At 61.8% G+C, this 57,006-nt stretch carries 47 protein-coding genes, 2 pseudogenes and 1 CRISPR repeat array (1 of these 50 only partly in view); of the genes and pseudogenes, 22 read left to right on the top strand and 27 right to left on the bottom strand.

What is annotated here, in order from left to right; all coding sequences use genetic code 11:
- From HMPREF3227_RS09615 to HMPREF3227_RS09590, 6 genes are all read right to left on the bottom strand, one after another.
- Nucleotides 1-169 carry the beginning of an N-acetylmuramoyl-L-alanine amidase gene (locus HMPREF3227_RS09615; RefSeq protein ID WP_066492717.1) on the bottom strand. It extends 1,013 nt beyond the left edge of the window, so 169 of the gene's 1,182 nt are visible here — the first part of the coding sequence; its start codon is at nucleotides 167-169; its stop codon lies beyond the left edge, outside the window.
- 52 nt (nucleotides 170-221) lie between these two features.
- Nucleotides 222-551, bottom strand: a complete 330-nt coding sequence (gene trxA / locus HMPREF3227_RS09610; RefSeq protein ID WP_066512573.1) for a thioredoxin — start codon at nucleotides 549-551, stop codon at nucleotides 222-224.
- Nucleotides 552-581: 30 nt separating this feature from the next.
- The gene (trxB, locus tag HMPREF3227_RS09605; RefSeq protein WP_066512612.1) at nucleotides 582-1,502 is read right to left on the bottom strand and encodes a thioredoxin-disulfide reductase; all 921 of its coding nucleotides are present in this window, start codon (nucleotides 1,500-1,502) and stop codon (nucleotides 582-584) included.
- Nucleotides 1,503-1,743: 241 nt separating this feature from the next.
- A complete protein-coding gene (locus HMPREF3227_RS09600) occupies nucleotides 1,744-2,298 on the bottom strand; it encodes an RNA polymerase sigma factor (RefSeq protein WP_066512571.1) in 555 nt (184 codons plus the stop codon).
- Nucleotides 2,299-2,379: 81 nt separating this feature from the next.
- Nucleotides 2,380-4,908, bottom strand: a complete 2,529-nt coding sequence (pepN, locus tag HMPREF3227_RS09595; RefSeq protein ID WP_066512563.1) for an aminopeptidase N — start codon at nucleotides 4,906-4,908, stop codon at nucleotides 2,380-2,382.
- A 301-nt stretch (nucleotides 4,909-5,209) separates the two neighbouring features.
- Entirely contained in the window at nucleotides 5,210-5,743 is a 534-nt protein-coding gene (locus HMPREF3227_RS09590; RefSeq protein WP_066512560.1) for a YceI family protein, read from the bottom strand.
- A 130-nt stretch (nucleotides 5,744-5,873) separates the two neighbouring features.
- Between HMPREF3227_RS09590 and HMPREF3227_RS09585 the strand changes: the two genes are divergently transcribed.
- Complete coding sequence (locus HMPREF3227_RS09585; RefSeq protein ID WP_066492706.1) at nucleotides 5,874-6,443, top strand: glutamate synthase-related protein; 570 nt, start codon at nucleotides 5,874-5,876, stop codon at nucleotides 6,441-6,443.
- A gap of 155 nt (nucleotides 6,444-6,598) precedes the next feature.
- On the opposite strand, the gene HMPREF3227_RS09580 is transcribed toward HMPREF3227_RS09585, so the two are convergent.
- From HMPREF3227_RS09580 to HMPREF3227_RS09570, 3 genes are read right to left on the bottom strand one after another with little or no spacing between them, the layout of a single operon-like run.
- Entirely contained in the window at nucleotides 6,599-9,844 is a 3,246-nt protein-coding gene (locus HMPREF3227_RS09580) for a murein biosynthesis integral membrane protein MurJ (RefSeq protein ID WP_066512554.1), read from the bottom strand.
- 8 nt (nucleotides 9,845-9,852) lie between these two features.
- Complete coding sequence (locus tag HMPREF3227_RS09575) at nucleotides 9,853-11,988, bottom strand: DUF6049 family protein (RefSeq protein WP_066512551.1); 2,136 nt, start codon at nucleotides 11,986-11,988, stop codon at nucleotides 9,853-9,855.
- Nucleotides 11,985-12,602 (bottom strand): NUDIX hydrolase, encoded by a 618-nt coding sequence (locus HMPREF3227_RS09570; RefSeq protein ID WP_066492702.1) that lies wholly within the window; start codon nucleotides 12,600-12,602, stop codon nucleotides 11,985-11,987. Before HMPREF3227_RS09570 ends, HMPREF3227_RS09575 begins: the two co-directional genes overlap by 4 nt.
- A 28-nt stretch (nucleotides 12,603-12,630) precedes the next feature.
- Between HMPREF3227_RS09570 and HMPREF3227_RS09565 the strand changes: the two genes are divergently transcribed.
- Genes HMPREF3227_RS09565 through HMPREF3227_RS09550 form a run of 4 tightly spaced genes read left to right on the top strand, consistent with a single transcriptional unit; the run spans nucleotide 12,631 to nucleotide 15,826 of the window.
- Complete coding sequence (locus tag HMPREF3227_RS09565; protein WP_066512545.1) at nucleotides 12,631-14,097, top strand: CCA tRNA nucleotidyltransferase; 1,467 nt, start codon at nucleotides 12,631-12,633, stop codon at nucleotides 14,095-14,097.
- Nucleotides 14,098-14,099: 2 nt separating this feature from the next.
- A complete protein-coding gene (locus HMPREF3227_RS09560) occupies nucleotides 14,100-14,696 on the top strand; it encodes a YqgE/AlgH family protein (protein ID WP_066492698.1) in 597 nt (198 codons plus the stop codon).
- 54 nt (nucleotides 14,697-14,750) lie between these two features.
- Entirely contained in the window at nucleotides 14,751-15,494 is a 744-nt protein-coding gene (locus HMPREF3227_RS09555) for an AzlC family ABC transporter permease (protein ID WP_066512541.1), read from the top strand.
- The gene (locus tag HMPREF3227_RS09550) at nucleotides 15,494-15,826 is read left to right on the top strand and encodes a branched-chain amino acid transporter permease (RefSeq protein WP_066512536.1); all 333 of its coding nucleotides are present in this window, start codon (nucleotides 15,494-15,496) and stop codon (nucleotides 15,824-15,826) included. The genes HMPREF3227_RS09555 and HMPREF3227_RS09550 overlap by 1 nt, the downstream gene beginning before the upstream one ends.
- 23 nt (nucleotides 15,827-15,849) lie before the next feature.
- On the opposite strand, the gene HMPREF3227_RS09545 is transcribed toward HMPREF3227_RS09550, so the two are convergent.
- From HMPREF3227_RS09545 to HMPREF3227_RS09525, 5 genes are all read right to left on the bottom strand, one after another.
- Nucleotides 15,850-16,161, bottom strand: coding sequence for a hypothetical protein (locus tag HMPREF3227_RS09545; protein WP_066512533.1), 312 nt, complete (start codon nucleotides 16,159-16,161; stop codon nucleotides 15,850-15,852).
- A gap of 6 nt (nucleotides 16,162-16,167) precedes the next feature.
- Nucleotides 16,168-17,142, bottom strand: coding sequence for a bile acid:sodium symporter family protein (locus HMPREF3227_RS09540; protein ID WP_066512530.1), 975 nt, complete (start codon nucleotides 17,140-17,142; stop codon nucleotides 16,168-16,170).
- Nucleotides 17,143-17,203: 61 nt separating this feature from the next.
- Complete coding sequence (locus tag HMPREF3227_RS09535; RefSeq protein WP_066512528.1) at nucleotides 17,204-17,581, bottom strand: Rieske (2Fe-2S) protein; 378 nt, start codon at nucleotides 17,579-17,581, stop codon at nucleotides 17,204-17,206.
- Between the two features lie 20 nt (nucleotides 17,582-17,601).
- A complete protein-coding gene (locus tag HMPREF3227_RS09530; protein WP_141628743.1) occupies nucleotides 17,602-18,168 on the bottom strand; it encodes a hypothetical protein in 567 nt (188 codons plus the stop codon).
- 236 nt (nucleotides 18,169-18,404) lie between these two features.
- Entirely contained in the window at nucleotides 18,405-18,818 is a 414-nt protein-coding gene (locus HMPREF3227_RS09525; RefSeq protein ID WP_066492676.1) for an SdpI family protein, read from the bottom strand.
- 240 nt (nucleotides 18,819-19,058) lie between these two features.
- Here HMPREF3227_RS09525 and HMPREF3227_RS09520 point away from each other — a divergent pair, with 240 nt between their 5' ends.
- Nucleotides 19,059-20,279 (top strand): dicarboxylate/amino acid:cation symporter, encoded by a 1,221-nt coding sequence (locus HMPREF3227_RS09520; RefSeq protein ID WP_066512520.1) that lies wholly within the window; start codon nucleotides 19,059-19,061, stop codon nucleotides 20,277-20,279.
- A 330-nt stretch (nucleotides 20,280-20,609) separates the two neighbouring features.
- Here HMPREF3227_RS09520 and trpA read toward each other — a convergent pair whose 3' ends face one another.
- The 6 genes from trpA to HMPREF3227_RS09485 are packed head-to-tail and all read right to left on the bottom strand — an operon-like array spanning nucleotide 20,610 to nucleotide 27,259.
- On the bottom strand, nucleotides 20,610-21,452 hold the full coding sequence (gene trpA / locus HMPREF3227_RS09510) for a tryptophan synthase subunit alpha (RefSeq protein ID WP_066512514.1): 843 nt from the start codon (nucleotides 21,450-21,452) through the stop codon (nucleotides 20,610-20,612).
- Nucleotides 21,453-21,454: 2 nt separating this feature from the next.
- Nucleotides 21,455-22,663 (bottom strand): tryptophan synthase subunit beta, encoded by a 1,209-nt coding sequence (gene trpB, locus HMPREF3227_RS09505; RefSeq protein WP_066512507.1) that lies wholly within the window; start codon nucleotides 22,661-22,663, stop codon nucleotides 21,455-21,457.
- Between the two features lie 14 nt (nucleotides 22,664-22,677).
- Entirely contained in the window at nucleotides 22,678-24,084 is a 1,407-nt protein-coding gene (gene trpCF / locus HMPREF3227_RS09500) for a bifunctional indole-3-glycerol-phosphate synthase TrpC/phosphoribosylanthranilate isomerase TrpF (protein WP_066512503.1), read from the bottom strand.
- Nucleotides 24,074-25,099, bottom strand: a complete 1,026-nt coding sequence (gene trpD / locus HMPREF3227_RS09495) for an anthranilate phosphoribosyltransferase (RefSeq protein ID WP_066492663.1) — start codon at nucleotides 25,097-25,099, stop codon at nucleotides 24,074-24,076. The genes trpCF and trpD overlap by 11 nt, the downstream gene beginning before the upstream one ends.
- 10 nt (nucleotides 25,100-25,109) lie before the next feature.
- Nucleotides 25,110-25,748, bottom strand: coding sequence for an anthranilate synthase component II (locus HMPREF3227_RS09490; protein ID WP_066492659.1), 639 nt, complete (start codon nucleotides 25,746-25,748; stop codon nucleotides 25,110-25,112).
- Entirely contained in the window at nucleotides 25,748-27,259 is a 1,512-nt protein-coding gene (locus HMPREF3227_RS09485) for an anthranilate synthase component 1 (protein WP_066512501.1), read from the bottom strand. Before HMPREF3227_RS09485 ends, HMPREF3227_RS09490 begins: the two co-directional genes overlap by 1 nt.
- 446 nt (nucleotides 27,260-27,705) lie before the next feature.
- Between HMPREF3227_RS09485 and HMPREF3227_RS09480 the strand changes: the two genes are divergently transcribed.
- Complete coding sequence (locus HMPREF3227_RS09480; protein WP_066512499.1) at nucleotides 27,706-28,296, top strand: hypothetical protein; 591 nt, start codon at nucleotides 27,706-27,708, stop codon at nucleotides 28,294-28,296.
- Nucleotides 28,297-28,422: 126 nt separating this feature from the next.
- A pseudogene (locus HMPREF3227_RS13015) lies at nucleotides 28,423-28,647 on the top strand (ABC transporter ATP-binding protein); the annotation flags it as partial.
- A 173-nt stretch (nucleotides 28,648-28,820) separates the two neighbouring features.
- On the opposite strand, the gene HMPREF3227_RS09475 reads toward HMPREF3227_RS13015, so the two are convergent.
- Nucleotides 28,821-29,177: a YbaN family protein gene (locus HMPREF3227_RS09475; protein ID WP_066492649.1), complete on the bottom strand. Its 357-nt coding sequence runs from the start codon at nucleotides 29,175-29,177 to the stop codon at nucleotides 28,821-28,823.
- A gap of 145 nt (nucleotides 29,178-29,322) precedes the next feature.
- Between HMPREF3227_RS09475 and HMPREF3227_RS09470 the strand changes: the two genes are divergently transcribed.
- The 3 genes from HMPREF3227_RS09470 (at nucleotide 29,323) to HMPREF3227_RS09460 (ending at nucleotide 34,445) form a co-directional block, all read left to right on the top strand.
- Entirely contained in the window at nucleotides 29,323-30,798 is a 1,476-nt protein-coding gene (locus HMPREF3227_RS09470; RefSeq protein WP_066512496.1) for an NAD-dependent succinate-semialdehyde dehydrogenase, read from the top strand.
- An 81-nt stretch (nucleotides 30,799-30,879) separates the two neighbouring features.
- Nucleotides 30,880-32,289 (top strand): aldehyde dehydrogenase family protein, encoded by a 1,410-nt coding sequence (locus HMPREF3227_RS09465; RefSeq protein ID WP_066492646.1) that lies wholly within the window; start codon nucleotides 30,880-30,882, stop codon nucleotides 32,287-32,289.
- 461 nt (nucleotides 32,290-32,750) lie between these two features.
- Nucleotides 32,751-34,445, top strand: a complete 1,695-nt coding sequence (locus tag HMPREF3227_RS09460; protein ID WP_066512494.1) for an ATP-binding protein — start codon at nucleotides 32,751-32,753, stop codon at nucleotides 34,443-34,445.
- Between the two features lie 21 nt (nucleotides 34,446-34,466).
- Here HMPREF3227_RS09460 and HMPREF3227_RS09455 read toward each other — a convergent pair whose 3' ends face one another.
- The gene (locus tag HMPREF3227_RS09455) at nucleotides 34,467-35,966 is read right to left on the bottom strand and encodes an IS1096 element passenger TnpR family protein (RefSeq protein ID WP_066512493.1); all 1,500 of its coding nucleotides are present in this window, start codon (nucleotides 35,964-35,966) and stop codon (nucleotides 34,467-34,469) included.
- A 250-nt stretch (nucleotides 35,967-36,216) separates the two neighbouring features.
- Between HMPREF3227_RS09455 and HMPREF3227_RS09450 the strand changes: the two genes are divergently transcribed.
- Complete coding sequence (locus HMPREF3227_RS09450) at nucleotides 36,217-36,579, top strand: HNH endonuclease signature motif containing protein (RefSeq protein ID WP_066512490.1); 363 nt, start codon at nucleotides 36,217-36,219, stop codon at nucleotides 36,577-36,579.
- A gap of 15 nt (nucleotides 36,580-36,594) precedes the next feature.
- Here the strand turns inward: HMPREF3227_RS09450 and HMPREF3227_RS09445 are convergent, their stop codons facing one another.
- From HMPREF3227_RS09445 to HMPREF3227_RS09430, 4 genes are all read right to left on the bottom strand, one after another.
- Nucleotides 36,595-37,290, bottom strand: coding sequence for an MOSC domain-containing protein (locus HMPREF3227_RS09445; protein WP_066492639.1), 696 nt, complete (start codon nucleotides 37,288-37,290; stop codon nucleotides 36,595-36,597).
- 2 nt (nucleotides 37,291-37,292) lie between these two features.
- Nucleotides 37,293-39,875 carry a hypothetical protein gene (locus HMPREF3227_RS09440; RefSeq protein WP_066512486.1) on the bottom strand — a complete coding sequence of 861 codons (2,583 nt, stop codon included), beginning with the start codon at nucleotides 39,873-39,875 and terminating at the stop codon, nucleotides 37,293-37,295.
- Nucleotides 39,876-39,948: 73 nt separating this feature from the next.
- Nucleotides 39,949-40,509 carry a CAP domain-containing protein gene (locus HMPREF3227_RS09435; protein ID WP_066492634.1) on the bottom strand — a complete coding sequence of 187 codons (561 nt, stop codon included), beginning with the start codon at nucleotides 40,507-40,509 and terminating at the stop codon, nucleotides 39,949-39,951.
- A 111-nt stretch (nucleotides 40,510-40,620) separates the two neighbouring features.
- Nucleotides 40,621-42,165 carry an alkaline phosphatase gene (locus HMPREF3227_RS09430; protein WP_066492633.1) on the bottom strand — a complete coding sequence of 515 codons (1,545 nt, stop codon included), beginning with the start codon at nucleotides 42,163-42,165 and terminating at the stop codon, nucleotides 40,621-40,623.
- Nucleotides 42,166-42,397: 232 nt separating this feature from the next.
- Between HMPREF3227_RS09430 and leuS the strand changes: the two genes are divergently transcribed.
- Together leuS and HMPREF3227_RS09420 are read left to right on the top strand one after the other, a co-directional pair.
- Entirely contained in the window at nucleotides 42,398-45,241 is a 2,844-nt protein-coding gene (gene leuS / locus HMPREF3227_RS09425) for a leucine--tRNA ligase (RefSeq protein ID WP_066512484.1), read from the top strand.
- Nucleotides 45,242-45,601: 360 nt separating this feature from the next.
- Nucleotides 45,602-47,176: a DUF2339 domain-containing protein gene (locus HMPREF3227_RS09420; protein ID WP_066512482.1), complete on the top strand. Its 1,575-nt coding sequence runs from the start codon at nucleotides 45,602-45,604 to the stop codon at nucleotides 47,174-47,176.
- 10 nt (nucleotides 47,177-47,186) lie between these two features.
- Here HMPREF3227_RS09420 and HMPREF3227_RS09415 read toward each other — a convergent pair.
- Nucleotides 47,187-47,387: pseudogene (locus HMPREF3227_RS09415) on the bottom strand (hypothetical protein); the annotation flags it as partial.
- A 312-nt stretch (nucleotides 47,388-47,699) separates the two neighbouring features.
- Here HMPREF3227_RS09415 and cas3 point away from each other — a divergent pair.
- From cas3 to cas2e, 8 genes are read left to right on the top strand one after another with little or no spacing between them, the layout of a single operon-like run.
- Complete coding sequence (cas3, locus tag HMPREF3227_RS09410) at nucleotides 47,700-50,522, top strand: CRISPR-associated helicase Cas3' (protein WP_231732348.1); 2,823 nt, start codon at nucleotides 47,700-47,702, stop codon at nucleotides 50,520-50,522.
- A gap of 54 nt (nucleotides 50,523-50,576) precedes the next feature.
- Nucleotides 50,577-52,268, top strand: a complete 1,692-nt coding sequence (gene casA / locus HMPREF3227_RS09405) for a type I-E CRISPR-associated protein Cse1/CasA (protein ID WP_066492626.1) — start codon at nucleotides 50,577-50,579, stop codon at nucleotides 52,266-52,268.
- The gene (gene casB / locus HMPREF3227_RS13010) at nucleotides 52,261-52,926 is read left to right on the top strand and encodes a type I-E CRISPR-associated protein Cse2/CasB (protein WP_077210027.1); all 666 of its coding nucleotides are present in this window, start codon (nucleotides 52,261-52,263) and stop codon (nucleotides 52,924-52,926) included. Before casA ends, casB begins: the two co-directional genes overlap by 8 nt.
- A gap of 2 nt (nucleotides 52,927-52,928) precedes the next feature.
- Entirely contained in the window at nucleotides 52,929-54,056 is a 1,128-nt protein-coding gene (gene cas7e, locus HMPREF3227_RS09400; protein WP_066492621.1) for a type I-E CRISPR-associated protein Cas7/Cse4/CasC, read from the top strand.
- A gap of 1 nt (nucleotide 54,057) precedes the next feature.
- Entirely contained in the window at nucleotides 54,058-54,765 is a 708-nt protein-coding gene (gene cas5e / locus HMPREF3227_RS13005) for a type I-E CRISPR-associated protein Cas5/CasD (RefSeq protein WP_066492617.1), read from the top strand.
- Nucleotides 54,762-55,436 carry a type I-E CRISPR-associated protein Cas6/Cse3/CasE gene (gene cas6e / locus HMPREF3227_RS09395; protein ID WP_066492616.1) on the top strand — a complete coding sequence of 225 codons (675 nt, stop codon included), beginning with the start codon at nucleotides 54,762-54,764 and terminating at the stop codon, nucleotides 55,434-55,436. The genes cas5e and cas6e overlap by 4 nt, the downstream gene beginning before the upstream one ends.
- Before the next feature lie 43 nt (nucleotides 55,437-55,479).
- Complete coding sequence (gene cas1e, locus HMPREF3227_RS13000; RefSeq protein ID WP_066492614.1) at nucleotides 55,480-56,373, top strand: type I-E CRISPR-associated endonuclease Cas1e; 894 nt, start codon at nucleotides 55,480-55,482, stop codon at nucleotides 56,371-56,373.
- Nucleotides 56,370-56,720, top strand: a complete 351-nt coding sequence (gene cas2e / locus HMPREF3227_RS12995) for a type I-E CRISPR-associated endoribonuclease Cas2e (protein WP_066492612.1) — start codon at nucleotides 56,370-56,372, stop codon at nucleotides 56,718-56,720. Before cas1e ends, cas2e begins: the two co-directional genes overlap by 4 nt.
- Before the next feature lie 69 nt (nucleotides 56,721-56,789).
- Nucleotides 56,790-57,000: a CRISPR direct-repeat array (repeat unit 28 nt; unit sequence GTGCTCCCCGCGTGAGCGGGGATGAGCC).
- Nucleotides 57,001-57,006: the final 6 nt, after the last annotated feature.

Genomic DNA, 57,006 nt, shown 5'->3' with positions numbered 1-57,006 from the left:
GGGCCTCGGAAAGCCCGTCGTCGAAGAACTTATCCTGCTCGGAGAACTTCTGCTTCTTCCAGTCGGCGACGTCGCCGCTGTAACCAGAGTTCAATCCCAGCCGGGCCAGGGTGGCGCGGGCCTCGGCGACGCGCGCACTCCGGTCGCCCACGTGATAGACGCGGTCCAACTTCCAAACCCCTTTCTTTTACTCAAACCTCAACAGTTCACAACAGTATCAGTTAGACGGCCTTCTGAATCTTTGCCACGATGGCGTTCTTCGGCTGAAGTCCAACGAATTCGTCGACCTTTTCGCCGTTGCGGAAAATGAGCACGGACGGGATGGACATGATCTGGAACATGCCGCCCAGGGTGCGCTCCTCATCGACGTTGACCTTGACGATCTCGGCCTCGTCACCCAGCTCACCAGCGATTTCGTCGAGCAACGGGGACAGCTTCTTGCACGGGCCACACCACTCGGCCCAGAAGTCAACGACAACGGGCTTGTTGGCGGATGCCTCGACGACGTCGGTGCGGAAGGACTGCGTGGTGACGTTCTTCACGTTGGACATGGGTGCTCTCCTTAGGAAAATGGAAGGTGATTAGGCCCGATCAGCCAGGTAATGTTCAGCGTCGATGGCGGCGCGGCAGCCGGAACCAGCGGCGGTGATGGCCTGCTGGTAGTGGTCGTCGACCAAGTCGCCGCAGGCGAAGACGCCCGGGATACTGGTCGCGGTGCCCGGCTGGTTGACGACAACGTAGCCCTCAGGGTTGAGTTCCACCTGGCCGTCGAGGAATGCGGAGCGCGGGTCGTGGCCGATGGCAACGAACATGGCGGTGACGTCGAGCTGTGAGGTCTCACCGGTGATGGTGTCCTTGAGCTCGAGGCCAGCAACCTTGCCGTCGCCTTCGAGGACGCGTTCCACTGTCTTATTCGTTGCCCACTTGATCTGCGGATTGGCCCTCGCGCGCTCGAGCATGATCTTCGAGGCGCGGAACTCCTCGCGGCGGTGAATAATAGTCACGGTCTCGGCGAACTTGGTGAGGAAGGTGGCTTCCTCCATGGCGGAGTCGCCGCCACCCACGACTGCGATGTTGTGGCCCTTGAAGAAGAAGCCGTCGCAGGTCGCGCAGGCGGAGACACCACGGCCGGAGAGCTCGGCCTCGCCCGGAATGCCCAGGTAACGCGGTGCGGCGCCAGTGGCGAGGATGACGGTGCGGGCCTGGAAGACATCGTCGCCCACGTGGACGCGCTTGATATCGCCCTCGAGCTCGACGGAGTCGACGAGGTCCATGCGCAGGTCAGCACCAAAACGGATGGCTTGGGCGCGCATCTCTTCCATGAGCTCAGGGCCCATGATGCCCTTCTGGAAGCCGGGGTAGTTCTCCACCTCGGTGGTGTTCATGAGCTCGCCGCCGTACTCGTAACCCTCGAAGACGATGGGCTTGAGCTCGGCGCGGGCTGCGTAGAGAGCTGCGGTGTAGCCGGCAGGGCCGGAGCCGACGACGATGACGTCGTGGATGGCGTCTGCAGACGGGGTCTCGGTCGCTTCCGGCTCGGCGGTCGTATCGCCGAGGTTGATGAGGCCGGGGTTGTTCGCACCGGGGATGGTCACTGCACGTCTCCTTTATAAGTTATGTCGTTGCATGACTCTTAACGCCATGATCCTACTCGGAGATTCCCGTACCCAGGAAACCCAGCACGTACGTGTTGACGTGCTGTTGTTGAACTGTGACCAACCTAGAAGGACCAACCGGGACGAATCAGTCCGCCATGACGGATCGCAGTGTCTCCTTGGCGCGCGCCCGGCGGGACTTGATGGTCCCGGTGCGCACTCCCTGCGCCGCGGCGGCATCGGCAAGCGAGAGCCCTTCGATTTCCGTGAGATAGAGTGCCACGCGCTGCGCCTCCCCTAGCCGAGCGAGCGCCTCGCGGACCATGAGCTGGGTGTCGAGCGCATGCTCGTAGGCGAGCGCCGGATTGCGGTCCGGATCGAAGCCCCCGGTATCGAGAGAGGGATTCTCGCGGTTAGCGCGATGGTTGAGGAAATCGAAGCCAACATTCATGACAAGACGGTGCAACCAGGTGCCCAGTTGCGCGTCCCCGCGGTAGCGCTCGAGCGCAGTGGAGGCCTTGAGGAACGCCTCCTGGACAATGTCCTGGGCGTCCGTGTCATTGTGCGTGTACTTCCGCGCGACGTACGTGAGCCGCTGGCGGTGCCGGTGAAAGATGTGCCCGAAGGCCTTGTCATCGCCCTCGAGGAAGGCCTCGATGAGCTGGTCGTCTGATAGTTCTGGCGTGGATTCTTGGTGCGACATGAAGTCAACCCCCCGATTGAAACTGGATGTGTAATCCATTCCAACCGAGGGGTTGTGACGGCGCCACCGGGAGACTGCACACTATATGTGGCACCCAAAAGATACTGTCTCTATGCAGGAATTATGCCTTACTGGGCGTGAGAATTTTTTCCCGCGGAGCGTCCTTGCAAGGCCATCTTGGCACTCGAGGAGCACGCGGCGCAGCGCGCCCGGGATGTCGCCGGCGAGCACCTTATCGGTGCGCTCGAGCGTCTCCGGTGTCTCCGGGTAGAGCCCGCGGACCAGGCGGTTGCCGATCTCGATGGGGTGCTCGGCCCACAGCGCATCGAGTACCTCGAAGAACTCACCCGCGAACGCGTCGCGGTCCCCGTGCGGGGCGTGGAAAGCGTCGATGAGCGTGTCGACCTGCGCATTCGAGTGCTTGCCGGGCTCGCGCACGAGGTCGAAAGCCGCACGCTTGCGCTCGGGGAACGCGTGACGCGCGCCGAGGTGCGCCGCAACGCCCGTGAGCGTGTTGTCGCGCTCAAGCTCGGCGTCGAGCTCCGCATCCGTCGTGGCGTCGCGCGCGGCGAGCGCCGCGAAGACCGCCCAGCGCACGTCCGGGTCGAGCCGGAGCTTGCCGATGCCCCCATTGAGCACCGTGCGCAGGCGTTCCGCGCCGGAGGCGTCCGGGGTGGCACCGAGCGCCGTGATGGCCGCGCGGGCGAGGATGAGCTGGGCATCGGAGCCCGGCTCGGCGGCCTGGAGCAGATCCCACAGGGCGTCCGCAAAGTGCGCGCGGTCTGCGTCCGTGTCGAGGTAGTGTGCGACCGCGTACTGCGCGTTGGCGAAAGCAGTGGTCATGAGCCCCGGGTCGGTCTCGGCCGCGGCGTGGTCGAGAACCGTACCCACGTATTCGCGGGCTGGCCACTCACCGTCGCGCGTAGCCTGCCACAGGGCAGTCCACACGACGGCGCGCGTGAGCTCGTCCTCGATCTTCGACAGCTGCTTTCGCAGGATACCGAGTGACTGTTCATCGAAGCGGACCTTGGCATACGTGTGGTCGCCGTCGTTGAGCACCACGAGCGGGCCCGCCGCCGTGCCGACCTCCGTGCGCGGTTCGCCTGTCAGGTCTACGTCGCGGGACTCCACCAGCTCGAGTCCTGCCGAGTAGAAGGAGACGGTGAGACGGTGCGGGCGGAGGGTATCGGCAGCCTCCGCGTCGATGTAGAGCGTGCCGTCCTCGATGACCGGGGTGAGCGTGTCCGGACCGGAGGTGCGCAGCCATGCGTCCGCCCAGGCGTCGAGGTCGCGGTCCGTGTGCTTCTTCAATGCCTCGAGCAAGTCCTCGAAGGTCGCGGCGCTAAACGCGTGCTTCTGGAAGTAGTCGCGCGCGCCGGCGTAGAAGTTCTCGCGGCCGATGTAGTGGACGAGCTGCTTGAGGACTGCCGCACCCTTGGCATAGGTGATGCCGTCAAAGTTCTGGCGCGCGGCGTCGACGTCCGGGATCTCGGCCTTGATGGGGTGCGTTGTGGGCAGCTGGTCTTGCGTGTACGCCCAGTTCTTACGCGTGCCGGCGAATGCCGTCCACGCCTCCTGGTACTCCGTGGCGTGGATCGAGGCGTCGGCGCCCATGAACTCCGCGAAGGATTCCTTGAGCCACAGATCGTCCCACCAGCGCGGCGTGACCAGATCGCCGAACCACATGTGGCTCATCTCGTGGAGGATGGTGTTTGCGCGGCCCGTGCGCTGCGGACGCGTGGCGTGGGAGCGGAAGAGGTAGCGTTCCGTGAAGGTCACCAGGCCCGGGTTCTCCATCGCGCCGAGGTTGTATTCCGGAACGAAGATGGAGTCGTACTTTCCCCACGGGTACGGGTAGCCGTAGTTCTTGTGGAAGAAGTCCATGCCCTGCGCGGTGAGCTCGAGGATTTCGTCGTCGAGGTACTCCGCCATGGACGCGCGTGCCCAGGCACCGAGCTCCGAGGTCACCGCGCCGTCCTGGGACGTCCACGTCTTGTGCTTCGATACGTACGGACCTGCGGCAAACGATGTGAGGTACGTCGACAGCTTGGGCGTGGGCGCGAAGTCGACGGTGACCGCGCCATCATGCTCAGCGCGGGTCATCTCCGGCTGATTGGAGAGCACGGCCCAGCCGGCCGGCGCCACCATCGTCGTGTGGAAGACGGCCTTGAGGTCCGGTTGATCAACGCATGGGAAGATACGCCGGGCATCGGAAGGCTCGAGGTGGGAGTAGAGGTAGACGTTGCCGTCCGCGGTGTCCTCCATGCGGTGTAGGCCTTGGCCCGTGCGCGAGTACGCGGAGGTACCAGCGATCTCCACGGTGACCTCCTCCCCTACCGGCACGCCGGTGAGGTAGATGCGCGCACCATCGAAGCCGCCGTCCACGGCCTTCCCGTTGACGAGGACCTCCTCGACGGAGTTGCCCAGGTAATCCACGAAGAACTCCGTATCGCTGGTCACGAGCCGGATGGTGGAACGGACGTTAAACTCGCTGGCCTGCGCGGCCTGGCTGAGGTCGAGGTGCAGGTTGTAACTGTGAATGTCGAGCGCGGCGGTGCGGGCCGCGGCCTCTGCCTGGGAGAGGTTGCCGGAGGTGCGTGCAGTAGTCATGGTGCCATCTTATTAGCGCCACCGACCTGCGTCCCGAGATAAGGTCTCTTGTCTGAGTTGTTTCAAACAACTCCCCAACAACTATCGCGACCATTTTCGTTACCGTACGTCATAATCGCAGTAAAAGTGCTGTTCAAAGAAAGAATATAGTAGTTGAAAGTTGTTTATTAGTTGTTGTGTGTGGGTGGAGTTGTGTGCGGGTAATACGAAAAACGCCGTATCCCGCCTCGCGAGGAGACGGATACGGCGTCAGGAAGGAAGGGGGCGATGGGGCGCGCCCCAGCGCCGGATTTCTGAAGAACTACTGCTTGATGGCAGAGACCTCGAGGACGATCTTGATTTCTTCGGACACTAGGACGCCGCCGGTCTTCAGCGGAGCGTTGAAGTCGATGCCGTAGTCGAGACGGTTGATCTTCGTGGTGGCCTCGAAGCCGAAGCGGGTGTTGCCGAACGGATCCTCGGCGACGCCCGCATCCTCAACCTTGAGGGTGACCGGCTTGGTGGTGCCCTTGATGGTGAGCTCGCCCTCGACGGTGCCCTCGCCGGACTCGTCAACGTTGAACGTGGTGGCCTTGAAGGTCAGCTCCGGGTACTGCTCAACGGCGAAGAAGTCGTCGCCCTTGACGTGGCCGTCGCGGTCCTCATTGCCGGTGCTGATGGAAGCGGTCTTGATGGTGACGTCTGCAGAGGACTCGTTGATGTTCTCGGCAACGTTAATGGTGCCCTCGAACTCTTCGAACTTGCCGCGGACCTTGGTGACCATGGCGTGGCGAGCGATAAAGCCGATGTTGGTGTGGGCCGGATCCAGGGTGTAGGTGCCTGCGTTAACAGTCATGATTGTTTCTCCTTGATATAAGTAGTCAGTTCGTTTGTTGATGTATCACTCATAGTACCCCAATGACTTCAAGCTTCAAGTCATTTTCTTTTACTATGTGCGAAAACGCATCACCGCCTGCAAGGATCCGGTGAATATATTTCCTAAATTTCCGTCGCGGCGGCTGCGTTTCGGCACCCGCAACGCGCTCGTAGGTACGGGCCTGCGCGACAAGGTGGCCATCGGTGCCTCCGGCAAGATTGCTGGCGGCGCGGACGTCGTGCGCCGCATCGCGCTCGGCGCGGACTTCACGAACTCCGCGCGCGGCATGATGATGGCCACCGGCTGCGTCCAGGCACAGAAGTGCAATACCAACATGTGCCCGAGCGGTGTGGCGACCCAGAATCCGTGGCTTGCCCGCGGCGTTGACGTGGACGACAAGGGCCAGCGCGTGGCGAACTACCACAACGGTGTGGTGCGCTCCGCCAAGCGCATCCTCGCCTCCATGGGCCTGTCCTCCTTCCAGGACTTGGGTCCCGAGCATGTCTTCCACCGCGTGGACCCCGCGCATGCGACGTCCTACGGCGAGCTCTATGACTGGCTCGAGCCGGGCGCCCTGCTTACCGGTGAGGTCTCCGAGCGCTGGCAGCGCATCTGGGAGTGTGCCGACGCCACCGCCTTTACCGCCCTGCACCGCAAGCACCCGCGCGCAACCAACTAAGCCACCACATCCCAGAAAACGCAGAAAGCGCACTCCGCATGGAGTGCGCTTTTGTGTGTGCCCGGATGTACGTTCCGGACATATAGGGCTTTCGTGGCTCTGGGCGGAGAGCCACTATATGTCCGGAAGGGATATGTGTGGGTCCGCCGGAGGAATTACGGTCGGCCAGTGACGAGGACGTCAGTGAGCGTCACCTTGTCTGCCTTGGGCAGGGAGTCGAACCAGATGAGGACGCCGTCGAATTTTTCCGGCAGCTCGTCCAGATCGACGTGGTCCTTGGCGGACTTGAGCTTGCCGCTGGCGAGCTCGGTGAGTTCCTTCGAGTCAGCATCGAGCGACGCGGGGTCCGGGGTGCCCGTGACGCCGAAGACGCGGTACTCGGCGCCCGTGGACTTGGACTGGGAGAAGACCACGTCGCGCAGCTGGGAGGGCTGGGACAACTCGAGGAGCACCCCGGTATCGGCCTTGGACGTCGTCCACGTCGTCTTCGAGGAGTCATCGGTGAGCGCGGTCGTCTCCTTGCCAGAGGCCACGTCTACGGCGCCAGCTGGCGTGAGCACGAGCGCGGGGCCGGACACAGCGGTCGTCGTGGGTGCAGAGAGCGTGACAGGAGTCTCGGGCTCGTCGCCGCCGATGAGCGAGATGATCCATACGGTGAGCGCAGCCATGCCCACCACGAAGGCGGTCGCCAGCGTGCCGAGGAGGAAGACGCCGGAGCGCGAGTAGCCGCGGGAGCCGAAGCCCGGTTCCTCGTCTTCGACGATGATCTCAGGCTCGGAGATGGGCAGCGGCTCTTCCTCCGGAGCATCCTCCGCGTCGCCTCCTAATTCGCGGAGCTGGTCCGCGATGAACACGAGCGGTGCCTCAGACTCGCCCAAATCAATGAGCGCCTGCGGGGCCGGGCTGGCGGCATGCGCGAGAGTGGAAATCGCGGACGTGAGCGCCGCGTGGTCGGATTCCTCCGACGCGTTATTAAGCACGCCTGGGAAGGCAAGGCGGACCACGCCATCCGTGGCGACGCGGAAGCGCGCGCGATTGTCCACGCCGTAGGCAAGACCGGCGGCGTGGGCCGCGGCGGCATCGGCAAGCACGGGTGCGAGCGCGTGAGCCACGGCGCGGGAGTCGAGGTTGCCGGCCTCGGCGACGGCCTTGAGCTCGGTGCCCTCGATCCAGTCCGCAACCACGAGTCCGCCGTTGCGGTAGGACAGGATTTCAATATTGTCCGCGACGGTGGGCAGGTTCATCTCCGCGAGCTTGCGCGTGGAGCGCGCGACCTCGGCGGAGCGCTTGGCCACCTCGGCCGGGGTGGCCGCTGCCAGCGGCGCGCGGTTCGTGGTGTCGACGAAGGTGAGCGCCACCATACGGCCGGTCTCTTGTTCGCGAGCCTGCCAGAAGCGCGCGCCCGGCACGGAGCCGTGCTCCTTGAGCAGGCGGAAGCGGCCGTCAGAGACCGGGGCACCCGGCACGAGGGCGGGGCCACGGACGATACCGGCGGACATCGGCGGCGGGACCGGCGAGGAGTTGAAGGCGTCGAAGGCGACAAGCGGCTGGATTTCCGCCTGTTCGGGTTGCTCGACCTGAATACCGGCGTCCGGCTTGATGTTGATGAAGCGGCTCATGCCCGGGACGCGCTGGAGCGCGCGGCCCAGGTTGAGGACCTCCGGCAGGCCGGAGCGGGACAAGACGAGGCCGGTGACGATGAGGAAGACGATGCCGGACAGGCTCACGCGCACGAGGATGAAGAGGCTGGGGACCTCGGGGATGACAAAGTCCAGGAGCCAGTTGAAGGCGAGAGCGACGAGCAGGCCCACGACGCCCGCGCCGGCGGACCACACGGTAGTACTCGTGACTTCGCGCCCGCCCAGCGAGCCCAAGTGTCTCTTGAGGAGGAACGCGCCGATGACGGCGCCGGCGACGAAGCCAAAGCCGTTGGCGGTACCGAGGAGGACGACTACGTTGTCCGGGGAGCTCGCCACGCGTACGGCGAGCAGGGAGAGAACGACCTTGGTAATGGTGATGCCCGCGATGATGAAGGTCGGCGTCCAGGCTTCTTCGCGGGCATAGAATACGCGCAGGTGGAGTAGAACGAGGGCGTACGGGATGAGCGTGAACGCGGAGAAGGACAGCGTGAGACCGAGGATTTCGGCCTCGTCCATGGTGAAGCGGCCGTAGCCGAAGAGACCCTGAGCGATGGGCACGCCGAAGCCGGTGAAGAAGACGACGATAGGGATAAGCGCAATGAAGGTGAGCTTCGTGCCCAGCGTGAGGTCGCGGACCACGGCGTCCGAGTCGCCGTCCGCGGCGTTGCGGGACAGGCGCGGCATAATCGCCGTGAGGAGGGTGACGCCGATGACGCCGTAGGGCACCTGGAGCAGCAGCCAGTGGTTCTGGTAGATGACGTTCGCGGCTTCAGAGGAGATGGACGCGATCTGTGAGGTCACGACGTAGCCAGCCTGGGAGATGGCGACGTACGCGATAATCGCGATGGCCATGGAGCCGAACTGCTTGAGGCGGGCGTCGATGCCCCACAGGGGTGTGAGGTTAATGCCCGCGCGGTGCAGGTACGGAACAAGGATGAGGCATTGGATTACGACGCCAGCCGTGGTGCCGAGGCCAAGGAGCAGGATGTGCGGGTCCGTGACTGGCGAGGGCGCGGCGGGGTTGAGCTCGCCAGGCAGGAACCAGTACGCCAGGAGCACCGCGATGGAAATGACGTTGTTGATGACCGGGGCCCACGCGCCGGGCGCAAAGATATTCTTCGTATTGAGGATGGCCTGGAAGAGAGCGAACAGGCCGTAGAAGAAGATCTGTGGGAGCAGCAGATACGCCATGGACGTTGCTTGGTCGACGTTGACCATGCCGTCCGATTTGATCATCATGCGCGTGAGTAGCGGCGCGCCCACGACGGAGAGGATGGTCACCACGCCGAGGAGCGAGGCGGCGAGCGTGAATAATCGTCGCACGAATTCCTCACCGCGGTCGGGGTCTTCCTTCTCCGCGCGTACAAGGACCGGGACGACGAGCGAGGTGAGCACCGCACCGAGGACGATCTCGGTGACGAGGTTCGGAATCTGGTTCGCCGTCTGGAACGCGGATGCGATGGCCGCGCCCAGCGTCGAGGAAATGAGCACGGTGCGCAGGAAGCCCGTGATGCGCGAGATGAGCGTCGCGATGGCCATGGAGCCGCCGGCGCGGACGACGTCGGCGTCAGAGGTGCCTTCTGAATTTTCGGCAGACGCTCCAGCGGATGCCGGCACGTAGTTTTCGCCCTGGAGGTGCGACTTGTCCGGCTCGGCGGGCGTGGGCTCGGGCTCAGGTTGGGCGCGTGGCACCGGCACGGGCGCCGGCGGAGTGGGTTGGACAATGCGCGAACGCAAGCCAGCGGGTTCTTGAGATGTCATAAAGAGCTCTACTTCTTCTTATGCGAGGCCCGGCGCAGGCGCACGGCGAGCGCGCCCAGCGCGAGCAGGGCGACGAGACCGCCCAGGCCGTAAACACTTAACATACCGCCCCTGGTCTGTACCGCAATGGTGACAGGCTGCGAGATGGTCGCGCCGTCAGGCGTCGCGAGCCACAGGCGGAGGTCTGTCCTGCGGTCAGTCGGCAGGTCGGCCGTCATCGATACCGTAATAGAACCCTTGGCGGGCACCCGCAGCGTCTCTGGCGTGTTGAGGGACGCGGACTCAGGGCCTTCATATTTAATGTGGGCCTCGACGGGCAGTGGCAGCGAGTTCTCCGCGACGATGAGCAGCGGCGACGATTGCGAAGATCGCGTATAGACGTTGCCCGGCGGAATGAGCGAGACGGAGGCGCGCAGCTCCTGCAGCTGCTCCGAGTTCGCCTCGAAGCGGCGTGTCGAGCGCACGATTGCGTCCTGGTAGCCGGAGGCCGTCTGGCGATCGTTGAGACTCAACGCCATGAGCAGGTCGCGGCGTAGCGGCAGCGTAAATCCGTAGCGCGTGAGCGCGATATTCGGATCATTGACCATGATGAGCATGAGCTCATCCGCGTACCGCGCTTGTTGCTCGGCAAGCAGAATCTCGGGCCCGCTCAGCGCCGCGGGGTCCGCGTAGGGGCTGCCCGGCTGGTTGTTTGTCTCTGCCGCGCCCAGCTTGCCGATGCCCCCTTCGGCCGCGCCCTGCGCGAGCTCATCGAGGACCGCCGCAGCGGCGGCCGGATCGAGTTGGTTGGGCAGCTTGGCCACGAGGGGTGCATCTTTATCGGCTTCTGGGGCGGCGTGCTCGGTGCGCGCGAGGCGGATGCCGGCGGCGGCGCTGAGCGCGCGGGAGGCGGGGGCATCGGCAGCAAAGTCGTAGCGCAGTGCCGGGTTGGAGTACGCGGTGGTCTCCGGGCGCGAGCCGGTGGCGGCGAGCAGCGAGGCGAGCGAGGCGTTATACGTCGCGTAGTGCTCGCTGCCCGTGACCGTCGTATTGTCCGCGACGAGGACGGTGGGCGTGCCCAGGTCCGCGTAGGGGGCATTCGTCGTGAAATCCGAGGTGACGTAGCCGTTGCCGGGCACAAGGATAGTGGTAGGCGTTATGCCTAGGGTGTCCTCGATGGTCTCGTTGCCGCGGGCGACGGCCTCGTGGAGGAGCCACGCGTTGCGGGTTTTCGCCGCGGCGTTCTGGTCCGCGTTGGCCCACGGCATGGTGCTGATACAGTCGAGCTTCTTCAGTTTGTCCAGAAAGGCCTGCGCCGCGGCGGAGCCGGTGCCTTCGACGCCCGCGGTGTCGTTGGTCGAGCCCCAGGAGTCGCGCAGGCGCTGTGGCTTCTTCACGATGGACGGCCGGTTACTCGCCACGGTGTAGCCGTCCGCCATACGCGACGCAACGTCGACGAGCGCAGGGTCGAGCACGACGCAACCGGGCTGGTTGTGGTCGAGGTACGTGTCGACGAGTCGGGTAAGGCGCCCCTCGGGGCCGAGCTGGCCCGCGAGCTGCTCGGACTGGAGGATGAGCGACTCGCCGCCGGTCTCGCCCGGCACGATGTCCACGGTCGCGGTGAGCGGATAGAGGACCGTGAGGGAATCTTTGGCCTTGGAGTCGCCGACGGGAAGGAGGAGGCGGTCATCGGCAAGCGCATGCGCCGCCCCGTCCTGGAAGCCGGTGAGCGCGAACATGAGCGGGTAGACGCCGTCCTCGTCCAGGGCCAGGGTGCCCTGATCATTGAGGCCCGTGGGCACGCGGAGCTCGACCGTGGTGCGCTCCCCCGGTTCCAGGTCCGCGGGTGCGGCGGTGGCCGCGAAGTAAGGGAACTGGCCGGTGGCGAGCTCTGAGCGGCCTGCGTCGACGGTGGAGACGCGGTCCCCGCGCCGGGTGGTGACCTGGAGATCCGTCATCGTGGTGTCAGAGGTATTGACGATCTCGAGGGTGACGTGGAGATCCTCCCCGCGGCGCGGCGCGGAGATCTCCGTGACGCTGAGCTCGGCGATCTGCGGAGTGCGGACGCTCTCCCAGGCTGCGTCATCGAGCGTCGGCGCGGCCTGGGCGGGCGCCGTGAGGAGCGCGACGGAGGCGGCGACTGCGACTACAGCGGCGCGCCTCAACGCGGCGTGGCCTTCCCTGCTTCCTTGTCTGCGCGGGCTAAGTCAGGAAGCAGATCGTGGGCGATACGCGCGAGCTTGCGCTCGTCCGCGTACGCCAAATGCTCAATGAGTTGGGACACAGGGATCCAGGAGACTTCGGTGACCTCCGGATCCTCGTCATTGAGGATGCCGTCGCGGAACCGCAAGAGATAATGGTGCACCGTCTTATGGATGCGCACGCCGTCTGAGACGAACCAGTAGTCGATCTCGCCGAGGTCCGCGAAGACCTCGCCGTGGATACCGGTTTCTTCCCAGACCTCGCGCTCGGCGGTCGCGCGCTTGTCCTCGTCGGCCTCGACGTGGCCTTTGGGCATGGACCACAGGAGGCGGCCGCGGCGGTCGAGGCGCCCGATGAGCGCGACGTAGACCTGGGCGAGATCCACCGAACCGTCAGCCTGCACGGCCTCCGGCAATCCGGAGACAACGAGGCCGCCCGCGGACGTTTCGTCCCGGGTTTCCATCGAGCGCGACTGCTGGCGTTGCTGCTGTTGCGCGCGCTTGGCACGCCCGTCGGTACGCCGGCGGCGGCGACGCCTGCGCGGTGCGGGTTTGGTGCCTTCATTTCGGTTAGTCATCGCCACTTATCGTAGTAGACTTGGCCGCGTGAATTTTCAGGACACCCAGGACAGCACCGACCGTACGGATCCCGCCTCGCCGGAACGCCTGGGCGTCCTCGCGCGGGCAGACGCCGCGGTACGCGAGCTCTACCCGCTGCTCGAGGGGCTCATCGCTCGCTTCGAGGAGTCCGGCCACGCGCTCTACCTCGTGGGCGGCTCCGTGCGCGACGCCGCGCTCGGCCGCCTGGGCCATGACTTGGACTTCACCACGCCGGCGCGCCCGGACGTGGTGCAGGCCATCCTTGACGACTGGGCCGAGACCGTGTGGGACACGGGCATCGACTACGGCACGGTGTCTGCGGCGTACAAGGGCCAGCAGATCGAAATCACCACCTTCCGCTCCGACGTCTATGACGGGGACTCGCGCAACCCCGAGGTCGCGTACGGCGACACGCTCGAGGGCGACCTCACGCGCCGGGACTTCAAAGTTAACGCCATGGCGGTTGAGCTGCGCAGCGACGGGCCGGAGTTCCACGACCCGATGGGCGGCCTCGGTGACTTGGCCGCACGCGTCCTCGACACTCCGGCCGCGCCGGAGCAGTCCTTCCACGACGATCCGCTGCGCATGCTCCGTGCCGCGCGCTTCGCCTCCCAGCTCGAGTTCGACGTCGCCCCGCGCGTGCTTAAAGCCATGAAGGACATGGCCGGCGAGATCCAGCGCATCACCGTCGAGCGCGTCCAGGTGGAGTTGGACAAGCTCATGCTCGGCTCGCTGCCGGAACGCGGTATCGACTTGCTTTGCTCCTCCGGCATCGCGGACTACGTCTTCCCGGAAATCCCCGCCATTGCCATGGAGCCGGACGAGCACGCGCAGCACAAGGATGTCTACGCCCACTCGCTCAAGGTGTTGCGCCAGGCCATCGACCAGGAAGAAGATGGCCCGGACCTCGTGCTGCGCTGGGCCGCGCTCCTCCACGACATTGGCAAGCCCGCCACGCGCGATACGACGGACGGCAAGGTGAGCTTCCACCACCACGAGGTCGTGGGTGCCAAGCTCGCGCGCAAGCGCCTGCGCAAGCTCAAGTACCCCAAGCACGTGACCGAGGACATTGCGCAGCTCATCTACCTGCACATGCGCTTCCACGGCTTCGATGGCGACTCGTGGACGGACTCCGCCGTGCGCCGCTACGTCACGGACGCGGGCGAGCTTCTCCCCCGCCTGCACAAGCTCACGCGCGCGGACTGCACGACGCGCAACAAGAAGAAGGCCGCGCGCCTCGCGCGGACGTACGACCTGCTCGAGGAGCGCATCGCGGAGATCGCCGCGAAGGAAGACTTGGCGCGCGTGCGCCCCGACCTGGACGGCAACGAGATTATGGAGATCCTCGACTTGAAGCCGGGCCCCGAGGTCGGCGAGGCGTGGAGCTTTATGAAGGAGCTGCGCCTCGAGGAAGGTCCCCTCGAGCACGAGGTTGCGATTGCGAAGCTGCGCGAGTGGTGGGAATCTAGATAGTTATGTACGCCGACCGACTGTTTAAGGCCCTCGAACGCAACGAGCCTGCGCGCGGCCAACTCCTCATCGCCGCGCCCGGCATGCGCTCTTCCGAGTTCGCGCGCTCCGTCGTGCTCATCCTCGAGCACAACGCGGAGATGACCTTCGGCGTCGTGCTCACCCAACGCTCCGAGGTCGCCGTCTTCAACGTGCTGCCCGAGTGGCTGCCGCTCGTGACCAAGCCGCAGGCCCTCTACATCGGCGGCCCGCTTAACCAGCAGTCCGTGCTGGGCCTGGGCATGACGCAGCCCGGCGTCACCTTCGACGAGGATGACGTGCTCTCCAAGATCGCGCCGCGTCTGGCACTCGTGGATCTGCGTGCGGAGCCTTCCGAGCTCGAAGATCGCCTCGCCGGCATGCGTCTCTTCGCAGGCTACGCGGAGTGGGCGCCCGGTCAGCTTGAAGAGGAAATCGCGGACGGCGATTGGTACGTCGCACCGGCGCTAGCGCAGGACGTGCTCACGCCTGGCCCGGCCGATCTGTGGGGCGACGTGATGAAGCGTCAGCCCATGCCTCTCCCCCTGTTCTCGACGTTCCCGCGGAGCGCCGACGCGAATTAAATTCCCGTACTGCGGGACGTTCATGCCATGTAGCGGGATTGGTATGCTGGCTCCATGAATTCCGTGGACACGCATGCAGAGATAAAGAAGGGCCTTGCTGATACCTGGGCCGTGGGCTTGGGACTTATTCCTCTCGGCCTCGCCTTCGGTCTGCTCATGGTCCAGACCGGCTTCGCGTGGTGGTGGACGCCCATCTTCTCCTTCGTGATCTACGCCGGTTCGATGGAATTCCTTGCCGTCGCCATGATTACCTCGGGTGTCTCGGCGACTGCGGCGGCCGTGACGGGTTTTATGGTCAACTTCCGCCATATCTTCTACGGCCTGACCTTCCCCCGCGATACTATTCGTTCGGTGCTGGGACGTGCCTACTCGACGTATGCGCTCACAGACGAGTCCTACGCAATCGTCTCCGCCCTGCCGCGCGGTGAAAAGTTCTCCGGGCCACGGGTGCTTACCATTCAGATCTTCTGCCAAGCGCTCTGGGTGCTGCCAGGCATCGTGGGCGCGGTGGCCGGCCAGGCCGTTCCCGACTCGGTCCAGGGCATGGAGTTCGCGCTCGTCGCACTGTTCGTGGTGCTCGCCTTCGACTCCTTTAAGAACAACCCGGACTACTCGCTGCCCGTCATCTCCGGCATCATTGCACTCATCTGTGCACTGCTTGTTCCCGGCCAGATGCTCATGGTCGCGCTTGTCGCGTACTTCCTCGTGCTCATTGCGCGCTTCTTCTCGCCGCGGCTCGATGCGGCACTCACCTGGAAACGGGGGGCATCGGAAAGCTTCGCACAGGTGGTGGACTAATGCCAGAAGGAGTGACCCTGGGCGCCATCTTCGCCGTACTGCTGCCCGTGTGTGTGGTGACGGTGCTTATTCGATGGCTGCCGTTTGGCTTCGTCAAGGCCTTCAAGAATAACCAGTTCATTAGCCTGCTGGGCCTGCTCATGCCCGTGGGAGTGATGACGGTGCTCGTGGTGTACACGGTCTTCGGCCAGCGTGAGGCACCCGGCGGGCTGCTCGCGGCGCTCCTCGGCGTGGCGGCGACGGTGGGGTTGCACCTGTGGCGCCACAACTCGGGGCTCTCCATTATCGGAGGCACGCTCGCGTATATGGCGCTGGTGAATCTAGTGTTCTAGCCGCGCAGGGTGGAGCAAAAGTATTAGAGCTCCGGGAAGCGGGCGGTGGCTTCGGCCCACAGCGCCTCAAAGTCCTCCAGGCTGAGACGCTCGGCCTCCATGCCCTCGTAGGAATCATAGGTGTTGGGGTGCGGCACCTCGGCGAGGGGAATTTGTGCGTCGCCCTGCGCGGTCTTAGGAGTCGCGGCGCCCACCACGGCGTCATTGGGGGCAAGAGCAACCAGGCGGTGCATGCGGCAGGTTGTGGGCGACAGCTCCTCGAGCTCGGCGACGTGGATGGCAACGCCCACCTGCGGGATGGTCATGGTGGTGCGGACGTGGAGGAAGGTGCTCATGGTGGACTATCTTACCGGCGTCTCTTCTTGGCGGGCGTAGCGGGCGGCCAGCCATGAACAGATCATGAGCTGTACTTGGTGGAAAATCATGAGGGGCAGGACGAGGAGGGCGAGCTGCGCGCCGCCTGCGCCGAAAATGACCGAAGCCATGGGCAGGCCCGTCGCGAGTGACTTCTTCGTGCCGCAGAATTCGATGGCGCGCGTGTCGTTGCGGTCGAAGCCCAGGAGCTTGGATCCGCGCTGTGTGAGCCACAGCATGAAGACGACCATGACGATGGAGAAGAGGACGAGGAAGAGCACCTGCCACACTCCGATATTGGACCAGATGCCGCCCACAATGCTGGCGGAGAATGCGGAGTACACAACCATGGCGATAGACCCACGGTCGACGATCTTGGTGCCCTTGGTAGCGGCGAACGTGCCTACCCAGCGGCGGGTGATTTGACCCAGGAAGAAGGGCAGGAGAAGCAGGACGGCGAGGTCAACGAAGACGGAGGAGTCGATGTGAATGCCGGAGCCCACACCCATGCACAGCATAACGAGCAGTGGAGTGAGGAGGACGCCTGCCAGGTTGGACAGTGAGGCCGAAACGATGGCGCCCGCCACGTTGCCGCGGGCGATGGAGGTGAACGCGACGGAGGATTGCACCGTGGAGGGCACGAGTGTGAGGTACAGGATGCCTAGATACATATCCTCGCCGACGACTCCACTGAGGGGTCGGAGCGCAAGTCCGACGAGCGGATACACGACGAACGTGAATGCCAGAATTGTGAGGTGGAGCTTCCAGTGCTTGAGGCCATTGAGGGCCTCAGACGTGGAAAGACGCGCCCCGTAGAGGTAGAAGAGGAGCGCGATCGCGATATTCGTCGCGATGGAGAACGCGTCCGCGAAGGCGCCGCGCGCGGGCAGGATGGTGGCTAAAACGACCGCGCTGAGGATGAGGACGATCAGTGGGTCGGTGTTTTTCAAGCGTGCGAGCATGCCTTGCAGTCTACGCGGGCGCCGCGGCGCGATGTTTCACGTGAAACTACGTGTTGGGAGATTAGTCGGCAGCGGTATTCTTTACCGTCGTGCCGTCAGATTCCACGCCAAAGGCAGTAAGTCCGGTCGGCGCAGGGCCGGAGACGACCTCACCCGTGGCGAGGTCGAACGTGCTCATGTGCTTCGTGCAGATGGCGTTGCCGCCCTGGATCTTGGAGATCGGGTTCTGCTGGTGCGGGCACGTCGTGGAGTAAGCCTTGAACACGCCTTCCTCCGGCTGGGCGAAGATAACACCGTCGACGATGACGCCAGAGCCGACAGGAATTTCGGTGGCGGCTACCTCGGCGGTGGGCTCTTTACCGCAGGCGGCCAGGTAGGCGCCTGCGAAGGTGGTGGCAGTGCCGAGGAGGAAAGCTCGGCGGGAGCATCGAACAGTCATGCCTCTACCCTAGCGGGTGGTTAGGGTGTGAGGTCAATGTCCACGCCGTAGCCGTCGTCGTCATTCTCCGCCTCGAGGTGAATATTCCCCAGTATTGCCTCGGCGTCATCGCGTGCCGCGTCGGCGGCCGTGTTGGAGAGCGTCCATTCCTTAATCTCGGTCCATGAGGTCTCGCCGAAGTCATATTCGCCGAGGGCCACGCCGACATCGGAAAGAATGGCGTCGATGTGCTTCTCTCTATCGTTGGGAGCGCCGGTCACTGTTGCGGAGACGGAGTCCGAATCGAAGTCGACCTCGTACGTTGCAGCGTCTGCTGTGCGGGTGCAGTCATCATCTTCATCGCAGGTGTATCCGGCCTGCTCGAGATTGGAACGGAAGCCTGGTACGTTGACGCCCTTCGACATGGCCGACGGTGAGGTCGTCTCGGCGGAAAAGGTGTGCGGAGCGGCCGACGTTTCGGTGGTGGCGGTCATCTCGGTGGTCACCGGCTCCGAACTTGGTGCGTCCGAAGTGTCTGCGGTCGAGGAGCACGAAGCAAGAGCGAGAGTAGAGGCAGTGAGGAGGGGAAGCGCGCTCAAAGATTTCATGCGTTCCAGTGTGCCTGTTATAGAAGATGCTGTCATGTCTCACCCCTCCGTGAGGGGGACTCCGTGCGGCGAATAGTTGGCGAACACCAACGAAGACTAGGTTTTGCGGACAGGCTCAGCCTCTTGTTTATTTAGTCACTGTGACGGCACACGAATTAAAAAGTTGGGCAAATGATGTAATGGGTTTAGTCCACTATAGGATTAAAAAAGAACCGCGGCAGAACCGCGGTGTACGTTTACTTGTTGTCCGCTTTGCGGGCGGCCCGGCGCAAGGCCGTGAGATCGACTGCGGGGCCGGCGGCTTCCTTTGCCTTTTCGTTCTGGTCGAAGAGGAATGCGGCGCGGGCGCCCATGTTGGCGCCGACGGAGACGGCGAGCACGGCGACGATGAAGCCGAGCGCGGGGATGATCCACATCCACCCGTGGGCGATGAGCGCGACGAGGCCACCGAAGAGGAGTGCGACGCCACCGAGGATCCATACTGGGCCAGCGACGGAGTGGGCGAACTCCCATGCCTCGCGCGACTTGCGAGCTTCCTCGACACGGAGTCCGATGACGTTATTGCCCGGTAGCTTGCGGGCAGCAGCGAGGCCGCCGATGACGACGAGCGCCACAGCGAGAATAAGGAGAATGACTCCGAGTGCAACCATGGGCTCCATTCTAAACGGTGCCTCCCCCGCGGCCGTAATCGTCCCACCGGGCACACTCGCCGCATATGTATTCATTATTCCCATGGGTGTGGGGTAACCTCAATGAGTATGTCGACCAATAGAAATTCGGCCGACCTGCTTCACTCCCTCGGGAGGCCGCGCTGCGTTGTGGCTGGTCGCTTGGGGGATGCGGAGTAGCCTCCCACCACAGGCTCCCTTTATCTTTGTGAAAGTACTGCCATGAACCTCAAGAGCATTGCGAATAGTCTTCTCTTCAAGATTATTGTCGCCATCATCCTGGGCGTTATCGTCAGCTTCTTCGCGCCGGTGTGGCTCGGCCGCATCTTCGCTACCTTCAACGGGCTCTTCGGTAACTTCCTTAACTTCTTTATTCCTGTCCTTATCTTCGCGCTCGTCGCGCCCGCCATCGCGGGTCTCGGCCGCGGCGCGGGTAAGTGGCTGGGCATTACCGCGGGCATTGCGTATGGTTCCACCATTCTCTCTGGCGCAATTGCTTACGGCCTGTCGTTGGCCCTCTACCCCACCTTGCTGGCAGGTCAGTCCATCAATACGAACGTCTCCGACATCGACGAGGGCGCCTTAGAGCCCTTCTTCACGGTGGAGATGCCCGCGCCCTTTGAGGTCATGACCGCCCTCCTGCTCAGCTTCTGCGTGGGTGTTGCCATGACGACGGTGAAGTCGGACAATCTGTATCGCGTCATCAAGGAAACCGAGAACGTTGTTATCAAGGTCATCTGGGGCTTTGTTATCCCGTTGCTGCCCATTTACATCTTTGGCATGTTCCTGTCCCTGGGCATGAACGGCAACCTGGGTGACGTCCTCGTTGCGTTTACCAAGGTGCTTATCCTCGCCGTCGTGATGACCATCGTGTACCTCATCTTCCAGTACGTCGTCGCGGGCGCCATCGCGGGCAAGAACCCGTTTACTGCACTGAAGAACATGGCGCCGGCCTATTTTACGGCATTGGGCACGTCATCTTCGGCTGCCTCCATTCCGGTGACGCTGGATTCGGCCTTGAAGAATGGCATCAGCAAGCCAGTCGCCGGCTTCGTCATCCCGCTCTGCGCCACCATTCACCTCTCGGGTTCCATGATGAAGCTGACGCTCTACGCGTTTGCCATCGTCTTCCTTACGGGCATGGATGTCTCTGCTGGTTCCGCTTTCGGATTCATCTTCCTGCTGGGCATCATGATGGTCGCTGCCCCGGGCGTCCCTGGCGGTGCCGTCATGGTTGCCGTTGGCCTTCTCCAGTCCAACATGGGCTTCGATGATTCCCTCGTCGCGCTCATGATCGCCGCGTACATCGCGATCGACTCCGTGGGTACCGCTGCTAACGTCACGGGTGACGGCGCCATCGCGATGATCGTGGATCGCTTCGCGGGCAAGAAGATCAGCGACGATGAGGCGGAGCGCGCCGCCCTCGCCGCCACAGAAGAGTAACAACACTAAGAATGAGGCCCAGCCGAAAGGCTGGGCCTTTGGTCATTCTTGGACACTGTGAGGTGTTATCCAGGCGCGTTCCCACGTGAAAGACGCGACGCATGCGCCGTCCGTCTTCTCTTATGAAGAAACTTTTGAGAAGATGAGAAACGGAACTCTTACACATTTCGGGAGAAGCAATGAGGTTCCGCTTCCCGTCATCCTGGCGCCGACTCCCCAGGAGGGGACGCAAGAGAACACCGTGAAGCTGCATAATGCTGCCGATGCCCCCAAGGACAACTCCGAGGAGGGTAGCTCCTCGGCAGGAGACATTGTCCTCCTCCTGCGTCGTTAACGCGTCCCCGCCTTCATGGCGGAGACGAACTCCGTCACGTCCTTAGCGAGCGCGTCGAGATCCTCGACGCGCGTCGTGCCCGCTTCCTCGTCGATGGTGACGAGGTGCTTCTCAATGATCTTGGTGAGCGCCGAGCCAGTGATGGCACCGGCGGCGCCGGCCTTGATGGCCGCAGCGACATGCTCCGGGGTGGAGATGCCGAAGCCGAGGAGGACCGGCGCGCCGCCGAATCGGGCGACGTTAGCGACTACCTCGTCGAGGCCGAGAGTCTCGGACTCCTTCTCCGTGCCCGTCACGCCGTCGCGGGAGATCGCGTAGATATAGCCCTTCGAGCTGGCGGCGACGCCCTCGAGGGTGTGCTCCGTCGCGCGGGCTGGGGCGATGAAGATCGGATTGATATCCGCTTTCTTTGCGGCGGCAACGAAGGGTGCGCCCTCGCGCACGGGGACATCGGGAAGCAAGATGCTATCAGCGCCAGCGTCCTTGAACTCCGTGTAGAAGCGGTCGAGGCCGCGCGTAAACGGCACGTTGCCGTAAATGAGCATGCCGAGGGGAAGCTCGGGGAACTCCGCGCGGATCTGCGTGATCTGCTCGATGGCGGCATCGACGGTCGCGCCGTTGGTGAGTGCGCGGATATGGGAGGCCTGGATGGTCGGGCCGTCTGCGACCGGGTCGGAGAAGGGCACGCCGAGCTCGAGGGCATCGGCACCGCCTGCCACCGCTGCACGGACGACGGTGAGAGTGGCGTCCGGTGTCGGATCGCCGAGCATGATGAAGGGGACGAAAGCGCCTTCGCCGCGCTGCTTCAGGGTCTCAAAAAGTTGGCTGTAGCGATCCATGATTAGTCCTCCTTGTAGACGTATTCCGGGTGGGCCTCGAGCGTGCGGCGCACGTGGGCGATGTCCTTGTCGCCGCGGCCAGAGAGTGAGACGAGGATAGTGATGTCCTCATCCTTGCGCTTGAGCGCGTACGCGAGAGCGTGCGAGGACTCGAGGGCGGGGATGATTCCTTCCTTGCGGGACAGGATCTGGAAGGCCTCGAGTGCCTCCGCGTCCGTGATTCCTACGTATGTCGCGCGACCCGTCTGTGAGAGGTAGGCGTGCTGCGGGCCGACACCCGGGTAGTCGAGGCCGGCGGAGATTGAGTAGGACTCCTCCACCTGGCCGTCCGCGTTGCGCATGAGGTAGCTGCGTGCGCCGTGGAGGATGCCGATCGTGCCGTTGTTGATGGTGGCGCCGTGCTTGCCGGAGTCGAGACCCGCTCCCCCGGGCTCGGCGCCGACGAGCTCGACGCCCTCCTCGTCGATGAAGTCCGCGAACATGCCGATGGCGTTCGAGCCGCCGCCTACGCAGGCGACGACGAGGTCCGGCAGACCGCCGGTGCGCTCGAGCATCTGCGCCTTGGCTTCCTCGGAGATGACGCGGTGGAACTCGCGCACAATGGTCGGGAACGGGTGCGGACCCGCCGCGGTGCCGAGGAGGTAGTGTGACTCGTGGAACGTTGCCGTCCAGTCGCGCAGTGCTTCATTCACGGCGTCCTTGAGTGTGCCCGAGCCGGAGTCGACCGGAACGACCTTCGCGCCCATGAGCTCCATGCGGTAGACGTTGGGCTGCTGGCGCTCGACGTCCTTGGCGCCCATGTAGATAACGCAGTCGAGGTCGAGCAGCGCGCACGCGAGTGCGGTGGCCGTGCCATGCTGGCCGGCGCCGGTCTCCGCGATGATGCGCGTTTTGCCCATGCGCTTGGCGAGTAGCGCCTGGCCAATCACCTGGTTCGTCTTATGCGCGCCGCCGTGGACCAGATCCTCGCGCTTGAGGAAAATACGCGCTTTCCCGCCGAGTTTCGTCGCCTCCGTGAGTGGCGTCGGGCGCCCCAAGTAGTCCTTGAGGTAGCCCTTCAATTCAGCACGGAACGAAGGGTCGTTCTGCGCGTCGACAAAAGCCTTCTCCAGTTGGTCAAGCGCCGGAATGAGCGACTCGGGGACGAACTGTCCGCCGAACTCGCCGAAGTACGCTGGCAGCAAAGTCGGTGTTTCACGTGAAACTGTCATTGTGTAATCCTCGTTTAATCCTCTGTGGTTCCGTTGTTAAAAGTTCGAATCTTCGCGAAGGCGCGCGCAATGAGTCCGGTGTCCTTGACGCCCTTCTGGCGTTCGACGCCGGAGTTAATGTCCAACCCCGCGGTTTGGACGTGGAGGGCGCGAATCGCATTGTCTGGACCGATGCCGCCCGCGAGCAATGCCTTCTCCTTCACCGCATCCGGGACCGCCGACCAGTCGAAGGGCGTGCCAGTGCCGCCCTTGCCGGAGTCAAGGACGAGCATGTCTACGTCCTCGATGAGTGGGGCCGCGAACTGCGGCCCGCGCGGGTCCGTCATGTCGAGGGCGCGCCACACCTCGCGCTCCCCTGCCGCGGCACGAACGGCGGCAATGAGGGCACGCTCCTCCTCCACCGAATTGTGGAGCGGCGCGTGAATCTGGAAGGCCTCCACACCGTCGAGCGCGAGTTCCTCCCATCCTTCGGTGCGTCGCGAGACGGCGACGTACGCGAGATCCGGCTCGTGCGCAATGATGTCTTCCGCGGTTTCACGTGAAACATTACGCGGTGACGCGGACTCGAAGATGAGTCCGCCGTAGACCGCGCCCGCCGCACGGGCGGCCTGGGCGGCGCTCCATGTGGTGAGGCCGCAGACCTTGTTTGTGCCGTAGACGAGCTCCCGCGCAGCGCGGTCGATGTCCGGCGTACCAGTCAACTGCGAGCCGACGAGGAACGCATTGGCGCCGGCGCCGAGCTCGCGTACCGTCTGATTGTTGCGGATGCCCGACTCGGAGACGACAACTTTGCCTTCTGGGATGTACTGTGCGAGGCGCGCTGTGCGGCCCAGATCGATGGTGAGGTCGTGGAGGTTGCGGTTGTTGATGCCGATGACGTCAACGCCGAACGCGACCGCGCGGTCGACCTCCTCCTCCGTAATGGCTTCCGTGAGGACGTCGAGACCGAGCTTGTCAGCGAGCGCCTTGAGCTCCGCGTAGGTCTCGTCATCCACGATGGACATCATGAGCAGGATGGCGTCCGCACCAAAATAGCGGGCCGCGTAGACCTGGATGGGGTCGATAATGAAGTCCTTGCATAGCACGGGCAGGTGTGTGGAGAGTGCCACCGTCTGCAGGTGGTCATAGTCGCCGCCAAAGCGCTCCGGCTCGCAGAGTACCGAGATGGCGGACGCGTACCGCGAATAGACGCGCGCGATGGCACCCGGCTCGTAGTGCTCGCGAATAAGACCCAGCGATGGGGACGAAGACTTGCACTCCATGATGAAGCGATTCGTCCCATTGAGCGCGTCGTAGAACGAGCGCTCGGAACGCGGCAAGCTCTCGAGGTCCACGCCCGCGAGGCGCTCGCGGATGGCGGGCAGATGCGTGCGGCGGGCCGCGACGATGCCCTCGAGGACTGTCGGCACACTATTCGGCATAGTTCGCCTCCTCGTGCTTCTTCAACCATGCGGCAACCGTGCCGTCCGCGAGTAGACCCAGGGCCTTCTCCGTGCCCTCCTTGAGGGTCTCGACCTGGCCGTCGAGGTAGAACATTGCGCCTGCCGATGCCGCGATGGCGTCACGGTGGGCCGGGCTTCCGGTTCCCTCGAAGACCGCACGAATGAGCGCCGCATTCTCCTCGCCGTCGCCCCCCACGAGGTCCGCGAGTTCGTGACGCTCGATGCCGAGGTCCTCCGGCTCCTTGGCGTAGTGCGTGATCTCACCGTCACGCAGCTCCCAGAACTCCGTCGTGCCGTGGACGGCGATCTCGTCCGTGCCGGCGCCGTGCGCGACAAGGGCGCGGCTGCGGCCGAGTTCCTGGAAGACCTCGGCGAGGAGCTGGCCCTGTGCCGGGTTGGCGATGCCCATGAGCTGATGCTCCGGGCGGCCCGGGGAGAGCAGCGGGCCCATCGTGTTGAAGAGCGTGGACACGCCCAGTGCCTTGCGCACCGGCTGCACGTGCGCGACGGCTGGGTTGTATGCCGGGGCAAAGAGGAACGTGAAGTTGGAGGCTTCGAACTGGCGAACGGCGCGCTCAGGGTCAAGGTCGAGCGGAATGTTGAGCGCCTCGAGCACGTCCGCGGAGCCGGACTTAGAAGAGACCGAACGGTTGCCGTGCTTGATCATCTTCACGCCGCCGGCGGCAGCGATGAGGGAGCCGGCCGTCGTGATGTTAATCGTATTGGCGCCGTCGCCGCCCGTGCCAGCGGTGTCCATGAGACCCTCGCCGGTAATCGGGAATGGGCGGCCCGCCTTGAGGAAGGCCTTCGCCGCGCCCGCAACGTCCGCGAAGGTCTCGCCGCGCGTGCGGATGCAGGTGAGCAACGCCGCGATGTGGACCTCGTCGTAGTCGCCGACGGTCAATGGAGTGAAGACCTCAATGGCCTCCTCCATCGTCGGCTCTTTGATATCGAGGAAGCGCTGCAGGGTCTTAAGTGAGTCGTGGCTCGTCATGATGCGTGTCCTATCGGTTTGTCGTGTGAGTAGTGAGTTGGTGAATGGCCCGTTCCAACATGATGGGGCCCTCAGGAGTGAGCACGGATTCGGGGTGGAACTGGACACCCCCCGCCATGCCGTCGAGAGTCTCCCCCGCCATGACCACGTCGCCGATGTCAGTCCGAGTGGTCGCCAGCGCGCGCATGCCGGAGGGCACGCTCGTGCAGCCCAGCGAGTGATAGCGCGCAACCGGGACCTGCGTGCCCACGTAGTTCGGATTGTCAGGCTCCACGTCGGTGGTGAGCCCCTCGAAGAGTGGGTGTTTCGCACCCTCTGGCGTGAGCGTCATCGGGAGCGAGACGCCGTGCACCGGGCCGCAGGGCTCGACGGTGCCGCCGTGGTGATGCAGCAGTGCCTGGAAGCCGAGGCAGATGCCGAACAGTGGTATCGTGCCCAGGACGGTGTCGATGAGTTCCATCATGCAGCCCGCCTCTGTCGGGTGGCCGGGGCCGGGCGACAGGCAGATGATGTCCGGGCGCGCGCCCAGGATCTCGTCCACGGAGACAGTATTACGGAAGACCGTGGTGTCGAAGCCGGCGAGTGCGTCGACTAGGTTGTAGACGAAGGAGTCGTGGTTATCGATCAATACGACCTTGGGTGGAGTCATTAGCGCACAACCTCCAGCGTGGCATGATGAGCGGCGGCGATGGCGCTCAAGACCGCGTAGGCCTTGTGGAGCGTCTCATCAGCCTCGGATTGCGGGACGGAGTCGCGCACGACGCCCGCTCCCGCCTGGACCACGGCGGTCCCGTTCTTGACGTAGGCCGAGCGTATGACAATGCAATTGTCCATCGAGCCGTCGCCCTTCAAGTACCCCACTGCCCCGCCGTAGGAACCGCGGCGTACCTTCTCCGTCTCACGAATGAGCTCCATCGCGCGCAGCTTGGGCGCGCCGGTGAGAGTGCCCATGTTCATGCACGCGCGGTACGCGTCGAGCGCGTCGAAGTCCGGGTGCAGCTCCGCCGTCACGCGCGAGACCAAGTGCATGACGCGCGAGTAGCGGTCCACCTGGAGCAAGTCCGCGACGCGACGGGTCCGCGGCACCGCCACGCGGGCCAAGTCATTGCGGGCGAGGTCCACGAGCATGGTGTGCTCTGCGACCTCTTTGTGGTCGGTGCGCATCTCAAGCTCGTTGCGGATGTCGAGTTCGTCGTTGATGGTGCCGTCTGGGTTGAGGCCGCGTGGGCGCGTGCCGGCGATGGGATAGAGCTGCACCTCGCGCGTCGCCGCCGTGAATTTCAGGTTGGACTCTGGCGAGGCGCCGAAGAGTTCGTAGTCCGCGCCGCGGACGTAGAACATGTACGGCGACGGGTTCGACTCGCGCAGCGCGCGGTAGGCCGCGAAGGCATCCGGGCACTCGAGCGAAAATGCGCGCGCCGGCACCACCTGATAGATGTCGCCCGCTGTGACGTTATTTTGTAACTGTGACACAATTGCCCTGAACTCTGAGTCGGGGATCGAAGCGGTCGCGGTGACCCGATCGCGGCTCGGCGCGGGCTCCAGATCCTTCGCCGCAGTCTCCGCGAGCGCCGCCAAGCTTGCCGATGCCGCCTCTTCCGTCAGGTTGACCGCATGCAGCGCCGCGGTGCCCGCGAGGTGATCAACCGTGAGGAGAGTCTGCGCGACGACGAACTCATAGTCTGGGTAATCGTTTGGCCCCTCCCCTACCTTCGGCAGCTTCTCGAAGGTCTCGAGATAGTCATAGGCGAAGCCGCCGCCGATGAAGGGCAGCATGCCGTCGGAGTATCCCGCATCGAGCTGCAGGGCGCGCAACACCGCTGCGGTCGATACGTCTCGCAGACGCTCGCGCTCGTCCACCTTCTCTGAGAGCTCGAAGACGAACGCCTCGCCGTCGAAGTGATCCGCAAGTTGTTCCTTGAGTCGGCCCAGCATTGCGTCGCCCACTGGGGTTAGGGGCGTAGCAATGACGTGCTGACCCCGGCACGTGACCTTAAGTGCTGCTTGGAGAACGGCGATGCAGTTGACGTTCTTCTTCGACTCGATATCCGCCGCCTCGAGCAGCAGGCTGTCGTGCGCCGTCGCCAGCCGGTGGAAGAGCAGGGAAGCGTCCTGCTCATAGGGAATCTCGCGTGTGGCTGTCGCAAGTAGTGGTGGCATTTTCAGTGCCCTTTCGCGGCTAAATAATATCTGTAGCTTGTTTTATTTTGTCAGCTAAAGGTTCGCGCCGCGAGCGCCGGGTGGCTATGAAAACCACGAAAGGCCCGCGTACACGCGAGCCTTAACTTTCTGGGTTGCTTTCAACCGGCCCGCCGTTACGCGTGCCACCACCAGTTCTGGGTGTTGTTGGTCAGAAGTTGCATGAGACACACGTTAGCACGCGCTTCCACCGGGCGGGAGGTTTTTCCCATAATTCATTCACGCGGCGGCGCTTCCTCCTCTGTTGGCGAGGCCGCTCTCATAGCAAAAGTCTTTCGAAAGTTTCACTATGAACCGTCAGATTTTTACTATGAGGCGTCAGGTTTTGCCATGAGGTCGTGAATTAAGGACAGTTGTATTCTGCCGTGTCATGGCGTTGAAGGGATGCTCTCTGTAACCTCGGCCACATGGACACCCTCGCAGAAAAGTTAGCTCCGCTCCAGGACCAATTTTCTACCGAACTCGCCAACCGCCGCGCCGACGCAGAGGAAGCCTTTGCCCGCTTCGAGGCGGCCCATGCCGCCGACCCGCGCTTCGATGGACTCAAGCCGTGGCGCGCACCCTATGTCGACGCGTTCGCTCGCGCCGTCGCCCCAGAGATGAGCGTCGAGGATGTCGAGCTCGTGCTCGGCCAGGCCCTCGTGAAGTACTACGACAGTGATTGGCTTGTGGTGGGCGACGATGACGGCAGGCCGGTCTTTGGCGCCTACGCGCCCGGCCGTCGCTTCGCGCACCTGCCGGGGACATACGCGCGCGAGGTCGTGAATGGCACCCAATACCGCTACTTCGGACTGCACTGGACCGAGGACTTCACGTTTCCGGAAGAGAACGAGGAGGAATGGGCGGACCATTACCGCCACCTCGTGGAGGCGTTCTACTACCTCATCGCGCACCCCGAGGCGACGGTGAAGGAAGCGCTGGAGTCGGTGCAGGGGGCATCGGAAAGCTCGGCGGAGCTTGAGGCCGAGCTTACGGAATTGGCGGAGGAGCACCTCTAGTGGGGCACATATTTTCATGTGACTGAAAACCCACCGAGCAACAGCAAATTACGCTTCACACAAGTATTTCTTCCGATAGGAAGTCGACACCTGCCCGTCGACACGGGCACTATCACCGTCTCTGGCACGGATGTCGCCCGCCGCATCGTCGCTGAAGGCAACCTCACGACGCTCATGGTAACCCACAACATGGCCCAGGCCCTCAGCGTTGGCAACCGCCTCATCATGATGCACGAGGGGCGCATCATCTACTCCGCCGACGCCGTGACCAAGGCGCAGCTCACCGTGGAAGACCTCATGGCGGAGTCCGCAAAAATCAAGGGCGTCTCTGACCACACCCTGTTGCACTAGCTTTCCGATGCCCCTACCCCGGCGTTGTGCCTCGTCACGGACGGCCCCTGCCAGACCCTCCTTGCGTTAACCTCCGGCACCGTCCTGCAGGAGCATAACTCCCCGCCCGCCGCGAGCATCCAGGTTCTGGCTGGAGCTGTGACGAGGCGGCCGGGCATGAGAAGCCACGGCGATTAGTCGGGTTCTTTCATTCGGAGGATATAGATGCTCACGCACACCGCAATGGTGGGCAACAGAATCCACGCGAACATCTTCCCGATGAGGAATGCAGACAACAAGATGCTCGCCCACAGCAGTGGAATTGTCCGTGCCTTGTCTTTGCGGGACATCTGTCCCGAGCGGAAGTTGTGGATGTAGGGGCCGAAAATAGGGTGGCTCATGAGCCACGAATGGAAGCGGTCCGAGCTGCGCGCGAAACAGAAGCCCGCGACAAGCAGGAATGGTGTCGTCGGTATGAGGGGCAGGACGACGCCCACGGCGCCCATCGTAAGGGACACGCAGCCGGCGGCTAGCAGGAGTGGTCGAAGCATGAGGGTTACCTTACTAAGCTTGCCCTTCACATCCAATGTTTCACGTGAAACTCATCAGGTGCCCCCATGCGAAGGAAATGCGATCCGGGCACCCAAAACCCGCGTAGCGTGGCCTGCATAACTCTCCACAAGAAAGGATCTGACAATGGGAGTAAAAGTCTCCGAACTGCTCGCAAAGGTGCCTACGGGTCTCCTTATTAATGGTGAATGGCGCGACGCCGCCTCGGGTGAGACCTTCGAGGTGGAGAACCCCGCCACTGGCGAGACTCTTGCGACGCTTGCGTCCGCAGGTTCGGATGACGCGATGGCTGCCCTCGATGCCGCCTGTGCCGTCAAGGACGAGTGGGCGCGCACCTCCCCGCGCGAGCGTTCCAACATCCTGCGTCGCGCCTTCGATCTCGTGACGGAGCGCAAGGACGAGTTCGCTGCTCTCATGACTCTGGAGATGGGCAAGCCGCTCGCCGAGGCCTACGGCGAGGTGACCTACGGCGCCGAGTACCTGCGCTGGTTCAGTGAGGAGGCCGTCCGCGACTATGGCGCTACCTTGCCGGCGCCGGAGGGCACCATTCAGATGGTCACTCGCCGCAAGCCGGTGGGCCCGTGCCTGCTCATTACCCCGTGGAACTTCCCGCTTGCCATGGCGACCCGCAAGGTAGGCCCGGCCGTGGCTGCTGGCTGCACCATGGTGCTCAAGCCGGCGAAGCTCACGCCGCTCACGTCCCAGTACTTCGCCCAGACCATGATTGAGGCAGGCCTTCCGGCTGGCGTCCTCAACGTCGTCTCCGGCAAGTCTGCGTCCGCCATCTCCGAGCCGCTCATGGCAGACTCTCGCCTGCGCAAGGTCTCCTTCACTGGCTCGACTCCGGTGGGCAAGACTCTGCTCAAGGCTGCCGCGGACAACGTGCTGCGCACCTCCATGGAGCTGGGTGGTAACGCGCCGTTCATCGTCTTCGAGGACGCCGACCTGGACCAGGCGGTCGAAGGCGCGATGGGTGCCAAGATGCGCAACATCGGCGAGGCCTGCACCGCGGCCAACCGCTTCATCGTCCACGAGTCCGTCGCCGACGAGTTCGCGAAGAAGTTCGCCGCGAAGATCGGCGAACTCAAACTCGGCAACGGCCTCGACGAGGGTGTTACCTGTGGCCCGCTCATCGAAAAGAAGGCTCTCGACAATGTCACCTCGCTCGTGGACGACGCCGTTGAGAAGGGCGCCACCGCGCTTATCGGCGGCAAGCCCGGTGAGGGCGTGGGTTACTTCTACACCCCGACCGTCCTCATCAACGTCTCCCGCGACGCCCGCGTGGCGCAGGAGGAGATCTTCGGCCCCGTCGCGCCGATCCTCACGTTCTCCACGGAGGCCGAGGCTATCGAGATCGCCAACGACACGGAGTTCGGCCTGGCGTCTTACGTCTACACGGAGAACTCTGACCGCATGTGGCGCCTCGCTGACGGCCTGGAGTTCGGCCTCATGGGCTACAACGCGGGTGTCATCTCCAACGCCGCTGCCCCGTTCGGTGGCGTGAAGCAGTCTGGCATGGGCCGCGAAGGCGGCGCCGAGGGCATCGCCGAGTACACCTCGCTGCAGTACATCGGCGTCCGCAACCCCTACGCCAACGCCTAAGCGCCGCGTAACGATCTATCACCTCCTGGAGATGTAGTATCGTGAGTCACATTTTGACTCACGCTTTCTCCAGGAGGTTTTATGTCTCAGTTCAGCACCTACGCGGATCTGCTCGCTGCCGTCACCACTGACGGCGGGTCACCGGTCCACGACCCGGCGACCGGCGAGCTTATCGGCACCTACACCGTCGGCACCGTCGCGGACCTCGACCACGCCGTTGCGACCGCGCGCGTTGCCCAGAAAGACTTCGCTGCCCTCAAGGATGAGGAGCGGTGCGAGCTCCTGCTCAAAGCTGCCGATGCCGTCGAGGCCGCCGCCGAGCCCCTCGCCGAGCTCCTCTCCCGTGAGCAGGGCAAGCCGCTCAACGGTCCTAACGCCCGCTTTGAGGTAGGTGCCTGCGCCGCGTGGCTGCGTGCCACCGCCTCCTTCGAGTCCCCCGACTACACCGCCGTCGATGACGACATCACCGCGACGGTCCACTACCGTCCCCTCGGCGTTGTAGGTGCCATCGGTCCGTGGAACTGGCCCATGATGATCACCACGTGGCAGTTCGCCCCGGCTCTGCGCATGGGCAACGCCGTCGTCATCAAGCCCTCTGAGTACACCCCGCTCTCCGTCCTCGCCCTCGCGGCCGTGATTAACGACGTCCTGCCGGCGAACCTCCTCCAGGTCGTTACAGGCGACGGCTCCGTAGGCGCCGCCGTGACCTCCCACCCGGACATCGACAAGATCATGTTCACCGGTTCGACGGCGACCGGTAAGAAGATCGTCGAGTCTTCCGCCGCGAACCTCCAGCGCCTCACCCTCGAGCTCGGCGGCAACGACGCCGGCATCGTTCTCGACGACGCGGACCCAGCCGCCATCGCGGGCGACCTTTTCTGGGGTGCGTTCATCAACACCGGCCAGACCTGTGCCGCCATGAAGCGTCTCTACGTGCCCGAGTCCCTCTACGACGCCGTCTGCGATGCCCTCGTCGAAGTCGCTAAGGCCTCCCCCATGGGCGTTGGCCTTGAGGAAGAGAACGTCCTCGGCCCGCTGCAAAACCAACAGCAGTTCGACATCGTCGACCGACTCGTGAAGTCCGCCCAGGACTCCGGCGCCCGCGTTCTGTTGGGCGGCGACCCGGACTACGACGCGCCGGGCTACTTCTACCCCACTACGCTCGTCGCAGATATCGACCCGGACAACCCGCTCGTGATCGAGGAGCAGTTCGGCCCAGCCCTGCCGATCATCAAGTACACCGACCTTGACTGGGCCATCGAGCAGGCCAACAAGCTCGACGTTGGCCTCGGCTCTTCGGTCTGGTCCTCGGACCGCGACCGCGCTCGCGAAGTCGCCGCACGCCTCGAGGCCGGCACCACGTGGATCAACGGCCACGGCGGCGTCGACCCCCGCGTCCCCTTCGGCGGCATCAAGTCCTCCGGCTACGGCGTCGAGTTCGGCACCGAGGGTCTCAAGGGCCTCGCCTACCCGCACATCATCAACGGCTAGCCGCGCACCGATCACTCCCGATCACTCATCCATCACTCCCGATCACTCATCCATCACTGACGATCACTCATCGTCAGTGATGGATTCTCGTTTTTCTCGCGCCGCTTGGCCCCCTCATCCGGACACCCGCAAGGCTTGAAATATGTATGTGTCCTGCAGAAATCCGAGAAAATTCGCCGTATCATACACACTACGAATCCGATTCTCTCACTCGGATGAGTGACGCTATCCCTTAGCCGAAAATGGCCATCATTCACGCCAGAACCCCGATCACTCATCCCTAAGCAGAGATCACTCATCGATTTGCGGCTACTTCGGACGATCACTCACGCTAAATTTTCGATCACACATGAAAAAATGCTCGTATTTCACGATGAGTGACGATATTATGGAGATCACTCACGCAACAGCTACAGTCGCGGGTGCGTTTTGGGCGAGTCACGACGAGACGGGGAAAAGCGATGGATTTCGAGGCGGTAGTTGATGTCTTGGAACATCATGATTCTGATAACCAGAGGATTGAAGTAAAACGCACGGCATCGTCATTAGGGAAGTCGGTGTGGGATAGCATTTCGGCGTTTGCCAATACTGACGGTGGGGTTGTCGTTCTTGGCGTGAACGAGACACCGGAGGGCTTTGCACCTGCAGAGGATTTCTCTCCTCAGAAAATCCGGGATGAATTGCTTAGTGGGCTCAATGAAAAGTCCTCTGCGGGTACGAAAGTTACACCGGTTCCGGAATATCAAATCAGCACGGAAACCTGGCGGGATCATCCGGTCATTATGGTTGGCATTGAACCGATGCGATTCCATCCGCAGCATCAGCGCAACATGCCATGCTACGTAACGGCTAAGGGCTTAAAGAATGGCACGTTTAAGCGTGTGGGCGACGCGGATAAGCGAATGAGCGCTTATGAAATCTATCAGTGGCAAAGCCGCTTCATTCCGGATGACTCTGACGCCGCTATCGTCAATGGCGCGGCGTTAGAGGACCTCGATCTTGAGGCTGCCGCAGCCATGGTGGAGACGTTGCGTGTTCACAACTCGCGCGTGGTGGAGGGTGCCGAGGACCTTACCGATGTGCTGGCGCGGCTCAACGTTCTGTCTAGTGGCGTGCCCACGCTGGCGGGCGTATTGACGTTTGGACACTATCCGCAGCAGTTCTTCCCGCAGTTGTTTATCGATGTCACGTCCCACCCAGGAGTTGCAAAGGGAGCCAGTGACGATGGAACGCGTTTCCGCAGCCGTGAGATGTGCGATGGTCCTATTCCATTGGCCATCCAATCCGCGGTCGATGCCGTCATGAAGGAAATGCGGGTGCGCTACGTCGAGCGCGACGCGCAGGTCGACCGGGAGCCGGAAATTCCGGAGATGGTCGTGCGCGAGTCCATTACCAACGCCGTCATGCACCGCGACTATTCGCCGATTGTGCAGGGGCGTCAGATTGCCGTGGACATTTTTGCCGATCGGGTGGAAATCAGGAACCCGGGCGGGCTATGGGGCGACCGCACCGTGGACAATATCCGAGACAATAGCTCCATGTCGCGCAATCGGCGTTTGTCGGCGCTGCTCAGTCGGACGCCAGCAGCACGCGGCAGCGGTACGGTGTCAGAAAACCAAGGCAGCGGCGTTCCCCGCATGTTCCAGGCAATGACGAAGTCAGGGCTTCCCGGCCCAGAGTTCATAGATCGCGGCGGCGAGTTCGTGGTGGTGTTATCCCGCTTTGGGCTCATGGATGACGCCATCGCCCGGTGGGTGGATTCCGTGGCGCCACATGCGGAGCGAGCATTGCAGGTTGCGCTGGTCTTTGCGCGCGATCTCGGCGCCGTGACCCCGCACATGTTGCGTGAGCACTTGGGACTCGACTCCGATGATGCGCGCGCGTGTCTCGAACGCGGTGTACGTGACGGAGTCCTCGATGCTGCGACCGATGAACGTTTTGTGTTATCGACTTCGAGCCTGGGATTGGATAGCGAGCAGGAGAAGATTCTCGCCCTGCTCGCAGACAAGGGGACGTTGTCGAGCCATGAGGTGGCAGAAGGAATCGGGCTGAGTTTGAGCCGGGTTCGCCCGCGCCTTTCCGGACTGGTCGACGTGGGGTTAATCGAGGCGACGGCCCCATTGACAAGCCGTAACCGCAAGTATCACCTCGCTTGATGTGGCGCCGGCTCGGCAACCCTAGTTCGCCACCGCCAGCACATCGCTGAGCGGCGCCTGTGGCGCGTCCACGGTGGAACTCGACGAGCGATCCTGCGCCAGCATTTCCGGCAGGGCGCGGCGCAGCGCCTCCTGGAGGAAGCCGATGACATCCGGCGGCAGGTGGATGCAGCCGCGCGGCGCCTCGCGGTCGCGCAGACCGAGGCAGGCCGCGGAGCTTAGAATGTGGTCCACGTAGGAGTGGATGAGGCCGCCGCCCTGGCGCGGCCAGAGCGCTTCCTCAACATGGTCGAGGAATTCGTTCTGCACCTGTGTGATGTGGACACCGCGCATATCCGCGAGCGGATGGAAGACGAGGTCGCTGTAGAGGAAGTACAACGACAGCAGACTGTCGAGAATGAGCCGGTCGCGGTTGCCGACGGGATAGTAGTCGAGCAGGGTACGTCCCAGCTCGGCCGGGGCGAGCTCGGTGAGTTCCAGTGCTTCGGCGGTGACGCGGACTGCGCCCTTCTCGCGATCGAGGACGAGAAGCTGCATGTTGGCAAGGTTCTCAATCATGATGCCGGCCACGGCGATCGTGTGATGCTCGCAGAGAGGTACGGGGTGGACGGAGCGAATGATCCGGGCGGCGTCGTCGAAGGAGAGCGGCGGGTGGGGATCCTCGTTGAGACGCAGGGTGGGGGCCATGCGCACAATCTTCTTCACGGCGCGTCCCACGGTAGCCGCACCGGAGTCGGAGAGGCCGAACTGCTCGGTGGAGACGAAGGCGCCCACGAGTGCATCGAGCCCTGGGATGTCGAGCTGATCTGCGAGGAAAGCGGGCACGGATGTTCCGGCCTGTGCGGCGGCGATGGCGGCGTCTTCGAACTGCTGCGTCTTCCAGAACGGCAGTGCGGGTCCCAGCGTGGCACGGGCGAGCTCGAACTGGGGGCTTGCCTGGAGCTCGCCCGTGATGACGACGCTGCGCACAGCGTCCGTGAGCGTCGCGAGCTTAGCGCGCCGGGGGTCTGCGTCGGAGATACGAATCTGCTTGATCGACCGAGTGCCCAAGACTCGCTCACAGGTGTTGAGCTGCTCATCGGTGAGCTTCGTGCCCTTCTTCTGCACGGCTTTGATGATGCCCTGGACGGTGTACCAATCGTCAAACGACGTGCCCGGTGGAGGAGTTGCGCCACAGGCGTCGACGAGCATGGCCCGGCGGTGCATGCGGTGAGAGTACTGCAGGTGCTCGACCTCGATGGTCCACTCCTCTCCCGGTCCGCCTTCGTAGCGGATCACGGCATCCGTTTCGAGGGCCTCAATGACGCAGTCATAGGACTCGGGATGATGGAAGTCGTAGGGGTCATCGGACAACGAAGTGGGTTCGACCTCGAAATAGTGGAACCCCGTGGCGTCGAAGTTGAAGGCTGCGCAGATGAGGTGGTGGAGATCGTCGAAGGTCGTGGCTTCCGGGACGATGAGTGTGCGGGACAGAGTTTCGTAGGAGTTGATGGACGTGAGAGTAATCATGTGAGAAATCATGGCCGCGATACTACAAAGAAAGTCGGCACATCCGTTCTACCTGGGAAAATGCAAAATACGGCTATCACGTATTGCCCAATATATTGTGCAACGAGGTTCCCAGCGATGTGAGCGGGTACCCCTGAGTAGGAGTTTTCCAATTTGGTATCTGCTGATTCGAGAGTGTTGACGGACACCAACGGGGATGGATTTGCCGGGGTGCGTTAGCTCTCGAACGCCCAATCTCACGCCTTGATGGGGGTAGTCTCTCATGGCCACTGTTCCGCCAGGCAACCCGAACCACCCGCCCGACGCCAACGTCCCCATAGATGCCATCCGCGCGTTTATCGAAGCACGCGACGGTACCTGCCGCCGCGCCGACTGCACCGTGCCCGCCAAGCACGCACAGCGTGACCACCACGTCGAAACCGGCGAAGGCGCAGACACCTGCACCGACAACCTCATCGCCGTATGCCACTATCACCACAACGTGAAGACAGACCGGCGGTGGGACTACATTCTCGAGCCCGCAACCGGAACCGGCTACTGGCTCTTTGAAGATGGCATCTGGGAAGCCATTAAACGCAACTTCGTCCCCCTCCCCGACTCCGAGGAGATCGGCTTCGACGACTAGAAAACAGACCGAGTATTACTCGGAATGCGATGTTCCACGTGAAACACGGAGTTTCGCGTGCTTGTCCGCGACCTCAACGCGCTTTGCCATCGGCAGGTGATGGATATCCGGCAAGCAGTGGACCTCGACGACGTGGCGGGCGAGCTCCAAATCGCCCAACTTGGCGCGAAAGGCCATGCCCATGGTGACGTCATGATCGGGGCGCCCGATGAACTCGAGCGCGTCGCCGGGTGTAATGCGGCCGGGCTCGAGCACCCGGAAATAGGCACCGCAGTCGCCGCGATCCGCCCAGGTCTTGACCCAGCCGCGCTCCCCCAGCCACTCGGCAAAGGTGCCGCAGGGCGTGCGGGGTACGGAAACCTCGAGGAGAGCGGAGCCGACGCGAACCTGCTGACCGATGAGGAGATCGCGGAGCACGACGCCGGAGGTGGTGAGGTTCTCGCCGAACATGCCGCTGCGAAGCGGTCGCCCGAACTCGGTCTCCCAGAAGTCGAGTTCCTCGCGAGCGTAAGCGTAGACCGCCTTGTGGGCGCCGCCGTGAAAGTCGCTGTCCCCTACGAAGTCGTCGGCCACGCCGGATCCGTCCCCGTAGTTCGGACCAGGCGCGGAGACGTCAATGGACGCGGCTGGGTGTTTGTCTATGCCCGTCGTGGGATACCGGCGGACGGAGTGATCGTGTGGAACGGCGATATTCGTGGAGACAACCTGCATGGTTATCTATTGTTGCATAGATATTGGGTGAGTCCCTCCGCTGTGCGAAGGTCGTAGGCGAAGAGTGCGGGGGCGAGCGCGGCGGCATCGGCAAGCTGGGGCAGGTCGTCCTGGAGGATGGCGAGGACGGCGGGCTGTGGGAGCAGTCCAGCGGCGACGGCGCGGAACGCGAGTGCGAAGACGTACGAGATGTACGGCATCCAGGCCGCAGAGACGAACGGCGTGTCGCCACCACCGAAGGCGCCGAGCGCGACGAGGGTATGCGAGACGGAGGTGTCGAATCCCAGTTGGCCCAGTACGCTGGCGAGCTTTTGGGCGTCGCCGCGCAGGTGGCTCACGGAGCCGAGGCGGTAGAAGTCCTCGTCGTGCGCGAAGCAGTCGCGCAGGGCCGCGATGCGGGCGGCCTCGTCGTTGACGGCCGTCGAGGTTGGGGTTGCGTCGGGACCGGAGGCCTTCATGAGGAGCAGCGGGCGGGTGAGTGAGTCGATGCCGGCGTCAAAGGCGAGGGCAAGCTCCGACGCGGCGCCGGCGGGGACGCCCACGTTCCATGGGTGAGCCACAAGTTGGGTCTGTGCCAACGCTTTCGCTTGACGGGACAATGAGAGGCCGGACGCGGGCAGTGCGCGCACGGCGGCGCCGGGCTCCGCGCGCAGGCGCTCGAGGACGGCGGCGAAGGTGGACTCGATGCGGGCGTTGCGGCTCGCGGTGGCGAGGGCCTCGAGCGCGGCGTAGGCGGCCCAGGCTTCTTCCACCGTAGCGTCGGCGAAGCTTACCTCACCGGGGGCCTCCGCGATGACGGCATTTGGCGCCGGGTGCGCGGGCGCGGACAGGTCAGTGAGTGGCTCTTCCGCGCGGGCGTCGATGATAAGTGGGCCAGCTTCCTGCAAAGAGGAAGGAAGTGCCAGGTCAACGAGGCGCTCCGGGGAACGAGCCGGGTCGTTCAAGGGCCAGGCCCAGACGAGGAGATCCGAAATCTCTTCTTCCTCTTCGTTGAAGGACAACTCGACGTGGGTCTCCGAGAGCGTGGCGCCGGTGATGAGCGGGGCACGCTTCACCGTCGCGATGGCAGCGTAAATGAGATCCGAGGCGGCAGATGCCTCGTATTCCACCACGCGGCGCTCGGGGGCTTGTGCAAGGTGGCGGGAGCGGGCGGCATCGTCAAGCGAGTCCAGGAAGTCCTCGTAAGACAACGTCGACCACAGGAGGTAGAGCTCCATGGAGGACTGCTTGCGCACCGCGTGGCGCAGCGCGCGGTTGGACAGGGAAACGTTGCGGTGTGACTGCGTGGAGCCGGCGGTCGAGGCGAGCGACTTCATCTTCTGGCGCTTATCAATGGCCACGAACTTGGCGAGCGGCAGCGGCTGCGGCGAGTATACCGTGAGCGCGGCATCCGCATCGAGCAGGCTGGCGTAAATGACCTGCTTATCGAAGGATTCCGTGGGTTCGGTGCCGGTGAGCTTCACGCGCGTGCGCAGCGTCGCGGGCGTCACTCGGAAATCGAGTTCGTAGCCGGCCTCGCTCGCGACCGTCTCCATTCGGGAGGTTTCCGTGGGCTCGAATTCGCGCGTGCCCTTGTCAAACACAATCGCCTTGCCTGGCGCCGAGGCGAGCGTGTAGCTAAACGGGGAGAGCTGACCAGCTGCGTCGATAAACCGGAAGCCGGTGCCGCGCGGACCTTCGTTCTTCGCGCGCATGTGGAGCGCCTCCGCGATGGAGAACACGCGCATATCCACCTGCTCGCCGTCGCGCAGCAGCCCCACCTCGTAGCGGCCGACCCAGGGGTCTTCGTAGAGGTCAGAGGGGAAAATCTCGAAGGTCCCCTCCCCTACCGTCTCGTCCGAAATCGGTTCGCGCTCGCCGCCCAGCGGCGCGTAGACGAGCTGAATGACCCACTCGCCCGGCTGCGTGATGGTCACCGTGGGCGACGCCTTAAACACCGGCCGGTGGTCGAGCCCGCGCGCGTTCGGCAGCGTCGCGACGTCCGTGCCCCACTCCCAGGCCGCAGGGGCGGTCACAGCGAAGTTCGCCGCGCTGACCTGCGGTGTGATGAGGGACAGCTCCGAGCCTTCCGATGCCCCCTCCACGTCCAGGTTCCAGGCCGCCCAGCCGTCCCATTCGCCGTGCGCGTGATGGGTCTCGGAGACCCCGGAGATCCCGGAGACCACCGTGCCAGCCGGCGCCAGCAGGACGTAGTGCGCCGGGAAGAGACCCTGTCGCGCGTCCACGACGCGGGCGCGGTCATCGAGCACGATGTACGGGGACTGTGCGGTCGCGCCGATGAAGGTGGCCTTAAAGTGCTCCCCCAACGCGAGATCGATGCGGGCGAACGGCTGTGACAGCGCCACGAGCAGTGGTTCTTCATCGCCCGCCGCGGCGCGCAGGACGCGCGTGGTGGTCTCCCCCTCCAGGTCCGTGACCGCCACGGTCCAGGTGTAGCCCGTTGTCGCAATCGCTGGGATGTCGATGGCGAGGCTGTGGGTTGAGTTGCTCCACGTCAGGTGCGGCATGCCGGTGACGAGGGCTTCATCTGCCGAAGCAGAAGCAGAAAATGTGGACGATTGATTAAGGCGGTTGTCCTGACTCATTTGCTCCATCCTAGGACAGCGGGCGCCCTTTTCCGCAACCCGCAGGAACACGAGGAAAGTCTAGTCATTCTCCCTAAAAATAGCCGCGCAAGACAACGATGTATTGGCCTAGTGCGTTCTGCGCGACGCCCACTCCCCCCACGCGCAGGCCCGGATCGAGCATCACCGCGTTATGGGTGGGCGAGGCTTGCCACTGCCGCACAGGCGCGTGCGCGTCCGGCCCCGCAGTCAGCGCGATGTTTTCAAACGTATCCGTGCCGGAATGCCAGATCCGCGTCCCGCCCTGTGCGTTGAGGTGGTCCGCCCAGCCCTGCGCGTCGTTCGCCTGCCGGACGTTAAAGGCCACCGGCGCGCGTCCGTGGCTCACGCGATATGCGTTGAGCTCGGTCATGACGGTCCCGCGCACGGCCTCCAGATCCGGCCGCGTCGCCCGGTACCCCGTCGCTGTCGAGGACCCTGCCTGCGAGGACAGCCCTGCAAAAGACGGCAGCTTAATCTGGGAGAACAGGCCGTTGACCTGCGCCATCACTGTCGCCACGACATCGTCCACCACGGTGGCCTGCGCGGGAGACGACACCCCCACGGTGAGCGTGGCTGCAAGTGCGGCTGCGGCAAGGGCGGGTGGGGTACGCATTAAATTCTCTCCGAGGTAGGTGGCTGTGTTCCTTGGTGTTCCGTTGGAAGTGTAGGCGAGCGAAGGCCCTCCCCGCACCGCAGTACGGAAAGGGCCCGAAGAAAAGTGAAGCTACTTGAGGAGCTTCTGGATGGCCGACATATCAATCTTCAGCATGCCGATGGCCTGCAGCGCAGCCGCCACGGCAGCGAGGATGGCCGCCATGATGCCGGCGCCCGCCAGGCCCGCACCGACAGAATCCTTCGAGGAACCGTCCTGCTTCGGCTGCTCGTTCTGCTTGTCGTCGTCCTGCTTGGAGTCGTCTTCCGTCCACCAGTTGTTGAAGACCAGCTTGGCAATGTCGGTGTTGTCAATGAAGTCGCCACGGACCGGGTCCGTGCCCTTCACTGCGGCCTTGATGTCCTCAGAGCCAGCGCCCTTGAAGAAGAACGGCACGACCTGGTTGGTGTGCTCCTTGGAGTACCACTCGTGGCTTGGCAGCGCGTCCTTGTCGCCGGCCATGGAGTTCCACTTTTCCTTCTCGTCGGCGCCGGAGAGGTAGCCCGTCTCGTGGTCAGCGGTGACAATGAGGAGGGTCTCCTCCCAGTTGGAGTTCTCCTCGACCCAGTCGATGGCGGCATCGACAGACTTGTTGAAGTCTTGGACTTCCTCGATCTCACGAGCGGAGTCGTTGGCGTGGCCGGTCCAGTCGATGGCGCCGCCCTCAATCATGATGGAGAAGCCGTCCTCATCCTGGCCCAGCACGTTGAGCGCACCCTTGGTCATGGTGGGCAGATCCACCACGTCGTTCTGCGGGTCGGAGTACGGGGTCTCGCCCTCACCGGCGCGGCCCTGCTGCAGCGTCGAGGCGACCTGCGGGGTGCCCCAGTACTTGGCGCCTTCCTCGACCTCACCAGCGGCAAGCTTGTCAAAGCCCTCGTTCGTCTCCACGAACTTCCAGTCGGTCTTTCCGCCTGAGAGCGCACCAAAGTCCTCTTCGGTGATGTAGTCGTAGGACGGGGTGGCCAGCAGCTGGTTCGAGTCATCGTAGAGCGGGTGGCCAGCACCCATGACAACGGAGAGATCCGAGTTGAGCATGTCGTGGGCGATCTCGCCGTACGCGTTGCGGTCCTTGTTGTGCGCCGCGTAGGCCGCCGGAGTGGCGTGGGAGAACGGCACGGAAGAAACGACGCCGGCGGACTTGCCCTGCTTGATGGCGCGCTCGGAGATATTCTCCTCCGCCATGCCGTAGTTGGACATGCCCAGCACGCCGTTCTTCACCTTGATGCCGGTGGCCATGGCGGTACCTGCTGCAGCCGAGTCGGTGATGACGCCTTCAGAGACGTAGTCGTGGGTAGCCCACGCCTGCTCCGGGTGGTAAGAACCGCCCTGGGAGAAGGTGGTCTGGGACAGGCGATTGAAGTCCTCGTAGCGCTGTACGGACTCACCCTCGAGCTCCTTCGGGCCCTCGGCGCTGAACTCACCGTCGACGAGGTACTTGGACTGGCCGGTCTCGTAGAGGTTGTTGTAGGCGATGTGGCCGTAGCCCATGCCGTCGCCGATCATGACGATGATGTTCTTCGGGCCAGCAGACTCAGCCGCCTGTGCCGGGGCGACGATGCCGGTGCACAGGGCAGCGGCGGCCAGGGTGGCGACGGTGCGGGAGAAAATGCGCATGAAAAATGTCCTTGGGAGTGCGAGAGTTGATAGCGACGTTCACCTCACGAGCCACTTGCCGTGAGCGAGACTCGCCTACCTTAAGAAACACACGCGACCGTCAAGGAAATGCGGTGGAAACTTCCGGTGAATTTCCGTGGAAGTACTACCAAAAATCCGCTGAGGGAAACGTAAGGGCTCTACCTGCACCACACCGTGGCGTTATAACGCAGGGCTACTACACTGTCTAAGCATGACTAACCCGAGCGAAAGCACAGCCCACCGCTATACCCCGGAGCTGGCGAACCAGATTGAAAAGACCTGGCAGCAGTACTGGAAGGATCACGGCACCTTTAACGCACCGAACCCCACCGGTCCGCTAGCTGGTGAGGGTGAGCTGCCCAAGGACAAGCTCAACATCCAGGACATGTTCCCGTACCCCTCCGGCGTGGGCCTGCACGTCGGCCACCCGCTGGGCTACATCGCGACGGATACGTACGCTCGCTTTAACCGCATGCTGGGCAAGAACGTCCTGCACACGCTGGGTTATGACGCCTTCGGCCTGCCGGCCGAGCAGTACGCCATCCAGACCGGTACGCACCCGCGCACCACCACGATGGCCAATATTGAGAACATGCGCCGCCAGTTGGGCATGCTGGGTCTCGGCCACGATCCGCGCCGCTCGGTCGCTTCCACGGATCCGGAGTTCTACAAGTGGACGCAGTGGATCTTCCTGCAGATTTATAACTCGTGGTTCGATGACAGGGCCCAGAAGGCCCGCCCCATCGCCGAGCTCATCAAGGAGCTCGAGGTCGGTAAGCGCAAGACCAAGGACGGCCGTTTCTATGCAGACCTCACGCCGGAAGAAAAGCGCGAGGCCGTGGACGAGTTCCGCCTGGTCTACCTGTCTAACTCCACCGTGAACTGGTGCCCGGGCCTGGGCACGGTGCTTGCGAACGAGGAGGTCACCGCGGACGGCAGGTCTGAGCGCGGCAACTTCCCGGTGTTCCGCAAGAACCTGCGCCAGTGGATGATGCGCATTACGGCGTACTCGGATCGCCTCCTCGACGATCTGGAACTGCTCGACTGGCCGGACAAGGTCAAGTCCATGCAGCGCAACTGGATTGGCCGCTCCCGCGGCGCCGAGGTCACCTTCCGCGCGGAGGGCCATGACATCAAGGTCTTCACCACCCGCCCGGACACCCTCTTCGGCGCGCAGTACATGGTGCTGGCCCCAGAGCATGAGCTTGTCGATGCCCTCCTCTCCCCCATTCCCTATGACGACGACGTCGATCCTCGTTGGATGTACGGCAACGATGACCCGAACGAAGCCGTTGAGCAGTACCGCCTCGACATCGCGGCGAAGTCCGACCTCGAGCGTCAGGAGAACAAGGAAAAGACGGGTGTCTTCCTGGGCACCTACGCCACCAACCCGGTCAACGGCCAGCAGATCCCGATCTTCATTGGTGACTACGTCCTGACCGGCTACGGCACCGGCGCCATCATGGCGGTCCCGGGCCACGACCAGCGCGACTATGATTTCGCTACGGAGTTTGGCCTGCCCATCGTCGAGGTCGTCGCCGGCGGCAACCTTGACGAGGAGGCCTACGTGGGCGACGGTCCGCGCGTGAACTCCGCGAACGATTCTGGCCTGGACCTCAACGGCATGGAGAAGGCCGAGGCCATCGCTTCCATGATCCAGTGGCTGGTCGACAACAAGGTCGGCCAAGAGAAGATCCAGTACAAGCTGCGTGACTGGCTGTTCGCCCGTCAGCGTTACTGGGGCGAGCCCTTCCCCATCGTCTACGACGAGGCCGGCGAGCCCTACCCGCTGCCCTACTCCATGCTCCCCGTCGAGCTGCCGGAGGTCGAGGACTACAAGCCGGTCTCCTTCGATCCGGACGACCGCGACTCCGAGCCGCAGCCGCCGCTGGCCAAGGCCCGCGAGTGGGTCGAGGTCGAGCTGGACTTGGGCCAAGGGCCCAAGAAATACTATCGAGACACGAACGTCATGCCGCAGTGGGCCGGTTCCTCCTGGTACCAGCTCCGCTACATCGATCCCACCAACGATGACGCGTTCTGCGACATCGAGAACGAGCGCTACTGGACGGGACCTCGTCCGGCGGAACACGGCGCGAACGATCCGGGCGGCGTGGACCTGTATGTCGGCGGCGTTGAGCACGCGGTTCTCCACCTGCTCTACGCGCGCTTCTGGCACAAGGTCCTCTACGACTTGGGCTACGTCACCTCCAAGGAGCCGTACCGTCGCCTCTACAACCAGGGCTACATCCAGGCTTATGCCTACACCGATGCTCGCGGCGTCTACGTCCCGGCCGCCGAGGTCGAGGAGAAGGATGGCAAGTTCTTCTACAACGGCGAAGAGGTCAACCAGGAGTACGGCAAGATGGGCAAGTCCCTGAAGAACGCCGTGGCTCCGGATGACATCTGCCGCGACTTCGGTGCGGATACCCTGCGTGTTTACGAGATGTCCATGGGCCCGCTCGACGCGTCCCGTCCCTGGGCTACGAAGGACGTCGTCGGCTCCCAGCGCTTCCTCCAGCGCCTGTGGCGCCTGGCTGTGAACGAAGAAACCGGCGAGCTCGCCACTAGTGACACCGAGCTCACGAAGGATGACCTCAAGCAGCTGCACCGCACCATCGCGGGCGTGCGTGACGACTACGAGAATCTGCGTCTCAACACCGTCGTGGCCAAGCTCATCGAGTACGTCAACTACCTGACGAAGACGTACAAGGCGTCCGCCCCGCGTGCCGCCGTTGAACCGATCGCGCAGTTGGTCTCCCCCATCGCTCCGCACATCGCGGAGGAGCTGTGGAAGCGCTTCGGACACGACGGCACCATCACGTACGTGGACTTCCCCACCTTCGATGAGAAGTACCTCGTTGACGATGAGGTCGAAGTCCCCGTCCAGATCAACGGCAAGGTCAAGGCACGCATTACCGTGGCTGCCGATGCCGCCCAGGACGATGTTGTTGCCACCGCCCTCGCCGACTCCAAGATCGCCAGCCTGGTCGAGGGTAAGAACATCGTCAAGCAGATTTACGTCCCGGGCCGCATGGTCAACCTGGTTGTGAAGTAAATCTGAGCCGCCCTCCCCTGGGGTGAGGGGTGGGCGGCAGTTCGGGGGAATTTCATCACGTGACTAAATAGGCTCGCGTCGAATAGGTAACAAAACATACTTTCAATAGCGCGCATGTTGAAGGTGCGGTACCTATAAATTATGCGACCGACATATACTTCTGGGCCGCCCGATGACGCGACGCTGCGCGACGTTGTCCGCCGCCTTGATATTGCTGAACGTGCTTTGAGCGATGCCCGCTCACAGCTTGCGGGTTACCTGGAGTCTGCATCCGTGACTCCTTCGCCGCCCTCAGAACCTCTCAAGCCTATTCCCCGAGTCCGGAAAGAACCTGCTGGTATCCCGGCTTTTCGGTCCAGCATGGGCTCGCCGCAGGCGCGCACACCACGCGATCGCGAGTCGACGCTCATCAAGGCTGTGGCGATCGGCGGCGGCGTCATCACACTCGCGGGCGTCGCTTTCCTCGTTGCAGTGGCCATCCAGGCTGGTTTGCTCGGCCCGGCTGGCCGCGTGATCCTCGCCTACATTGTGTCGGCGGCTCTGCTCGCAGCCGCGCACCGCTTCCGCGCCAAGGCTCCGGCCGCCTCCGTGACGGCGTTGCTCGCGACGGGACTCTATACTGCCCTCGCCACGACGTGGCTCATGGCTTTGGAACTCGAATGGATTCCGGTGTGGATCGCCCCACCGATCATGGCGGTGATTTATCTCGCCGTCGGCGCGTACGCGGTGCGCGTGAACCAGCGTGCTGCGACCGGAACGTGGCTCGCGGGCGGCGCCGCGGTCGGTGCGGTCACATTCTCTGCATTTAATATATATTATGCTGGGTCTACCCTAGTATTCCTCATACCGCTGATCATCGTCGGTATGGGCATTGCGCATAAAAACTACGGCATCAGCGCCATTGGTGCACTCAGTTCTATATTGGTGTACCTGAGTGTTGGCCGCCCCGATGTTTGGATATCCCTAGATGTTGTAACAGTAGAGGCTATAGTGACTGCAGTTATTCTAGCCGTTCTAGGTCTCAAATTCCGAATTTCGTCGCCATATCCAGATTTTAAAATACATTGGGGAGTCTATCCCGCCATCCTGGTCGTCGGCGCAGCCATCGTGGCAAACTCCATGTGGACGGTCTGGCTGGTCGCGGTCGTTACGGCTGGACTCCTCGTCCTCGCCCTGCGGGCCCCCTTCGGCTCTGCGGCGACGGAGACGAAGGTGACTCCTGCTGCAGACCTGTGCGCGTGGATGCTGCGCGCCCTGCCCATCGTTCTCGTGGCCACGACGGAGATCTCCGACATGGGGCTCGCACCGTCCGTATCCCGCAGTCTAGGACTGGTGGGCTTCGCGGCGTTCTGCCTGGCTGCGGTCCTCGTTGTCAACTACATCCGGGACAACCTCACCATTGCTATCTGGGCATTCTGCGCTCTCTGGCTCACGTGGGAGCTCGCCGAGCGCGTCCTCGGTTTCTGGTCGCGTCCCATCTCCACGGAGTTGTTCATTCAGGCGGCGTTGCTCGCTGTGACGCTCGTGGTGCTCACCGTGCTGCCACAGCGCCTTCCGCGGGTCGAGGAAGGGGGAGTAAAGGTGGTTGCGTTGCTCCTCGCCCTGTACCTGAGCATGCTCGCTGTCGTGGGCATCGCGCTGCAGCTGGGCGCCGTCACTGGCGGAACCGAGGTGGCCTTCCGTCTCGGCCATGCCGTGGTGTCCATCGGTTGGATGGTTCTTGCCGCGTGGTTCCTGCTCTCCAAGCACCTGGGACTCACGGGCCTCGGCGCGGCGCTCGCCATTGGCTCGGTGGTCAAGCTCGTCTTCTACGACATGGCGGCCATCAACGGCCTCATCCGCGCCCTCGCCTTCCTCCTGTGTGGCATCGTGCTGCTCACCATTGCGGTAAAGCGTTCCTCGCCGGAGGAAGCGAGCGCTATTTCGGGCGACTAGCCCAGAAGCCGATGCCGCCCAGCGTCTTGCGCGTGAGCATCTTGAGAGGCACGGCGATAAGTGGGCCCTTGGAGGCGTTGAGCAGCCGGTGCGGCGGGGCGGTGTGCATGACCTTGTCACCAAAGAATCCGCGCGCGATGCGGATGTAGTTGACCTGCGCTTCCTTGCTAAACGGGTTGTCCAGCTGCGAGTCGCGGCCCTCGATAAGCGTGCATAGCGCATTCACCTCGATACGGTCGTTGCTGCCGACTTCCTTGGCTTTCTTGTTGGTGAGGTTGAGCGTTAGCAAGTCCTGAACTGTGGACTTCTTGGAGCCGTTTCACCTGAAGGGGAGAAAAGCCCCGCTTACGCGGGGAAGGGTTGAGCTTCACAAAAAAGTAGGGTTCATCCCTGCCTTAGCGGGGAGATGCAAAGCCTAGTGGTGACTGTACCGCCGAGACATATTCGAGCCAACGTGGCAATCATCTTAACTATTTATTTGTAAAGCTTGCATGGTAGGTAATGTTTCGGTAATCTAATTTTTGTGACCGAACACCCTGAATCACTGACCAACATCATTGCATCACGTGCAGACATGAAGTTGGAGAATTTTTCGAAAGATGTTCGAATGTTGTGGGCCAAGTCTGGTGATGAGATGGGGTCGCTAAGCCTTGTCCAACACATGGCTGATTCTGCTGTGGTTGCGGCTTGGCTGTGGGACACATGGGTGGCGGATGCCTTGAAGTGCAATCTCAGTCGCTTAACTGGTTTGAACAGTTCAGAGGTAGGGAAGCTTTACGTATTTCTTGCTTCTGTCCATGACATTGGCAAAGCAACGGTCGACTTCCAGACTTTGGTGTTAGATCGTCCGCAATTTTCATACCTGGTTGATAACCTCCGTGAAGCTGGTATTGAAATCGATGAGTTATTGCCGCGAGTCCAAGAGCAGCGTTTTGTGCATGGAATACTTTCGGGAGAGATCCTGCGCGCATGGTCGAAATCCCGTGGCCTACTCAGCAGTAGGGCAGCCGCATTGGGCGACATTGTCGATGCACATCACGGACGCTCTAGCGACCCCCAGCTCTTTAAACCCGCGCGTCAACGACTGAAGCGCCATTCAGCACAGTGGCATAGCTTCCATCAAGAACTACTAGATGCATTCGCAGACGTCGCTGAGGTGTCAGACGTACTGCCTAAGCTGGCTGCTGTTGGACCACTGACAGGTCCACCGCAGGTGCTGCTGGCAGGATTGATCGTTATGGCTGACTGGATTGCCTCCAACGCAGATGCGTTCGGGTACGCCGTAGAAGCTGGTCTGTCGATACGCTTGCAGCAAGGTATTCAGTCTCTTGATCTCACGGCACCGTGGCGCTTCAGGGAGCTTCCAGAGGATGCGGGCGGATACTTCCGCGAAGCCTTCGGATGGCCACAAGACTTTGCGGTGCGTCCTGCGCAGCGTGCTGCTGCCCAAGTTGCTCACAAGATTGGAGCCTCCCAATTGCCCAGCATTGTTGTCATTGAGGCCCCGACGGGAGAGGGCAAAACAGAAGCAGGACTCGCAATTGCGGAGATCGTTGGTAAAGCTATCGGGGCACAAGGCGCGTTCCTGGCTGCACCGACGATGTCGACCAGTAACGGATTGTTTGATAGAGCCAGCGCGTGGGCTGCTAATTCGTCTGAAGACGGGGCGGTTGCATCGCTGTACTTGGCCCACTCGAAGAATCGGCTGCTCGAGAATTTTGATCAACTCCGATTTCACGGAATCGAATCTGAGCATGGCGGGGGTTCAGTCGTTGCGTCTCAATGGCTTAGCGGGCGTAAGAAGGGCGTTCTGTCGAACTTTGTGGTCGGTACCATCGACCAGGTGTTGATGATGTCGTTACAGATGCGGCATCTCATGCTTCGGCATGTTGGCTTAGCCGGCAAGGTGGTCATCATCGATGAAGCGCACGCATATGACATCTATATGTCGAGCTATTTGCAGCAAACGCTGCGGTGGTTGGCTCGTTACGGTGTGACTGTCATTCTTATGTCGGCGACTCTTCCGCCAGCTCAGCGAAAAGCACTGGTTGATGCTTATGCAGGCGAAGTTGTAGAACTCGGTGAAATGCATGAGCTTGAAGCGAGCCACGGGTATCCGCTCATTACGGTTGCGAACGCGAACGGAATGGAGTTCGTAGAAGTCGAGCAACGGCCGGTTGATCTCGTCGCCACTATTGAAGTCATTGATGACTCTTTCGAAGTTTTGGGGAAATTGGTCTCTGAAGCTGTCAGCGATGGCGGAGTGATCCTCATCATCTGTAACACCGTCAAGCGTGCGCAGGACGCCTTTGGATTCCTGAACGAGCTACTCCCAGAGGCAGTGGAGCTTCATCATGCAGCATTTATTGCTGCAGAGCGAGCTGTGCGGGAAGAAGCACTGCGCCGAGAGCTTGGTCCGACTTCGCATCGTGGTGCAGGACGTCCTGAATTGAAAGTTGTAGTGGCAACCCAGGTCGCAGAGCAAAGTCTGGATATCGATGCTGATCTTTTGATTAGTGATATTGCTCCCATGGATTCGCTTATCCAACGAGCCGGGCGTCTGCACCGCCACCAGCGCCCCGCGTCTGATCGGCCAGGCGAGCTGGCAGACCCGCGGATTTTGGTGCGTGGTGTTCTCCGGAGCGCTCCAGTACCTGAATTTGATGGGGGAGCGGCCGCAATTTATGACCCGCTGGTACTGCTGGCAACCTTTGCTCGTTTCCCGAAAAGTTTCGCGCGACCAATCGACATTGAGCCTCTTGTTCGCACAACGTATGAGCTGGTGGAACGTAAAGAAGAAGCAGTTGATGAGGTAGCACTCGAGTGGACAGATGCCTGGTTGGCGGCGGTAGCCAAGAGTGAGGAAAAGCAACAATCTGCTGTCTCTCGTTCGCGGACCTTTCAAGTTCCCGAACCACGTAGGGCTGGTCATATCACGGACCTATTTGTCATGCTCAGCGCGGACGAAGAAGAGAAAGCCAATGCACAGGTCAGGGATGCCGAATCAACGGTGGAGGTCGTCGTACTTGAGGGGACAGAATATGGGTATCGAGCCTTCGGAAGCGACGAGACACCCATCTCTGATCTAGGGGATGTGGATTATCGGTCTGCAAAGGAATTAGCTGCGCATTCCGTGCGGCTTCCTGCGCGAATGACGCGCCGCAACAGCGATTTCGATGCGGTAATCGAGGATGCCGTCAACCAAACGCCGACTGCATGGATGAAGCATCCACTGCTTAAAGGCTTGATCGCGGTGCAGCTTGATCATGCCGGAGAAGGAAAGCTTGGACGCTTCAAGCTCCGATATAGCCAGCGCCTCGGGTTGGAGGTGGAGGCTATGACATAGTGCGCTGCCTGTTTCTATCGCACAGTTAACGATTATTTGAAGAAAGGAGTAAAAGTGTATTCCCTCATTGAAGAACCATGGATTCTTGCGGTTGATACCACGGGAGAACCACTCAAGGTCAGCCTGCGTGAAGTCTTTGATGGCTCGCATAAGATCGAGCGCGTACGTGGTGATTCACCTTTGCAGGATTACGCAATCACGCGTCTATTGCTTGCTATCTTTTGGCGAGCCCACAGCGAAAAGATTGAGCTCACCCCAGGATCAACTTTTATTTTTGAAGACTGGTTTGAACGTACCTGGGAGGAAATATCCGGGCAGGGGAGTGACCCCCTGAGTGTGATGTATTTGGAAAAGTATGCAGAGCGTTTCGACCTCCTCGACCCGAATATTCCTTTTATGCAGGTTGCGGATTTGCAGCTGAAGGATGGTTCCACGCGTCCGGTGATCGGTTTGGTTCCTGAAATTCAAGATGATTTCTTCACTATGCGCGCCGGGGAGCAAAAGCAGGATTTGAGCCTAGATGAGGCTGCCCGGTGGCTGGTCTACACGCAGGCCTATGACTACAGCGGGATCAAGTCGGGCGCAGTTGGTGATCCACGAGTAAAAGGTGGAAAGGGCTATCCAATTGGACAGGGATGGACGGGGCTTACCGGAGGCGTCCTTGTACGCGGAGAGACTCTCCTGCACACCTTGATGCTCAACACGGTGCAAGAGGCTTTGCTTACTCCTGCGGATCTGCCGGTTTGGGAGCGTCAGCCCGACGGACCGGCAGAACGTAAGAATCCTTTCCCGCAAGGTGCTGCGGATATCGCGACGTGGCAGAGTCGCCGCCTCAGGTTGTTCGCCGAAGAACAGCGGGTAGTAGAAATTCTCGTGTGTAATGGCGACAAGATTCCTGACGCGGGTGCAAATGTCATGGTGGATCCCATGACTCCTTACCGCTGGTCAAAGAACAAGTCCAAAAGGAGCCTAGATGTCTACTTCCCACGGCCTTTCGACCAAACCCGCACGATGTGGCGCTCCCTTGATGCCTTGATAGTCGGCGAGACGGACGGAGGATTCGACGCGAAAGATAAACGGCCAAAGCGCCCCAGAACTCTAGATTCTCTGGCAAGTTTGTCGCAGCGCCTTGACGATGATGTCATTCCCGAAGTCCTTGATGTCGTTCTTTATTCGATTCAGTATGGTCCACAAGCTTCGTCGGTGGCAACGACATTTCACTCGGGCTTGAGTGTCCCAGTGCGGCTGCTGATCGAGGAAAATGTCGATCTCCGAGAACGCGTCCGCATCGCGGCTTCGCAGGCTAGTGAGGCAGGGAAAGCCCTAGGAATATTCCAAGGAAATCTGTTCCTCGCAGCAGGCGGTGAATATGAGTTCCGTGCGGAACTGACGGACAAGTTCCTCGCAGATCTGGAACCCAAATTTATTGAGTGGCTTCGTACGCTCTCGCTGCCGAGCCAAGATACCCTTGAAGCTATGGACCAGCAGCTTGAGCAGTGGCAATCCGTAGTGCGGAATGCTGCGGAGTCGATTGCTCGCGCCCAGTTGCGAGGCGCTGGGCCAAGGGCCTTGGCAGGTCGAATCGTTCCCGGCAACGATGAGAGTAGTCGCGGGCGGCTGGTTTCTGCCGGCTCTGCGTACGGGCAGCTGACCCAAGCTCTCAACAAGTCTCTGCCAGCCACGGTGAACAAAGCTGATACTCAAAAGCCGACCACTGAAACGCAAAAGGAGGAAATCGATGACTGACTCGGCAACAACTTCAGCCGAAATCGCATATGCACCACTGAAGCAGTCGGTACGTGAAACATGTGCCCGATTGCAAAGTGCGTACCTAGGGAGTTCTGACAGGCCCGCCAATGGCGCTGCTCGTGCCACTCTCGCCAACCTACGTAAATTTGCAGGCTCAAACTTGGAGAAATCGCCGTTGGCTCTGGAACAGGTTCTCCTGACTCTGGAACCTCGTCTCGCTCCTGAAGCGCTGGGGAAATCGGATTCCCCCTCGGCCTCCGAGTACGCAGCCTTTGCGGCATTGGTCTATTTCGCTATTCACATGCAATCGGCAACTGCTCCGATGCACGACCCGAAGGTCTCATTCGCACGCGCGTGTGGGCGTCTTTATGCGCTTGAGCTTTCTGGGTCCATTAAGCCGCGAGTAGATGCCATGCTTCTCGCGACTGATGAATCCGCACGTCTCGTGCACTTGCGCTCGCTTATCTCACTGCTACGAGCTAATGGCATTGCCTTTGACTACGGCCGCTTTGCTGAGGATCTTCGCGGACTACGTAATCCTGCTAAGCGCAGCGGAATTCAGCTCCGCTGGGGTCGTGACTTCGTCTATGGCTCTTTCCAGAAGTCTGCAGCTGAAACTGCAACTTCCTCATCCAACTCACCCGAAAGGAACTAATCATGTCTCTTATCGTTGATATCCACGCCCTTCAGACCATTCCGCCGAGCCTCATCAACCGCGATGACACGGGTGCACCGAAGACCGCCATCTTTGGTGGTGTACCGCGCCAGCGCGTTTCGTCCCAGTCTTGGAAACGCGCGATTCGTGGCTATGTTGAAGACAACGTGGATTCCTCCCTGATCGGTCTGCGCTCGAAGAAGCTTCCCGCTGAAATCGCTAAGGCAGTAAAAGCGGAATCTGATTGGGATGATGAAAAGGTTCTCGCTGGGTTGAAGGCTCTCTTCAAGGCTGCGAAAATCACCTTGGCGGATCCCAAGAAGGAAAAAGATCAAGACGAAGAAACAGATCCGGCCGACTTCCCGTGGCCGGAGACCGGCTACTTGCTCTTCCTGAGCAAGCCCCAGATTGAGCGCGCCGCACGAGAAATCATCGCCAAGGACGGCGAGGCCTTCAAAAAGAATGAAGCCGAAGATATTCTGGACACCCAGCACTCTGAGGACATCGCTATGTTTGGTCGCATGCTTGCCGATGCCCCGAACTACAACGTTGACGCAGCTGTTCAGGTCGCTCATGCCCTCAGCGTTCACGAGACACAGCCCGAATTCGATTACTTCACTGCTGTCGATGACGTGGTTGAGGACAATCACGAAATTGGCGCCGGCATGATCGGTACTGTTCAGATGATGTCTTCGACGCTGTATCGCTTCGCAGCCATCAACATCGATGGCCTAGAAGACAATCTTGGATCGCGCGAAGCTGCAATTGAGTCCGTGGGACACTTTATCGAAGCATTCGTGAATTCGATGCCCAGCGGTAAGCAGAACACATTTGCCAATAACACGTTGCCGGAGCTGGTTTTTGTTGTCGTACGCCAAGGCCGCTCTGTGTCGTTGGTGAATGCCTTCGAAGAGCCTATTACGGCGGTTGATGGCGCGGGCCGCCGTCGTGAGAGCGCAAATGCACTTGCAGCGGAGCATAAGCAAATCGTTGAGAACTACGGTTTTGAGCCTGCGGGCGCATTCGTTGTTGCTTTGGGCGATCTCGGTGAAAACTTCTCTGAACTCGCAGAATCGACAACTCTCCCGCGGCTGGGTGAACAAGTTAAGTCGCTTTTGCAGGAGAACTAGAATGAGCTATTCGCTACTTCTACTCCTAAAAGGGCCCATGCAGTCCTGGGGCGATGAATCCCGTTATCACACGCGAGCAACTGCATCTACGCCCAGCAAGTCAGGCGTTGTCGGGTTGCTTGCGGCGGCACAGGGCCGTCGTCGCATGGACCCAATTGAGGACCTTGCTGGACTGCGTTTCGCCGTACGTGTTGACCAGGCTGGCTCTCTAATGAAGGACTTTCAAACGGCACGGCCATGGCAAAAGAATCCTACGGACAATCCCAAATTGGTAACTCGCTTCTATTTGTCAGACGCTGCGTTCCTTGCTGCCGTTGAACATGACGACCGAGAGTTTTTGGAGTCAATCGCAGCTGCGCTGCGAGATCCGAAGTATCCGTTGTTCTTAGGTAGGCGTTCTTGCCCCGCGCCGGCCAACCTTTTGCAGGGAATTGTTGAAGGGACTGCAGAGGAAGCTTTGATGGGTGTTGAGCAATGGTTCGCAAGTAAGGCTCATAAACGCGAGCGAGCGAAAGATGTGAAGCTTCCCATCTATCGCGATGCTCGACCCGGCGAGCATGGCGATCGCCGCCAAGATGTGCCCATTTCGTTCGCTTCAAATCATCGCGAGTATGGGTGGCGTGAAGTTGTATTCGCAGGTTCTAAGGAGATTGAAAACCATGATGGTTCCAATACAGATCCGTTCTTTGAAGCGGTGATTAGGGCATGACCACTTTGACAAGAATTCTCCTGAACCCAGCGCGACGAAAGGGCCGTCGGTACCTTTCAGATCCTCAAGATTTGCATGCGGCGGTGCGTGCAGCTTTTCCACCGGACCTTGATGAATCAAATGGGCGAATCTTGTGGCGAGTCGATACGAGGGGACACGAGAATATCCTTTACATCGTTGGCCCAGAAGCACCTACGCCGTTGAACATTACGGAAGAAGCCGGGTGGGATACGCGGCCGCCACAGCTGGCTGATTATGACCGATTCTTGGACAAGCTTATGAACGGGCAGCGGTGGATGTTTGAGTTGGTTGCGAACCCGACTTACTCGGAATCCCGCGGTCAAGGAAAGCGTGGCAAGGTGAAAGCCCATGTTTCTCCGGAGCAGCAGCTCCAGTGGTTAGTCGGGAAATCATCTCGCCATGGATTTACTATCCGGGAAGATGCAACATCGGTTGTTGAGCGGAGCCGCCTTGACTTCTACAGGAACTATGAAGCGGGGCCGGACAATCGGAATCGCGTCCGTATTGTGACCGCGCGGTTCAGAGGAATCCTTCAGATCACTGATGTAAAGGTATTCCGTGAGACGATGCGCAACGGTATCGGACGTGGTCGCGGATATGGGTGTGGTTTGTTGACCTTGGCGTCAGTGGAGTCTTCGGAAAGTGAGTAAGTACCCGGGCGCTGAGCCGATAGAACGCCGTGCGCTTGCACGCATGGAAGATAGAATTTCTTTCCTTTACGTTGAGCGCGCGGTGCTTAACCGGGATGATAACGCGTTGACCATTATGGATGAACGTGGGATCGCCCATGTGCCTGCCACGCAGATTGCAGTTGTAATGGCAGGGCCGGGTACGCGTATCACGCACGCTGCTATGGCTTTGTTAGGGGACTCTGGGTGCTCCGTGGTTTGGGTTGGCGGTCGTGGAACCCGCTATTACGCGCATGGACGGCCTCCCGCGAAATCTGCGCGAATGGCTGAGGCACAAGCTACGATTTGGTCGCATCAGAGGAAAAGGCTTGCATGCGCCCGAAAGATGTACGCCATGCGTTTCCCTGGTGAGGATGTGAGCAGACTATCCATGGCCCAACTGCGTGGACGCGAAGGCGTACGGATGAAACGCGCGTACGCGGAATCAGCAAAGCGTGTTGGCCTAGAATGGGATGGACGACATTACGACCCGCACGATTTTGATGCTGCAAATCCAATTAATAGAGCCTTGACGGTTGCGTCTGCAACGTTGTACGGAATAGCACATGCTGTCATTGTGGGGCTTGGCTTCATACCGTCTCTCGGAATAGTGCATTCGGGCACCGATCGCTCGTTTGTGTTTGATATTGCTGATTTGTATAAGGCGGAATTAGCTATTCCTGCTGCTTTTGATGTTGTCGCAAGCGGAGTTGAGGATGTAGACGGCGCTACCCGAACGCATCTCCGTTCTTTGATAGTTTCATCTCGCTTAATGTCACGCATGGTGCGTGACCTCCAGTACCTTATGGAAGTTCCAGAGGCTGAAGCTTACGTTGATGCTGACCTCTTCTTATGGAGCGAGCTCGAAACAGTTGCAGCAGGAGTGAATTGGGATTCGAAAGAGGCTAGCTGGGCATGATGGTATTGGTTATTACCGCCTGTCCTGCTGGCTTGCGCGGCGACTTAACGAAATGGGTTATGGAAATTTCCCCTGGAGTTTTTGTTGGTCAGCCAACGGCGAGAATTCGTGATATCTTATGGGATCGCACTGTTGAATTGTGTAAAGACGGTCGAGCTTTGCTTGTTTATTCGACGGACAGTGAACAAGGAATGGAGTTTAAAACTCATCGGCATGATTGGGTGCCGACAGATTTTGATGGCTTGTCTTTGATGATTCGTCCTGCGTCCGCGGGAAAACGAGATCGCTTTGGAAACGGTAGACGTAGTGAGTGGGCTAAAGCTCGTTTTAAGAAGCAACGCCGCTGAGGTGGAAGCTTCTCGACGGAGTTGGATCTAGAATAGGCCGTGCACTGCTGTTGTTGCTGGTTGCGAAGTGTGCTCCCCGCGTGAGCGGGGATGAGCCCTCATCCCGGCGACGCTCCTTCGCCACCTCCAAGTGCTCCCCGCGTGAGCGGGGATGAGCCTAACCTCCGGTCGCTCTACTACCTCGGCAAGCGGTGCTCCCCGCGTGAGCGGGGATGAGCCGCCCGCCGTGTCATTGTCACCGCCCTAGAAGCCGTGCTCCCCGCGTGAGCGGGGATGAGCCCCACGA

It is taken from the genome of Corynebacterium sp. CMW7794 (genome assembly GCF_001563605.1).
GTDB lineage: Bacteria > Actinomycetota > Actinomycetes > Mycobacteriales > Mycobacteriaceae > Corynebacterium > Corynebacterium phoceense.
This window is presented reverse-complemented; position numbering and strand designations above follow the sequence as displayed.

Excerpts from the sequence above, each read along its gene's own strand:
- HMPREF3227_RS09420 (WP_066512482.1), top strand. The coding sequence starts at position 45,602 with ATGGGCTCGCCGCAGGCGCGCACACCACGCGATCGCGAGTCGACGCTC.
- HMPREF3227_RS09440 (WP_066512486.1), bottom strand. The coding sequence starts at position 39,875 with ATGAGTCAGGACAACCGCCTTAATCAATCGTCCACATTTTCTGCTTCT.
- trpA (WP_066512514.1), bottom strand. The coding sequence starts at position 21,452 with ATGGATCGCTACAGCCAACTTTTTGAGACCCTGAAGCAGCGCGGCGAA.
- trpCF (WP_066512503.1), bottom strand. The coding sequence starts at position 24,084 with ATGCCGAATAGTGTGCCGACAGTCCTCGAGGGCATCGTCGCGGCCCGC.
- cas6e (WP_066492616.1), top strand. The coding sequence starts at position 54,762 with ATGACCACTTTGACAAGAATTCTCCTGAACCCAGCGCGACGAAAGGGC.
- HMPREF3227_RS09430 (WP_066492633.1), bottom strand. The coding sequence starts at position 42,165 with ATGCGCATTTTCTCCCGCACCGTCGCCACCCTGGCCGCCGCTGCCCTG.
- pepN (WP_066512563.1), bottom strand. The coding sequence starts at position 4,908 with ATGACTACTGCACGCACCTCCGGCAACCTCTCCCAGGCAGAGGCCGCG.
- cas7e (WP_066492621.1), top strand. The coding sequence starts at position 52,929 with ATGTCTCTTATCGTTGATATCCACGCCCTTCAGACCATTCCGCCGAGC.
- HMPREF3227_RS09530 (WP_141628743.1), bottom strand. The coding sequence starts at position 18,168 with ATGAAATCTTTGAGCGCGCTTCCCCTCCTCACTGCCTCTACTCTCGCT.
- HMPREF3227_RS09570 (WP_066492702.1), bottom strand. The coding sequence starts at position 12,602 with ATGACTAACCGAAATGAAGGCACCAAACCCGCACCGCGCAGGCGTCGC.
- HMPREF3227_RS09535 (WP_066512528.1), bottom strand. The coding sequence starts at position 17,581 with ATGACTGTTCGATGCTCCCGCCGAGCTTTCCTCCTCGGCACTGCCACC.
- HMPREF3227_RS09545 (WP_066512533.1), bottom strand. The coding sequence starts at position 16,161 with ATGAGCACCTTCCTCCACGTCCGCACCACCATGACCATCCCGCAGGTG.
- HMPREF3227_RS09600 (WP_066512571.1), bottom strand. The coding sequence starts at position 2,298 with ATGTCGCACCAAGAATCCACGCCAGAACTATCAGACGACCAGCTCATC.
- HMPREF3227_RS09540 (WP_066512530.1), bottom strand. The coding sequence starts at position 17,142 with ATGCTCGCACGCTTGAAAAACACCGACCCACTGATCGTCCTCATCCTC.
- HMPREF3227_RS09555 (WP_066512541.1), top strand. The coding sequence starts at position 14,751 with ATGAATTCCGTGGACACGCATGCAGAGATAAAGAAGGGCCTTGCTGAT.
- HMPREF3227_RS09485 (WP_066512501.1), bottom strand. The coding sequence starts at position 27,259 with ATGCCACCACTACTTGCGACAGCCACACGCGAGATTCCCTATGAGCAG.
- HMPREF3227_RS09435 (WP_066492634.1), bottom strand. The coding sequence starts at position 40,509 with ATGCGTACCCCACCCGCCCTTGCCGCAGCCGCACTTGCAGCCACGCTC.
- HMPREF3227_RS09450 (WP_066512490.1), top strand. The coding sequence starts at position 36,217 with ATGGCCACTGTTCCGCCAGGCAACCCGAACCACCCGCCCGACGCCAAC.
- HMPREF3227_RS09480 (WP_066512499.1), top strand. The coding sequence starts at position 27,706 with ATGGACACCCTCGCAGAAAAGTTAGCTCCGCTCCAGGACCAATTTTCT.
- HMPREF3227_RS09550 (WP_066512536.1), top strand. The coding sequence starts at position 15,494 with ATGCCAGAAGGAGTGACCCTGGGCGCCATCTTCGCCGTACTGCTGCCC.
- HMPREF3227_RS09560 (WP_066492698.1), top strand. The coding sequence starts at position 14,100 with ATGTACGCCGACCGACTGTTTAAGGCCCTCGAACGCAACGAGCCTGCG.
- trpB (WP_066512507.1), bottom strand. The coding sequence starts at position 22,663 with ATGACAGTTTCACGTGAAACACCGACTTTGCTGCCAGCGTACTTCGGC.
- trxA (WP_066512573.1), bottom strand. The coding sequence starts at position 551 with ATGTCCAACGTGAAGAACGTCACCACGCAGTCCTTCCGCACCGACGTC.
- trpD (WP_066492663.1), bottom strand. The coding sequence starts at position 25,099 with ATGACGAGCCACGACTCACTTAAGACCCTGCAGCGCTTCCTCGATATC.
- HMPREF3227_RS09445 (WP_066492639.1), bottom strand. The coding sequence starts at position 37,290 with ATGCAGGTTGTCTCCACGAATATCGCCGTTCCACACGATCACTCCGTC.
- leuS (WP_066512484.1), top strand. The coding sequence starts at position 42,398 with ATGACTAACCCGAGCGAAAGCACAGCCCACCGCTATACCCCGGAGCTG.
- casB (WP_077210027.1), top strand. The coding sequence starts at position 52,261 with ATGACTGACTCGGCAACAACTTCAGCCGAAATCGCATATGCACCACTG.
- HMPREF3227_RS09580 (WP_066512554.1), bottom strand. The coding sequence starts at position 9,844 with ATGACATCTCAAGAACCCGCTGGCTTGCGTTCGCGCATTGTCCAACCC.
- HMPREF3227_RS09520 (WP_066512520.1), top strand. The coding sequence starts at position 19,059 with ATGAACCTCAAGAGCATTGCGAATAGTCTTCTCTTCAAGATTATTGTC.
- cas2e (WP_066492612.1), top strand. The coding sequence starts at position 56,370 with ATGATGGTATTGGTTATTACCGCCTGTCCTGCTGGCTTGCGCGGCGAC.
- HMPREF3227_RS09465 (WP_066492646.1), top strand. The coding sequence starts at position 30,880 with ATGTCTCAGTTCAGCACCTACGCGGATCTGCTCGCTGCCGTCACCACT.
- HMPREF3227_RS09470 (WP_066512496.1), top strand. The coding sequence starts at position 29,323 with ATGGGAGTAAAAGTCTCCGAACTGCTCGCAAAGGTGCCTACGGGTCTC.
- HMPREF3227_RS09460 (WP_066512494.1), top strand. The coding sequence starts at position 32,751 with ATGGATTTCGAGGCGGTAGTTGATGTCTTGGAACATCATGATTCTGAT.
- HMPREF3227_RS09590 (WP_066512560.1), bottom strand. The coding sequence starts at position 5,743 with ATGACTGTTAACGCAGGCACCTACACCCTGGATCCGGCCCACACCAAC.
- HMPREF3227_RS09455 (WP_066512493.1), bottom strand. The coding sequence starts at position 35,966 with ATGATTTCTCACATGATTACTCTCACGTCCATCAACTCCTACGAAACT.
- HMPREF3227_RS09490 (WP_066492659.1), bottom strand. The coding sequence starts at position 25,748 with ATGACTCCACCCAAGGTCGTATTGATCGATAACCACGACTCCTTCGTC.
- cas5e (WP_066492617.1), top strand. The coding sequence starts at position 54,058 with ATGAGCTATTCGCTACTTCTACTCCTAAAAGGGCCCATGCAGTCCTGG.
- HMPREF3227_RS09525 (WP_066492676.1), bottom strand. The coding sequence starts at position 18,818 with ATGGTTGCACTCGGAGTCATTCTCCTTATTCTCGCTGTGGCGCTCGTC.
- HMPREF3227_RS09475 (WP_066492649.1), bottom strand. The coding sequence starts at position 29,177 with ATGCTTCGACCACTCCTGCTAGCCGCCGGCTGCGTGTCCCTTACGATG.
- cas1e (WP_066492614.1), top strand. The coding sequence starts at position 55,480 with ATGGAAGATAGAATTTCTTTCCTTTACGTTGAGCGCGCGGTGCTTAAC.